Raw genomic sequence first — 56,864 nt, forward strand, 5'->3', positions numbered from 1 at the left:
CCTGAAACCCGTCCAGCGCCCCCACCCACCCCTCTACCTCGGCGCCTTCACCCCCGCGTGGGCTGCGACGCATCGGCGAACGAGCCGACGGATGGCTGGCCGTCGCCCAAGTGCCCGCCGGCGTCCACCACATCGACTCGCTGAAACGCCAATGCGCCATCATCGACGCCGCCGCCCTCGCCGCAGGCCGAGACCCAGCAGCGATCGCCAGCAATGTCCGGATCAACGTCGCAGCGGGCAGCGCTGTCGACCAGGTCGCCGACACCATCCAGACCTTGACCGACATCGGCTACTCGGACCTGTTCGTCGACCTGAAGTTCGTGGTGTCGGGGGTCGATGCGCACCTGGAGTGGGTCCAGCGATTGGTGGCGCGGTAGCTGGAGAAGATCTTTGATCCGACACCCGACTCTCGGGGGCCGGCTCAGCTGATCCGTAACGCGGTCAGTCGCCAGCCTCTCGGGCCGCAGCGTTCGATGCGTGCGGCGAGTGCGAGCCTGCGGGACCCGCGCAGGTACCTTGCGCAAATCTCGGCGCTCCGTTCGTCGACCATCACGATGTGTACCACGGCGAGTACCGCCGCCCCGAGTTCTCGGCTGGGTACGAGATCAGCCCTGACGAGTGTGCGTACCGCCGCGACAGTCGAAGAGTCGGCCAGCGCGTCGAGCTGGGAGAGCGCACGCCTCCGGTCGAGGACCTCCAACGCCACACGCAAGGACCGCTCGGCGGCCACCCGTGCCTGTTCCATCGCCTCACCGCCGTGCTTCGCCTTCGCCGTAGAGCATGCCGCCCGGCGGATTCCTACCGGTTCCCGATGGGGGTCGGCAGCCGGCCGGGGTCGAACGGGACCCCGGCATGGCACCGTGTGGTGGCCGGCATGTAGCGGTTCCTGTGAACCTCGCGGTGTGTACGGCTGCGCGGGCGGCTCGTACATGGGAATGGGCCGCAGTGACACCCGGAACTCATCCATCGACATCCCCCTCGCTGGTGATCGCCGGTACGCGATCGGCTGTTGGCAGCATGACATTCGAGTAAATCCGGGCGCTGGTTTTCGCGGTGGATGTGTTGCGCATCCGATGTCCTATCGGCGTTTTCGGCGTCGACGGCGTGTCGGCGTGGGAGCTTCTGCTTCGCGTCCGGCCCGTCGCGGGCCATCGTCTAGTACGAACCCCGGGGGTCTTTGGGGCGGCCAGGTGACACAGCCGTGCTGGATTGCCCCGAGGGCCGGGCGGTCGAGTCGAGAACCGTGCGAAACCAATGCAATAACATCTGCAAGAACATTTCCAATTCCCTTGGCAACAAGCGGAATTCACTGTTGAAGCGACAATGTTCCGGTAAACTTCCTTCCGGATGCGAACATCATCCGGAAGTCAGGGGGTCCCTCATGACCGACATTGCTCGTGAGCGCAGACGCCGCTGGGTGGAGCGCGCACTCGCCGACCTACCGCGGCTCACGGCGGCACAGCGGAGGTTTCTGTCGGTTCCACTATCCGAGCGCGATTGGCACCTGCTGATCGACCGCGCCGGCGACAACGAGGGGCGCGCCTCCGGGTTCGCGATCGGCCGAACTGGCGTGTACGCCTTGGTATTCACCGATGTCGTGCCCTCGCGCGCTCACCTGGTGCGTGTACGTAAACATGCCGAGGAAGCGTTCGCGGGTCTGCTGTTCGGTCGCGAACAGTTCGTGCCGCACATGCTCGACATCGTGCTGCTGATGACGTCCGCCGTGGTCACCGAGGCGCACGATCAGTTCATCGCGGTCGACGAATCCACCATTCGCACCACCTTGATCACCGGTGAAACCAAGCTGTCGCAGCGCCGGGCCAGGGAGATCGCCCTCTCGGTTTCGGACCGATTGACCTGGTATCAGCGCATTTCCACCGAGTCGGCCCCCACAGTCGAGCCTGTTTCAACTGACGGACTATTCGGCGAATCAACACTGGCCGACGACGCGAGAACGAACGGATTGACCCGCCCGTTCCGTGACTGGATGACCTTCCTCGACCCGGATCAACTCGCCCTTGTGCACACGAAATTCAGCGGTCCCGCCAGGTTCAGCGGCCCGGCGGGTACCGGTAAGTCTGTAGTCGCGCTCCACCGGATGGCGCATTTCGCCAAACGCAACCCCGGTCGGATCCTGTTCACCAGCTTCGTCAGGACCTTGCCGAACTACCACCGGCACAGCTTCGCCCACCTTGCCCCGCATGCGCTCGACCGCACCGAGTTCATCGGCTTGCACGCGTGGACCGCCGACTTCCTCAGGCGCCGTCACGTGCATTTCTACCTCGATGAGCGGCTCCAGGAAGATGCCTTCGCCCGAGCATGGCAACGCGCACGCGAGGTGTTGAGCAAGATCGACGGCACCGACTATCAGTACTGGAAGGACGAGCTGAATCGAGTCATCAAAGGCCGTGGCCTGCCCACCAGAGACGCCTACCGGACGATCAGACGTGCGGGCCGCGAAGGCATTCAACTGCACGGCGGCCGACGCGACTACGTGTGGGAGCACCTTTATCGCCCCTATCAGGCGCGGATGGAGGAGCGCGGCATCGACGACTTCAACGACATCATTCGCAAAGCGATCGAGGAACTTCGAGCCAGACCGCTCGACGCCACTGAAGATTTCGCTATGGTCGTCGTCGACGAAGTCCAAGACTTCACCCTCCTCGAACTGCAGCTGGTCCACCACATCGCAGGCGGCGGCCCGGACGCGAACCTCCTCCTCGTCGGTGACGGACAGCAGCAGGTCTACGCCGGCGGCTGGCGTATCTCCGATGCGGGCATTCCGCTGGCCGGCCGCGGTCGAAAGCTGCGCACCAACTACCGCAACCGGGAAGCGGTACTGCGCTACACCACACGCATCGAAGCCGCCGACACCGTCGATGACCTGGACGGCCAGCAGGGCTTCGTGTTGCGCGACAGCGCCGCCGTCCTCCCCGGCGGTAGCGTCACTGAACGCTTCGTGGCTCGTTCCGAGATAGACATGGCGTTGGTCCGCGCCATCAAGGACTCCGGCCTACCGGCCGCAGATATCGCTGTCATCGTCAACGCACGCAAGGAAGCCACGCGCTACCAGGAAATTGTGGAGCGGGCCGGCTTCCCGGTGATACCCCTCGAGAAGTACGACGGCACGCAACTCGACTCGGTGAAGGTGGGCACCGTGCACCGTGCCAAAGGCATGGACTTCGCCGCGGTCTTCTACATCACCGAAAAGCCGCCCGCCGCCATCGGCGAACTGACAGGCGGCGCTCGCGACCGCGCGGAAGTTCTTGCCCGGCAGACATTGGTTGCGGTGAGTCGACCGAGGGACTACCTATGGGTCGCACTGCTGACCGACTGAGCCGCCAGAGTCGGGGCGCATGGTTCGCCGCGACCTAATGTCGTCTCGCCTGCAACGCCCGTCGGATGATCGCCGGATGCCGTGACAGCGCGGGACCGACCGCCAACGCAATCCGGGTGAGCGCGAGCCACGGACGCAGGTGTGGGGTCAGCCGTCGAATGCGACCGCTCGGATCGAGGTCGACCACCATCGCATCCGTGAACGCGATCCGTCCGATGCGCGCATCGGCGAGTGCGACCGCGGTGGAGCCGTTGGTGGTGATCGTGTGCCAGTGCAGTTCGGAGATCCCGCCGAAGATTGCGGTGAGCAGTACTCGAAGATCGTCGTGACCTCGGAAGATCATGCGGCCCGATAGCGGCGAGACGAATTCGGCGTCGGGTGCCAAACTCTCCATCATCGTGTCGACGTCATTGGCGATCGTCGCATCGCAGAAGCGGGCGACGATCGTGCTTGCTATTGCCGAACCCATATCCACTCCCAGGTCCATTGTGTTTTGCAAGTAACCTAATCGAAGCCACTTGCAAAACGCAATGGACTATTCTTGCGTCATGCGCCGCCCACTGACCGACATCGCCTGCTCGATCGCTCGGGCCAGCGAGATCGTCGGCGAGCGATGGACCCTGCTGATCCTGCGCGACCTGTTCGCAGGCCTCACCCGATTCGAAGACATCCGCCGCGACCTCGGCATCGCCTCCAACGTGCTCACCACCCGACTAGCGAAGCTCGAGCAGCACGGAATCGTCGAACAGCGTCGATACCAGGAGAATCCGGTTCGCCACGAATACCTGTTGACCGATATGGGGCGAGATCTGTACCCGATGATCGCGTCGCTGATTGCCTGGGGTGACAGGTGGCTCGCCGGAGCCGACGGCCCGCCGGCACTGATCGTGCACACCGACTGCGGGCACGCCACGAAGGCGGTGACCGTATGTGCGGAATGCGGAGGAAAGCTGCACGCGGAGAACGTGTTCGGGGCGCGCGGACCCGGTGGACGGATCGGCCCGGGTACGGCTGTGATCGGCGAGCGTCTTGCGGCAACCCCGGGCGAAGTATCGGAGCGGTGACCAGCTCCTGGTCGAGGCCGTCAGCGCCGATCTATCCGGTTCGTCGGCGGCACGACCGGTCCTCGGTCACGGAGATAAGCCTCCAATGCGTCCAGGTCCATCGGCCCCACGGCCATGTCGGTGCCACGGGTGAACACGCTGAACCCGTCCCCGCCAGAAGCGAGAAAGTTGTTGGTGGTGATCCGATACGCCGCGACCTCGTTCAAGGGTTCGCCACCGATTCGGACGCTTCCGTCGACCACCCTGCTTCCGGTGGGCGCCGCATCGTCGTACGCGTAGGCGATGCCCGCCACCGAAAGAACGGTCGGCCGGTCAGGGTTGCTCCACTGCTGTTCGAGCAGGTCCACGATCTGCCGGCCGGTGAGGCTGACGGTGACCACCTGATTCCCGAACGGCTGCGACTCGTAGATGCTGCCGAATGTGATCGGACCTGCGCCGATATCGGCCCGCACTCCGCCCGGGTTCATGAACGCTGTCACGGCCCGTGTGGGTTCGGCGGTGGCAGCGAGCATGGCGTCGGCGATCACATTGCCCAGTGGTGATTCACCGCTGGGCGCAGCCGATGTGGGCAGGGCTTCGGCAGCGGAGCCGACGACCCGTCCGGCCCGCGGCGCTGCTTGCGCGGCAAAGAAGTCGACCAACTCGACGGTCGCCGGATCCGGCGCAACATCCCGGGTCACCACCCGATTGACTGCTTGCACCTCGATATCGCTGTCGGCGAATCGCACGGTGATATCGGTGATGAGCCGACCGTAGGACGCCGCCTGCGTCACCACTTTCCCGTCGAGCTCGCACACGTAGGACTGGTGACTGTGCGCGGTGAGAAGCACTCGAACCGCGGGATCGGTGCGCCTGGCCAATTCGGGGATGTTCGTCGTGATGTCGGTGCAGCCGTTGTAGTCGGCGCGGGACACCTGCTGCTTTCCGCCGTCGTGCACCAGCCCTACGACGACTTCCGCGCCCGCCGCGAGCATTTCGGGCACGTAGCTGTTGATCGTGTCCGCCGGATCGCCGAACGAGTATCCGCGAATCCCTTCCGGGAAAACGATATGCGCCGTCTCGGGCGTCACCGCGCCGATCACACCGATCTTGTGTCCACCCACGTCGATCATCGTCCACGGCCGCAATCCAGGCGGTAGCTGCCCGTTACCATCGGCGACATTCGCGGCGAGGTAGGGAAACGCCGCCCCGGTGAACGGTGCCCCGGGCGAACATCCGTCGAGCGCGCATCCGCCTTGCTGCATGCGGGCCAATTCGAGCACCCCGTCATCGAGCTCGTGGTTGCCTACCGCAGATGCCGACGGATGCACGGAATTCAGAAAGTTCACGGTGGGTTCGTCATGGAACAGCGACGACACCAATGGGCTCGCCCCGATGTTGTCGCCGGTCAGCAGCAGAGCACTGTCCGGGTAGGTGGCCCGTAACCGCGCGATATGCGTGGACAAGTAGGCGGCCCCGCCTGCGGGATAACCCGCGATCTGCCCATTCGAATCCTCGGGTGGTTCCAGGTTGCCGTGGAAATCGTTGACGCCGAACAGGTGTACCTCGCCGGGCTCGGCTTCGGGGAGGTTGTCGGTCGAGACGAGTGGAGTCGGCTGGGAAGCCGGCGGCTGCTCGGTGTTCGAAGCACACCCGGCCAGCAGAACCAGACTGAGTAGCCCGGCGCAAAACGCAGTGGCACGATGACAGACGCTCATACGTTCCGACTCTGACAGAACAGGTCGGCCGCCACGCATCGGCACGGTGAATTCTCGTTACGGCCGCGACAATCCGAAAGGAACGCGCAGTTCGATGCAGGACAACATCGCGCACCACCTACCGCGACTCACAGAGTTGGCCGGCGTCTTGGCCATTCGACACGGTCAGAGCACTGTGAATGCGGCGTCCGAAGGTCCGGCGGCCGACACCAGGCCCCGCGTTCCCGACTGGGATATCGAGCTGTCCCCGCTCGGGCGGAAACAAGCCGCGAAACTCGGTGTGTGGTGGTCGCGGCTTGGTCGCGAGGATCGCCCGAGCTTGGTGCTCTGCTCGCCGTATCGCCGGGCCATACACACCTGGGAAGCGATGAAGAAGGCATCGATACGCTCTGGCCTCGATCCGGTCTTGGTCGTCGACGAACGCCTGCGCGATCGCGAAATGGGTGCGCTGGAACTGTGGTCGCCCGCCGCGATCCGCGCGGACGCACCCGAGGAAGCCGAACGCCGAACGCGATTGGGGGACTGGTTCTACCGGCCGCCGGGTGGCGAATCACTCGCCGACGTCACCCTGCGCGTACGCGACCTCATCAACGATCTCGAACGCCCGGCCGCAAGCACCCGGATTCTGATCATTGCCCACGACGCGACCATCCTCGCGCTGCGTCGAGTCTTTTCCGGCCCCGCTCCGGAGCTGCCGGAGGCACTGCCGCCGGTGCCGAATGCGTCGATCTCCCAATGGGTTCAGGACGGCGGGCGGTTGAAGCTGGTTCGCTGGGGCGAAAGCATCGACGAGGGTATCGACTGAGCGAGCGCGCGTCGGGCGGGGCGCTCTCGGCGGCGCGGAGCCCCCGGTGGGTGGCGCGAACGCCCATATCAGCATCCTGCCCATGTCATCTACACCTCGCTCGCCCGTCGGTCCCACCGATCGCGGCGGCGGTTCCTACGAACTGCTCCCGAATGGCAGGGGAGAGCGCTGCACTGGGTAGGCCGCAACGTCCATGATGACCGAGCCATCGCACGGCCCGCCGTCGATATCGGTCCGCCAGGAACCGACCAGCGTCCCGTCCGGTTGCGGCGTGTAGTACGCGACCGAACGAGCGGGCGCCCACACCTTCGGCACACCTTCTCCCTGGTAGCAGTCCCATTCCCAGTCATAGGTGTGAACCCAACTCGTACCGTCCCAGGTGTACTGCGGCGGCAGCGGAAGTGTCGGGTTGGCCGGCGTCGGCCCATCGAGCACGGTCGCCACGCAAGCGTCGCCGGTGCAACTCGTCTCGAACCTGTACTTATCAGCGAAGTCCGGCTCCCACTGCCTCGCCGCCACACTGGTGCCGTGCTTGCTCGCCGCAAAGCGCTTCACCGAGTAATCCCCGGACCACGATGGCTGCGTCCCCGACCCCTCCGCAGGTGCGACTCCGAACACCGACCAGCCCACGATCACCGCGACTGCCAGCAGGGTTTTGCGCATAACCGGATTGAATCACAGGTAGCCAAGATGTGAAGTGGGTATGAGCCAGATGGTGTCGGTGGCCGTCCCGACTGAGATCCGGGCGGACCGCCCGGATCCCATCCGCCAGAATCAGCTGCTCTCGCAGCCGATCCCGTTGCCGTCGCGATCGAGGTCGTACTCATCCGGCCCGATCACCCGCACCCGCCCGGTGTACTCCGGCCCGTTTCCGCTCCCACCGGCACAGTCCACATCGGACGTGATCGGCACACACGGATCGTAGGACTCATGGCACCCGGACCCCGGCTGGGCCGACGCCTGCACCGGAATCGACAGAACCAGCCCGACAGCAACAGCGGACGTCCCGAGAACAGCGGCGAATCTCATCATGCTCCATTCACTTGTGAAACGCTGCTGAGTCTGTCATGTCGAAACTAGATTGAGTACCCATTCGGCAAATGTGTGTAACGGCCCTTCGTTCAATGTGAGCTACCTCTCAATGGCCCGACGCGGCCGCACCCCGACCGGGGGCTCATCGGCGAACCCATCGCTGAAGAAGGGGCGGGTATGGGAGACGCAGGGCAGGAGTAGGCCGCGGTGTGGTCGGCCCGCTCAGCCGACCACGCCCCGCTCCCCGGTTCGGATTCGCCATCAACACAACCTGGCCTGCTTCGAGTGAATGCCCGACCACGGGGACGCCCAAAATCTCTGCCGGTGCCTGCCTCCTCTACAGCCGACAGATCTCTCGTGGACGTGAGCACTGGCCAGGACCCTGCGAATTCAACGCCTGGGACATGGACGGGACGATGATCGATTCGGGGCGGCCCGGCTCAATGGTCTGCCCGGATCTCCGGATCAGCCCCCGGTCTGGATACCCGAGGAAATATCGACGACCACCTTGTCCTCGGTCACCTCGCGCACCGAGACGGTGTTGCTCTCGGTCGAACCCGACTCGCCCACCGGCACAGTGACTTCCTGCCCGCCCACCGAGAGGGTGACCACGTTGCCCTCCACCTTCAGCACCTTGACCTTCAGCCCGAGGACGCTCGCCTCGGCGTCGACGCCGCGATCAAACGTGATGACGCACCCCTCGACCTTGCACTCGGAGGTGTACCCATCGCCCTGCATCGTGCAGGCGACCGCGCCGAACGTGGTCAGAGTGGCGAACATGGATGCTGCGATCAGCCGTCGAACGAACACCCGACCAGTGTAGATCCAGGACCACCGCCCCGGCCGCCCAACCGCTCAGTCGTGCGGGTCCGCCATCAACACCACCCGATCCTCCTTCGCCGAATACCCCAGCACCGGATGCCCGAAATCCCCCTCCGCCACCATCTCCACATCCTTCCCCAACAACCGCCCGATCACCCCGAGAAACCCACACAGCACATCGACCCCGACCTGCCCCTGCAACTCACTCAGATCGACATCGAACTCGACCTGCGACTCCGACCACGGCCGAAAGATCGCCAACAGCTCCGGCGCCGCCCGCACATGCAGACTGACCACCTCATCATCCTCACCCCGCCCCAACACCTCCGCAGCCGTTGGCAACGGCTTCACCTCATCACCCTCCCGAAACTCCCACTCCCACCCACTCGACCGAACCAGGTCGAACACCGCCTGCCAGTCGTCGACGGTCGTGTCGTGGACGTAGATATCCGGCAGGGCGCCCATGAGAGCGGGATCGAAGAAGTTCTTGACGTCGTCCCAGTTCAGATCTGACATAGATTAATGATGGTCAACCGTGCATTCGGCGATACGGCCGGTAGGTATCTGTCGAATCGGTCGGCGGGGCACGGCCTGGTTCAGTGGACTACCGTCCTCAGCAATCGGCTGCCTCGACCGGGCCGCGAGCTTGATCACTGACCAGGGTGCGACTGCACCTGCTACGCGAAACGAGACTACTCGTCGACCTCGATCTCGGTGGCGCCGGACGGTGGCTGCGGCTGATGGGACTCGACGTTCGCTGTGAATTCGCCGCTGAGGACGCGCAACTCGCCGAGGTCTCCATGATCGACCACCGCATCCTGCTCACCAGAGACCGCGACTGGACGTCCACCGAGCTCCGGATCCCCGCAGTGATCACCCGCTGCCCGGACCGGCGAATCGTCTCGGGTAAGGGACCGGCTTCCGTTCGGGCCCAGGGCCGGTCGGCGTGTTCGTCGACCTGACTGCGGCGGGGCACGGTGTCTCCCAGCCTGCGCACCGGCCGCCGGTTGGGTGCCGCGACATCGAGCCGACCCGGCTGTGAGAGCAGCGGGCGAGCAGGGCGCAGAGCATGCGTTCGGCCTCACCCGCCCCCGCCGGGCTTCTCGCCCGAATTCCACACTCTCCCAGTCAGTGAAAAGTGACCGGTTTCATGCCGCTGAGTCTTGTTAGAACGTGTTGTCGCTTCTGACCAGGCGGCGGTTGAACAGCCTGCTGCCGCCCTTGAACACTTCCTCCGAGGAGGGTGCAATGACATCCCTGCAATCAGACCAGGAAATCCGCGAGATCGAGGCGGACTCCGCGCCGACCCGATTCGCTCGCGGTTGGCACTGCCTGGGCCTTCTCCGCGATTTCGGCGACGGAAAGCCCCATTCGATTGAGGCGTTCGGCACCAAGCTCGTCGTGTTCCAAGGAGCCGGTGGAAAGATCAACATCCTCGACGCCTACTGCCGCCACATGGGCGGTGATCTCTCCCAAGGCGAGATCAAAGGTGACGAGGTCGCGTGTCCCTTCCACGACTGGCGTTGGGGCGGCGACGGCCGCTGCAAACAGATCCCCTACGCGCGCCGGGTTCCTCCCCTCGCACGCACTAGAGCATGGCCGAGCCTCGAGCAGGACGGAATGCTGTTCGTCTGGCACGATCCGGAAGGCAATCCCCCCACCGCCGACGAAATCATTCCCCGCATCGAAGGTGCCGAGAGCGACGAGTGGACCGACTGGCACTGGTACACCACCGTCGTCGACAACAACTGCCGCGAAATCATCGACAACGTCGTCGACATGGCGCACTTCTACTACGTCCACGGCTCGCTTCCGTCCTACTTCAAGAACGTCTTCGAGGGCCACACCGCGTCTCAGTACTTCAAGAGCGAGGCTCGGGAGGACTTCGCGGCACCGGAAGGACAGCCGAAACTGCTGGGTTCCTCATCGGTCGCCTCGTACTACGGGCCGTCGTTCATGATCGACGACCTCACCTACCACTACGAAACCGGCGTTCAGCAGACAGTTCTGCTGAACTGCCACTACCCGGTCAGTGCCGACAAATTCGTCCTGATGTACGGCATCATCGGCAAGAAGATGCCCGGCGTGCCCGAGGAAGTGGCGGTCGAAGCGGCGGTCGCGCTCGGCGACTACATCCGGATCGGATTCGAGCAGGACGTCGAGATCTGGCGGCACAAGGTCCGTATCGACAACCCCCTGCTCTGTGAGGAGGACGGCCCGGTCTACCAGCTGCGCCGCTGGTACAACCAGTTCTATCTGGACCGCGCCGACGTCACACCGGCGATGGTGGACCGATTCGAGTACGAGCTCGACCTCACCCGGGCCCAGGCAGTATGGCGCAAAGAGGTAGCCGACAATATCGCCGGCCAGGCCAAGCCGACCGGAACTCCGACATGAACGAGCCCCGCACAGACAACCGGCTCGACGACGTCCCCATGCGACCGCTGCGGTGCCGCGAGTGCGCGGCCCAGGTGTCGGTCAGGAAGAGCAGCAGGGACCAGACAAGCCTCCAATGGAATGCCGAGGCCCGCACTGCCTGTCACGAACTGGGCGCATCACCACTGCCGGGCCCGGCACTGGCAGGCTGTTCGCGACTCCGCGAATCCATCGACGAGGCGATTGCCGCTGGAGAACTGCAAGTCGTTGCAGCACAACCGGTGTGAAATGCTCGCGGGTTCGCCTTTCGGCGGGCCCGCGGGCGTCCCGGGAGGCGCGGCGACCAGTGCCGGCGTCGTGCACACTGTTCACCGAAGTCCTCGCTGATCGAAAGTCGTTCTGTCGAACGAAGACATAGTCAACCGACGACTTCACCCAGGATCACTCGGGGGCGCATAACGCCAGTTCAGAGGTCGATCTCGCGCTAGATAGGCAATTCCCAGCCATCGATGACCAGCCGGACCATCGGTATCGCAAGGATGACACCTATTCCCATGCACATCAGTCCCCACAGGTCGTAGATGCTCGCCCTGTGCGATCGGATCTGACAGCGGCGAAGGAAACCATGACGGCGATTGCGGCAGCGATCGCCAGTGGTCTCCGTCCACGCCCAACACCAGGCAAGGAACCAGCTGCCGGCAGCGAAGAAGGTGGCGAACGTGGTGACCGCTGCCAATGTCATCCAGCGCGGCTGTGGGCGCACATCTGTTGGACCGAGCATCGCGATCGAACCGCTCAACGCGGCGACGGTCGCGGCTGCACACAACACTCGTGCAACCCGCATTCGGTCGCGAGTCCACCACGTTTGGGCAGCTCGATATGAGTAGGAAACGCTCGGCTCACGGTACGCAGCGTGGTAGGTAGTGCGGTATTTGCACGCTTGTGTGGATCGGTGCCGCCCGACCGGGCATCGGATGTCGTACTGGCACATATGTGCTCCGCAAAAAGGAATCGGTCAGTCCAGGTAGAGCTGCCATGCCGGAACACGATGGGCATGGGTCCGACGGTCCGGGTCCACCCGAAGTCGGGTCTGCTCGAGCATTACGCGCAGGTGACGTGCGGGACGAGCGTCGGCACATCCTGGGTCGAGAACGTAGGCATGAGCAGTTCCGTCGTCGTATCGAGCGACGGCATCGGTGTGGTGACCGAGAACGGTGGTCCCGAAGTCGGTTTCGGTTGCGTTTCTGAGCCGCCGGTACAGCAGTTTGGTCAGCTCACTCGAGGGTTGTGTCTCGACCGGGCGGCCCGTCGCGGCGGCCAGCAGTTCTTGTCCGATGCGGCGCTGCTGCCAGACTCGTTCGTCACCGATGACGTGAAGTTGCGACCGTGCCCTGGTGATGGCGACATTCCACAGGTGCGGTTGTTTATCGATCCAGTCGATCGATCCGCGGGGCATATTCGGTGCGGCAACGAGCGAGAAGATGATGATGTCGCATTCGCCTCCCTGAAAGGTGTGGACCGTTCCAACCCGAATGTCGTCCCTGCCCAGTCGTTTTCGGATGGCGTCAGCTTGGGGCCGATACGGAGTCACAACGCCGATCGTGACGTTATCCGGGAGTCGGCCGGGTTGGGTCAGCTGGGTGACCAGGTCGGTTACCGCCCGGATCTCGGAAGGGTTGGTCCAGGAACCCTTCTTGGCTCGCTCAGCCGCACCTTCGGTTCGATGCCAGCTAACCGCATCCTCGACCGGCGCACGCAGTCTCTTGACGTCGGTCATCACGGTGAGGCGTCCGTTGTAGAACAGATTGTTGGCGGTTGCCGCGATCGTAGGGTGACAGCGGAAGTGCTCGTCGAGCAGCAGGCTGCCACCCGCTGCGCGCGCGGCCGCATGGAAGGCAGAGTGCCGCACGTAGGACATATCGTTGCGGTCCAACCAGATCGGCGAGACATCCGCCATCCGTTCGGCAGCCGTCGCGGCCTGGACGTCGAGTGTCGCGATATGGTCCAACTGCATCGGATCGCCGATCACCAGCGCCCGTTTCGCGCGGAACAGCAAGGGGAGAACGGCGGGGATGGAACACTGGCTCGCCTCGTCGATCACGACGAGGTCGAAGAGACCGGGGTTCGGTGGGAAGTTGCGTGCAGACAGCGCCGTCACTGCCCAGGCCGGCGCCCCGCGCAATGCTGCGGTCCGGACTGCCCAGTCGCTGCCGGATCGGTGGTTCAAGAGCGCGTCGATGTACCGTCGGTTCGTTTGCGCGACGGTGCGCACTGTCGAGTCGAGCAACCTGCGTGACGCAGTGCGGGTCGATTCCGCGGCCTGATGTACGCCGGACAGCAGATCATCATCCCCAATCCGCGAAGTCTGGTCGGCGGTCGCCTGCCGCCAAGCATCTTCAGCGTGGGCGAGCTCCGCCAATAGTTCGACGGTTCGACGCGGGTCGCGTGCTTCATCGTCGATACCGAGGCGGCGCATCAGTCGTCTGCTGCGCCACTTGGCGAACAGCGCAAAGCGAAGTGCGTTCCTGCATCGGCGCACCAAGGCCTGCGGATCGTGTGCTTCGAATAGTGTTCGGCATTGTGCATCGCCGAGGTCGAGCTTGTCGCTCAACTCGACACGGTGGCGGGCAATATCGAGCAATCGCTGTTCGGCGCGGGCGACATCATCCAGCAATTCGCGTCGGCGCTGGACTTCCTCGTTGGTGTAATCCACCTCCAGCGCTGCCGTCTGGATGTTTGTATCGGGCGCGGTCAGCCGAGTGAGGTTGGTGAGCCCGGCTTGTTCGTTGCCGCGATTGTCGTAGTTTCCGGTGCGGATCACCGTGCCCGGCAGCAGTTGTTCGCAGCGCTCCCACACCTCGTCTACCGCGCGATTGTTCGTCGAAGCGACCAACACGGTGTGCGCGTTGGCCACTGCTGTCGCGACCAGGTTCACCACCAACTGACTCTTTCCGGTACCCGGCGGGCCGGTCGCGACGGTGAGTGGTTGTGTCATGGCCGATCGGATCACTGCTTCCTGGGCTTCGTTGCAGTCCAGCGGTGTGACCACCCTGACCGCATCGCCATCGATCCGCTGCGCCGATACGGTGGCGGGTGCGATCGCGCCGAGCGCGGTACGAGGGATCTCCGCGACCTTGTCTCTCAGGTTGCGGAGGTCGGCGAGGAGCTTCTTGTTCGGGCCGGAATCGGCGTCGGGCATCCGAAACAGAATTGCTGCATTGCGCGCCCCGTCGGTCGGCGTGTCGATGTCGAGTGTCGATTCCAGAAATTCCGGTTCGAGTTCCTGGACCTGCGTGATCTCGAAGTCGTTGCGCAGTATCTGTCGAATGTCGTTGGCCATCTCCGCTCGACTACCCGCATGCCAGTGTGGCTGGAAGGTCTGCACGAATACAGTCGCTTCGTCCGGGGTCATGAACTCACTGAGTAGCGCGGGATGCACGATCGGGGGACCGACGGGACTCAGGCGGCGAGTGCCGTGAGATTCGACCACCTCCACCCGACGGATCAGCAGTGGCGCGAACTGCTTCGATGCTCGGTTGTTGCGCCGTGTGCGCTGCACGCGGTGCTGCACGACGACGGCCGGGTATCCGGCCCACAATTGCTGATGCCCGGTAACGGATTCGGCGACCAAGTCGCCGGCCTCGGCGGGCACCGCGATCGAATGGTCGGAATCCATATCACCGACCAGGATCCGCTCGCTGTCCTCGAGCACGACGTAGGTCTCCCCGTCGTCGTCGGCCGAGAGCCAGGAATCGGACTCCGCGCGCAGGCAATGGCTGTAGTAGTCGAGCAGCTGGGTCCACGCCGGCGGACCTGACTTACCGGATGAGACAGGAAGGTCCGATCCGGTGATAGGTGGTGGTCCAGGGGTGAGGTCGATCGGTGCCTGTGGACAGGAGGCGAGGACGATCCGGTCGTCCACCCCCGATGCGGAGATCACGGGGATCTGGCCTGCCCCGTTGCTGCGCAACTTGGAATTGACATACTCGAACAAGTCTTTCACCGACACGTCGGTGCGGCCGCGAGCAGCCTCACCGGTGCGCAGCGCCTCGACGAGCACATTGGTGAACACCGAGGGCTCCGACTCATCGCGGCCGGCAAATGACCGTTCTCCTGCGCGAGATGACGAAACAACGTACACCCCACGGCTTTCCAGCGCGGAGACCTGCTTGACCGACTCTTCACCCGCCGCCCCCTTCGGTGTGGGGTCCGAAGTGCGGAATCCCGTCGCAAAGCCCCCGCTGAGGCAGCTATCGATGATGACGACTTTCTGCGCGGCTGGACATTGCTCTAGCTGATCGTTCACATAGTGCGCACGAACCGCGGTGTGCTCGAGCCGTCTGGTGTCGGTATCGGTGGCAATGAAGTGGAACTCACCGGTGGTATCGATCGCGCGCGTCCCGTGCCCGGAGAAGTAGAGAACGGCGAGCTCGTCGTCGCGACTGTCCTGGAGGAAGTCGTAAATAGCCTCCCGCATCTGATCAGCGGAGAGATCCATCAAACGTCTGACTTCGGTGAAACCACCTATCCGACGGTCATCAAGAACTTGCCCGACAAAGGCCAGATCGGCACGGACCGAAGGGAGAGCGTCGAAACTGGCATCGACATAGGTCTGATTGCCGATGAGCAGTGCGCGACGCCTCGTCATCCGGCTCATCGGTTCGGCTCCGTTTCGGGCGCGATGTGCTCCGTCCGCGGATCGGCGACGGTCCGTTGCCCAGATTCATCGGGGTGCCGTTGCTTCATCTCCTCGACGAACCTGTCGATCACCGCGAGCTGCTCGTCGTTGTTGCCGTCGATGACGAGCTCTCCGCTGTTGCCGTTGAAACGCATCTCGACCTGTCGGCGTCGGTCCCGCTCGCACCACTCCCGGATCAGCGTGGTCAGCACTCGCGCTGATCCAGCCGAAAAGCCAGCGCTAACAAGGAGAATCAGCTCCAGGCTAACCCCGCTCTTGTGCCCAGTGGATACCGTCGCAGCTTCGGCGAATCTCGACTCGACACCGTGCGAGCCGAGATGGGAACGCAGCTCTCGCGTCAACCGCTCGGTCAATAAGCTGTTTGCCCCGGTCAGAACTCGCAACTCCCAGCCGTCGCTCATCGAAACCCCCTGTTCTGACGAATAGTCCGCAGAGCCATTGTGCCGGACCGACGGAGATTGCGTCGGGTGCAGGCGAAACCTTCCGATTGGTTCGGTTCTCGAGTTGTGTAGAGGGGCAGTGCGTTTCGCGGTGCACTTGAGTACCGCAACGCTCTGTGGCCTGAGTTTGACGCCCCGGGTCACCCGACCACACGCGCTGCCCGATCCGAGCCGGATGCGACTTCTGTAGTGCGGGAGCTTGAGGCTGGGTTCGTGCAGAGCTGTGAGAATGTGGGGCCGCAATCCCTGCGCTGGTGGGAGAGGATGCGAACTTCTCTCGTACAACGCAGTTGCGGACCTGCACGATCTAGAAGGGCTCCTGGACGAGTGGGCCGGTAGATGGCGCGATCAGGTGGTGCCGCTGCGTCTGGAGGACGCTGCGGTCGGTCCGCGGATGCTCTCTGTCGCGATCGATCTTGTCCACGTGAGCCTCCCAAGCGGCCGCCAATCGAATAGCATCCCGATATTCTCGGGAGGAGTAGCTGATCGAGCAGGAATGGATCTCTTTAAGCTCGTTCGGAGAAAGCTGTGAATGTAACGAATAGTGATAACTCCAAGCCAAAGTTCGCCTCCATGTAGGCCTCCATTCGTTGTAGACCCTCAGGAACGCAACAGTTCTTCGAGGATTGGCCCGGAGTCCGGGACTCGATGCCACCACCACGGGTGCATCGTAGTATCTTCTTCCGCGAACGATCCTACGAGTCCCTTTTCATCTGGAACTGTTATCGAGCGGAATCTATCGTCGAATGGCTTGATCATATCCTCCAGGCTTCCCGCGATTGGCTCTGGGAAGGTTTGGAGGCAGTTATCGAACGAAGTTCGCATAGACATGGCAGCTAACAGGTCGTAGCCACCCCACGCAGTGCGATCCATGAGCGACTTGGGTCGGTCGGTATCGATTTTGTCGACGTGGGCAGCCCATGCGGCGGCAAGGTCCAATATGGTGACTTCGGTGGAACCGAGGCGATACTTATGATTCTCGATCTCACGGCGATAGTCCTCGCTGAATCTCGCGGCCAATTCACTTGGAGTGGATGGTCGAGCTTTTTGTTCATTTCCTAGGTGCGTGCACATTGGGATGTCGGACCACTATATCCTTGGTACTTTGCTTTCAAGCCCTTAGGAAGGGATCATCGGACCACGGATCCCCATATTTTTCGTATGGGTCGCCCAATTCTCGCAAACGCCTTACGCCCGCATCGGTAATTTCTGCTCGAAACACCTCGTTCGAACCGATCTCCTCGTCTGCGATCGACAAATAACCCCGCTGGCCGTTATATCCGTATGCTATGCGATGGATTGCCTCATCGATCGACGCATCCCATGGCTCCCACGAACGACCGTTTCCGGGGAACGCGCCCAGCCTGATCAGACCAGCTTCCGCAAGCTCCTCGACTATCTCCAAGACACGCTGTCGTGAGAAATTTACACGGTCCAGCTTCTCGGCAGTCCCATGGAATTCGCCGATCGCCGCCCAATCATCGGATATGCCATAGAGTAGAAAATTCTCAAGTTTCTCATCCATTTGGCAAATGCACCTTTACCGGTTTAGTTCTGTGCGGATACTTTATGTCGATGGTTGCGCCACCGCTGGTGCTACTGTCACGAATACGTATTTCGGTGCCATCCGGCAAGCGTGCGCCGCGACCTGGATAACTTCCGAGATCCATCGGCTCACCGTTGCGGGTCAGATCATCATACAATTGCCGCATTTCAGACTCGGTATCCACCTGGCGATGGGGCTTGTTGTTGCCAGGAGCGGTTCGCGCTTCGATCGCCTTCTCGACTTCTGCGGCTGTGGCTGGTCCCGAGGTCGAAGTGGACTCACCCGTGTCGCCTCCACCTGCGTCGTCCTCGTCGATGAACACCTTCATCGCGATGATGGTGGCGAGGCCGGTGATGACGGTGCCCATGGCCGGAACTGAGTCGAACGCGTCGATTTTCCCTGCGGTGACCGCTCCGCCCGCTGCGGCCGCGGTCAATCCGATGGCTTGGAAGAGTTTGCTGGCGCGGTAGGCGGTGCTGATGGCAACCGCGGCGTCGGCGGCTACAACGGTGACGCCGCCACCGGCGGCGGCCAAACTCGCACCGAAGGTGAACCATGCGGATGCTGCGGCGACGACAAGGGTTGCGGTGATCGCGATGAGGGCGGTTTTCAGTGCTGATTCGAACGCGGCGCGGACGTCGACGGTGCCTGTGTGGAAGGCCGAGACCGGCGCGGCGATGTTCGTGGTGGCGGCGGCGAGTTGGGTGGCTCCACCGTGGAGTGTGTCGAGGTGGCCGAGGATCGTGGGGAGGTTGGTGGGGTCGACGGTGTTGTCGAACAGGGATTTGATCGACTCGATGCGGGCGGCGGCGCCGGTGACGGTCTCGTTCTCGGCGAAGGTTTTCCAGACGGAGGACGCTTTGTCGAGCTTGTCGGTGTCGCCGTTGGGGAGCTTGCCGAACTCTGCGCCCACCTTGGTCAGCACCGCATCGAAGACCTCCTCGACGCCGACGGAATCGTCGCGTTCGATGCCGTTTCCGTTGTCTGCGTTCGATGCCGGGATCGAGACCTTGTGCTCGGACATCGCGTGAATCGTCGGCCGCGGGGCGGGTGGTGTGCCGGGTTCCTGCCCGTAGTGATAGCCCATGGCATAGAGCGCGTACCCGAAGTTGGTGAGCGCGTCCGCGAGATTGGTGCAGGTCTGCATGGTGTCGAGGGCGACCTGATCGTATTTCTCGCCCCATTGCCTGCATCCGGGGGCGTCGCCGGCCATGCCTGCGCATTCCGTCTTGACCGCATCGTGCACAGGCTTGTCAGCGGCTCGCAGATCGGTGGCGAGCTGATGGCACTGCGCAGCGGCCTCGTAGAAGGTTGTCCAATCCACACGCAAGGTGTCGTTCACGGTTGACCGCTCGACAGGATTCGTGCATTGGCCGCGATCGCGCGCGTATAGCGTCCATGTGCGGCCTTCGCGGCCTCACTCATATCCTGGATGCCTTCAGCGAATTCGCGTGCACCTAAAGCCCATTGACGATGGGCATCTGTGTATGCCTGAGCTGCGACGCCTTCCCATCCCGTTCCCTGGAGTCCGGCGACTTTGTCATCGATGTCGTCGAGGTGATCGGCGATGAAGCCGGCCAGGCCTGCCAACCGTGCCACCAGATTCTCCAGCTCGGTGAGGTTGACTTCGAACTCGGTACTCATAACACGATATTCAGGCTCGACTGCGTGAGCGCAGCCGCTGTGCCTTCGTCGCGCGCCTGATAGTTGTCGGCGGTCACGCCGAGTTTCTCGGCCATTCCCGTCAAAGCCGCGATGATCTGCACACCGCCGTCGCGCAGTTCGGTCCAGCCTTCGGCGAACTGAGTCGCGGCACCGCCACGCCAACCGCCGTCGGTCAGTGAATCCACATCCCGCGCCGCGCGATCCAACGCGGATCGCAGGACATCAGCTACTCCAAAGATGTACTGGCCGACCGCGCGCACTTGTTCGGGCACAACCATGACGCTGTCGCTGGTTACCGGCGTTTCCCCCACACTCACGCTGACATACGCTACCGGCTGGTCAAGGGTGCGGTGCACCGCGGGCGGTCCTGTTCTTCTCCACGGTTCGGGCGAGCTGGCCGCCTCTACGTCGGCCGCCATCGATGTGGCCGCCTCCGCCCACGATGTCGCGTGCTGGACACTTGGGCCGGTCGTGGCTGAGTCCGAATCGGTGTTCGGCAGCCTGGCGTCAAGTAGACGCGCTGCCGGTACTTGTTGCCTCCTACGAATGAGGCGAGGGGATCGGCTCCGCAGACTGCCCCGGCGCGGCGAGGCCGCGATTGTGGGGTTGCTCTGGCCGAAAAGCTCGCGCTCGAATCTGTCGGCAGTGAGGGTGTTCAGTCGAAGCCCGAAGCGCTACTCGTTCAAGTACTGTTCGACGCCAGCAAGGGAGCCGGATTCGAACAGTCGCTGGCCGTCGTGAATATCTACCAGCACCCAGCCATCGCCTGTCGGTTCGGCGATAAGTTGGTAACCGGCGCGCTGGGCGCGGGCAATGAGAAAGCGCAGCCGGGCGGCAGTCTGTTTGTCGAGTTCCGTCATCGCTGCCTGCCCAGGTCGGGTTCGGACTGCCCGTGGCGCAGGGCCTCAGCCAATCGGGTCAACACGGACAGGTCGGGCATTCGCTGGCGGGTCGGGAGAAATTTCGGCGGTGGGATGCGCAACTGTCCGGGTTGGCGTCGGGGGAGTTCGGTCGGCATATGCAACCTCCGAGTTGGGCAAGTAAAGGTTTTCGGGTCTGGCGGGATCGTTGCTTCGGCGGCCATACAAACCGGGCGGTCGCTATCGGCTATCCGGGCCAGTGGTCGCGGGCCTAGGGTGGCCGAGGTCGGGGATTCGCCGAATGCCTGCGCCGACCTCGTAGGCGAGATCGCTATAGCCGACCGCGAGTTCGGCTAGGCGTTGCCAGGCGTAGTGGCGTTCGAGAACTGTGTCGTCGGACAGCAGCGACATTCGTGCCGACGCTGTGTAGCGGGCGAGGCGATCGACCACGGCGCCAACCGATTCGGTGTGCAGATGGGCGCCGCCGTGGGCGGGTGGGAGTTCGCGGGCCAGCCAGCAGTCGATGTGGCGGATCAGCTCGATGCGGCGGTGGAGCAGATTCCGGGCGTCGGGGACGCGCTGGGCGGCGATATGGAGGTAGGCGAGTTCGTTGGCCGAGCATAAGACGGGGTGATCGGTGATGAGGCGTCCGGTGCACGCCTCGAGGACGAGGTCCTTCGACGGCAGCGGTTCAGCGCTGGGATCTGGCCCCCGTATCACCGGATAGTAATGCCCTCGGAAGGACAGCAGTCAACGAGGCGCTGATTACGACTCTTCGCGACGAGCCTTATCATTTCTGGTATTTCAACAACGGGATCACCGTGCTGGCCGAAGGAATCGGTCGCGCCGCCCGTGATAGCCACAGCAGGACGAACGGACTCTTCCGGCTCTCCGGAGCGACGGTAGTCAACGGTGCGCAGACCGTAGCCAGCATCCATGCCGTGATGCAAGAGGACGAGACGCTCCTGGATGATGCAGAAATCTGGATTCGAGTGATCGGTCTGGAGGGCTGCCCGGATAGCTTCGCCTCGTCGGTCACTCGGGCAACGAATACGCAAAATGGTGTAGACGCACGAGATTTCATCGCTTTGGACCCGCACCAAGACAGAATCCGGGCTCAGTTGCGGCTCCAATTCGACAAGAGCTACGGCCTCAAGAGGAGCGCTGAGCCGGTCGCAGGCGACGATGGCTGTGATGTGGAGGAAGCAGCGATAGCTTTGGCGTGCTCACACTCCGATCCCACATTTGCCGTCGACGCGAAACGTCAGGTTAGCTTGCTCTGGGCCTCCGCAGATGATCCCATCTACCGGGAGTTGTTTCCGAGCGACCTCGATATCGCAAGAATGTGGAACAGCGTCCTGGCGCTTCGAATCGTCGACGGACAGCTCGCGCGTATGCGCGAAGCGCTGGACGACAGTCGTGCTACGGGCATTCTGGTCCACGGTAATCGCTTGATCGCGCACCTAGCTTTGTCCCAGGTCGGTCCATCGATTCTCAAGGACCCAGAAGCCGAGTCGGCTGGGTTACTGAAGCCGGTCGCCGACTTTACCCGAGAACTGAGTATACTGCTCGGCCAGGTAGTCGACGAACATTATCCGGGCGCGTTCCTGGCGCCCTTGTTCAAGAACCACACGAAATGTCGCGAGCTGGTGACCTCGACCCTCAGTCGGTACACCGGCGAACCGGCGGAACTGTTCGACACGGCAACGTTTACACGCTCTGCGCCGAAGTCTGCGTCGCCCAAGCGAGGCCAGACGGCTCGGCATGCGAAGAGCGGTCGAACGCAGCGTAAACAAGACGCTGTCAAGGTTATTCAAGGCGCCGGCGCCTTGGCAGAGGGAGTGTTGCTCGAGTTCCGTCCAGATACCAAGCGTGAGAAGGATCTGCTGGTTCCATGGGTGGACGAGAACCCTGCCCGCGGTAGGGCCAAGTGGACCAATGAACGTCCCACCGTAAATCCGCTCGTGTGGGAAGCAGACGGCAAGCGTTATTCCCCGAGCAACCTGGTCATCACCATGATGATCGAGGCCGGATACCCGGCGCCGTCTGGTGTCCGCGGCACAACGAGATGGACGGTAGGGAGTAACGAGACTCTTTCTGATATCGCTGAGCGGATTACCGAGGACAACGCCGGCGGAGTGTCGTGAGTAGCGATGAGGGATCGCTAATGTTTGGTCCTTGCGGCGGGCCGCAACCATCGTCAGGTCATCGGTCTCTGGTCATCTGCCGGGCGGCCTCCGCCGCAGCCGCTGAAGAAGCCCATCTGGCCACGGATCGTCGGTCCGATCGTGGTGTTTCTCGTGGCGCCCGTGGTGGTGGGCTACCCGTGTTCGAAGTGTTCGATGTGAAGTTCTCTGAGGAAGGGCGGAAAGAGGCTCGGGGTATTTGGTCGCGTATGAGGCGGGACTGGAGCGGACGTAGTCATCATGTATTACACACGTGATGAGAACTTCGTGAGTGAGAGCCAGTCGTCGCAGCCTTGGCGGCAAGAAGCGATGGTCGGTGGGTATTCGAGACGGGCCAGTGTCCAGGCGGACAGCCCGTCTTCGGAGGGCAAGGTGACCTGCCGGATCATCGTCGATGGCCGTGTGCTCGCCGAACACACCGCGCAGGCGACGTACGCGACTGCCTTCTATGCCGCCGCGACCCCAGAGCAGCAGTGCCCCAACGATTCCTAGACAACGCTGGATCGGGATGCGCGATTCGGTGAGGTGGCTGAGCGCCGACTGGTTAGCCCCCCAGCGGTCCGGGAACTTCACTCGCACACAAGTGCATCGGCTCTGCCGAGGGATGAGTGTCGAGCAGTTCGGGAATGCTGGCACGTCCTACGACGATGCAGGCATGCCGTGCCGCAAGGTAAGCACGCACAACCGGCCGGTCTCCAATGGAATGCGCTCGCATCACGACGCCTCCACAGCGGGTGCAGCACTATCGTCACGTCGCACTCCTGCCCTTGCAGCCGGTTGCCGTGTCGACGGTGATCGGTTCGCCCGGCGTCCGCGCGACGCCGCCCGCACGGCGCCTGATCCCGATGTGCCGTCCCGATCGCGATGCTCGGTCGTGACCGCATGGCTGCCCTGTTCGGAGAGGGCGGTTGCGCCGTGTTCGAGGAGGCGGCAGACGAAGGCGGCTACGGCTTCGCGGTCGGTGCGCAGGGTATGGAGGGCGAGAGTTCGTACCAGCCGAGCCGGTTTCGGTGGGCCAGGTCCAACGCTTCGTCCAGCGAACTGTGGAGGTCGTGGATCGCGTTTTTCGAGGCGGCGTTGGGTTGGTGCCGTCGCGGAAGGGCGTCAAGGGGTAGATGGCCCCGAGACGACGGAGGCTGCGGAGGCGGGCAGGTGCCGGGAGACCGGAGACGGTTGGGTCCTCGGAGCGCATCTGGTACGTCTCGTCGATAATTGCCCACGTCTAGGTGCCATCATCGATGGTGGCCCATGTGGCGGCTGTGCCGGTGACGATCGCACGTTTGGTGGGTTTTGGGGCGAAGCGGACGTTTGGGGCGTTGGCCGCGTTGGGATTCGGTAGTTGGCGGCGGAGAGGCGGCCGATGCGGAGGGTTCGGTCGGCGGTAGCGGTCGGTCGATGAGGCTCGTGCCCGACCACTTCCCAGCGGTCGGGCACGAAATCTCCGGCAATCAGACAGACACCCGGTCCCCGGCAAGGAATTCATCGACAAACCCCACCGCCCGACTCTCCAACCCCGCGTAATGGGCATCGCGAACCGCACCGGTCAGCGCATCGTCGAGCAGGAAGTTGCCCGCGTCGTCCAACCGCTGCCGCTTCTCCTCCGCCCCGGGCAGCAGCCCAACCGATGACTGGGTGAAGCCGCAGTAGTAGGCCAGGCCGTCGTTGAGTTGGGTGCTCAGTGCTTCCTGCATGAGTTCGGTGATCGCGTCGTCATCCGCCGCACCGGCCAGGCCGAGCCACAGGATTCGCTTTCCGGCGAGGCGGGGTTTGCTGCGGCCGTAGGCGAAGCCGTAGTTCCAGACTCGATCGATCCAGCCTTTCAGGATTGCTGGGACCTGCATCCAGTACACCGGGAACACCGTGACGATCACGTCGGCGGCGAGGATGCGGCGCATGTGGTGTTCGGTTTCGGGGGAGTAGGGCTTGTCCCGGTTGCCCCATTCGGGGAGGTCGGCGGCGGTCATCCGGGGGTCGAAGTTCTCGGCGTGCAGATCGAGCAGGTCGATCCGGTAGCCGGCCGCGGTGAGGCGGCTGGTGGCCAACTGGGCGATGTGGGCGGTGAGGGAATCGCGGCGGGGATGGGCGACGACGACGAGGGCGGTGCGGGTGGTCGTGGCGTCGGTCGGCGGCTGCGACACGGGGTCCTCCAGTTCGATCCGGTGGTCCGGATAGCTCGGTTGTGCGGTCTGCTGCAATTTCACCGCGTATTGCGTGGACGATCTATGGGTGAAGATCTACATCTGATAGGAGTTCGTCTACTGTGGGGGTGTGGATCCATTGAGCACACTGCTGAGCGGTATTCGTGCTGACGGGGCCGTACTCACCAACGCGGTGCTGGAGGCCCCGTGGAGTATCCGATTCGCCGACCGCGCTCCGCTGACCATGATCACCGTGCTGCGTGGCGGAGGAACACTACTGCTGGCCGACGGTACCGAGCGGTCGATCACGGCGGGCGATACCGCGGTGGTGCGCGGGTCCGAGCCGTTTCTCTTCGTCGACCGGGCGGATACCGTCGATCGGCCGCATGAGGAGTACGAAATCGCCTGTTTCGCACCGGATCCGAAATGCGATGCGGCGCTGGGCGGTGGACGCTGGGGTAACGATCCGGCCGGTGAGACCGCGTTGATCGTCGGGGCCTACCGGACGTCGGGTCGGCGACACGAACGCCTGCTGCGTGCGATACCGCCGGTCCTGGTGGTCACCGACGACCCGGAGGTGTGCGCGTGGATGGAATCGGTGGCCGCCGACGCGATTCGCAGGCCCGCCGGCGCGCAGGCGATGATGGACCGGCTGCTCGATTGGGGACTGGTGTGCACATTGCGTGACTGGTTCGATCGACAGGACGGCAACGCGCCGGGCTGGTACCGCGGACCGGCTGATGCGGTGGTCGGGCCGGCGCTGGAAGCGATGCACGGGAAACCTTCTGCCGGTTGGACGGTCGCGTCCTTGGCGGCTGAGGCGGGAGTGTCGCGCGCGTTGTTCGCGCGGCGGTTCTCCGAGCTGATGGGGCAGACGCCGCTGGCCTACCTCACCGAATGCCGGATGGACGAGGCAGAGGAGTTATTGGCGGACGGGAATCGCACCGTGGCGCAGGTGGCGAAAGCCGTCGGCTACGCGGACGCGTTCGGATTCAGTGCGGCTTTCAAGCGGCATCGGGGGTTGCGCCCCAGTGAATTCCGGGCTGCGGCCGAACTCGGTGCGTGAGGGCTGCGCCGTTGATGCGCTCTGGTGGTCGGCCCCAAGTCCATGCCGAGGTGCTGTGGGCTTCGACGCTGCTGCGGGAAGGTGGGATTCCTGTTCTACTGCTGAACCGGACTGAGCGATCCAGCGAGTTCACGGAACGCACCGAGGATCAGCGAGCGGTAGTGGTCGGGATCCGGCATCATCGCATCATCTGAACTGAAGCAGATGACGATCTCGTCGCCCTGGGACGTGATCAGATGACGTAGCCCGTCTCCATCCATAGTCGGGAGTACGCCGAAGATCCTGGCAATCGGTCGGCCGCAGAACTCGAGTGCGGTGGCGACCGGAGGCACGTTGCTGATGGTCGTGTTCACCAATGGAACGGTTTCGGCTGCTTCGAAACTGCGTTGTGATCGCGCCCAGCCGGCCAGGCGGAGGAGCCAGGACGGGGAGGTTTCGACTCGGGATTCGGTGCGGAGGACAGACTGGGCGGAGTTGCGTTGCTTCTCCAGGGTGGCGGAATTCCGGATGGCTTGGAGGCGTTCGATGGGGTCGTCGATGTCGGTGTGGAGGTCGACGTACATCTGGACGAGTTGATTCGCCGACGTCCAGGTGGTGATGGGGCGCATGGACATCGGGACCATGGCGGCCAAGGAACCCGTTGGGAGCTCGTTCTTTTCCGAGAGGTAGGTGGACAACGCGCCCGCGATGGTGGCCAGCATCAGGTCGTTGAGGGTGATGCGGAAGCGGCTGTTGGCTTTCGCTTTCAGGACTTCGGCCAGGGGGATGGTCACCAGGTCGAAGGTCAGTGGATGCTTGATGGGGCGGTTGAAGCGGGTGGCGGGGCGGTGGGGGAGTGGCTGGTGGAGTTTGTCGGAGTCGGCGTGGGATTCGACTTCTGTTGCGGCCGGGCGCGTGCGGCGGAGGCCGGTAGCGAAGCGGAGAGTGCCGAGGGTGAGGGCGTCGGCGGTGTGGAGGGCGGTGGTGAGTGTCGGCCAGCGGGGGTCGAGTTGGGCGGGCGGGTATAGGGGGCCGTCACCGAAGAGTTTCAGTTCCAGTTCTCGGGTTGCTACGCCGTCGCCGACGCTGTGGTGGAACTTCAGGACTACGAAAGTGGTGTCGCCGGATTGCCCGGGCACGTCGCCAACCTGATCCAGTACGTGGAGTTCCCATGGTGGGCGGGAGAGATCCATTCTGGTGGAGGTCAGGTCGGCGATGACGCGGCGGGCGTCATCCCAGGTCGCGGGGGTGCTGAGGAAAACGTGGTCGCGAAGATCGAGGATCGGATCGGATACCCAGTAGGGCAGGTCCAGGTCCATCGGGACGCGCTGGAGCCTGCGGTGGAAGAGCTTCGACAGTCCGAGTCGAGCCTGCATCCATTCGGTGACCTGCTCGTAGGTCAGGGGTGTGGAGGCGGTGAATGCGTAGACGGCGATGATGTTCGACAGGTGGCGGTCGGTTTCGTCGTACACGAAAACCGCGTCGCGCGGCGCTAATTGTTCTGGGCCGACGGATAATCCGGCGCTCTCGCCCTGTGCCGAGTTCCGGTTACCTGTCAGCGCGTTTCGCACCAGCTGCCTCATATTCCGAGCGACCCCGCGATCATCGGCCAGGAACTGTGCAGATCGTCCTGCCAGTACCCCCACGAGTGCGTCCCCATCGGCCGAATGTTGTAGGTGATATTGCTGCGGCCGAGTTCGGCGGTGCGCTGGGCGAGCCTGGTCGTGCAGAAGTTCGTCGCCGCCTCGATGGTGCCGCCGACCAGGGTTTGGTTGAGGAGTTTGCGGGTGTCGTTGTCGAGGCGGGCGTTGGCGAGGGTGTCGTGGATGCCGGGGAAGCCGCTGCCGCTGGAGATGTACATCGGGATGTCGGGGAGGCGGTGGGCTTGGAGGTAGGGGTCGTGCTGGCGCCACAGGTCGCTGTCGAAGGGACCCCACATGTTCTCCGCTTCGCCGCCGCCCATATCGACAACTGTTTTGACGAAGGCCTGGCCGATGGGGTCGCTGGTCATCGCGCAGCCGCTGTAGGCAGCGGCGCTGCGGTAGAGCGTGGGAGACTGGATGGTGAGGTCGAGGACCGAGGTGCCTGCCATGGAGATGCCGGCGAGGGCGTTCACTCCGGTGGTCGCGAAGGTCGAATCAATCACCGGCGGAAGCTCTTTGGTGAGGAAGGTGGCCCACATGTTGCGGCCGTTGTTCTCGAGGGTTTCGGCGAGGCCCTCGTCGGGGTTCTGCCAATCGGTGTAGTAGCTGAACGCGCCCTCCATCGGGATGACGACGTTGACGTGTTGGTCGGCGAAGAAGCCGACGGCGTCGGTCTGGCCGAACCAGTTCGCGGCATCCTCACCGCCACCGGCGCCGTTCAGCAGATACAAGGTGGGTGCGGGAACGCCAGTGTCTCTGGGGCGCAGCACTTTCAAAGCGATCGAGCGCTGCATCGACGGTGAGAAGACTTTGATCTCGACGAGTTGTCCCGTGCCGGCGTACTGACTCACCACGACCGCACCGGGCGCCGCGGACGCCAGCGACCCGCTGACGGCGATGGGAGTCGCGACCAGCGCGAAAGCGCATGCGGCCGAAGTGATTTTGCGCAACTTACCGAGATTCATCCGCACTACCGATCACATGGAGATCGGGGGCACCCACGTATGCGGGCGCCCCCGAATCGTTCTCTGGGGTCTACTTGCCGGGCGCAGGCGTGCCACCGCTCAGGGTGATCAGCGCGTTCACGATATTGGTGCCGTGCTCGCCGAGGCTCGCGGTACCCATGCCCAGAATGTCGATGAGCGATCCCATGGTTTTCTCCTAGCGTTGTCTGACGATCGGGCCCGAAGGGTCGGACCCGGTAGATCGAGAGTCTGATGCGCGGCGATCAGGCGATGAAGGTCTTGAGGCCCTCGAGCGAGCCGAGGAAGACGTCCAGCAGGCCATCGCCCGCCACGGCGGAACCGAGCGCCGGAATCATGGCGCCGAGCAGGTCGCTGAGCGAACCCATAGCAAATCTCCTTCTATGAGGTTTGTTGCGAGCCTCCCAGGTGTCGGGACGAATCTGGGAGGGGTCACGTAAACGTCTCTACTGTGACCGAGGCAACATACCAAGCGACCGTTTAAACTGACAAGGGGTTGTTTCAGAGTTTGTCGGGTCATGGGATGTCATTGCTGGTTGGCGTGTGGATATGCAGGTCATGCCCAAATAATTGGGGGTGGGGTGGCAGCCCCCATCTGGAACACGCACAGGTCACAGTATGCGACTGTGAGGTTATGAATGGTCGGTTATGGCCGAGATGGATGGCGAGCAGCCATCCCGTCACGGTGAAGTGTCTGGCACAGTGTGGCGCTCAGGGTGCCTATCAGTCGCTCAGGGCAAGTGCCTGGCGAAACGTCAGCCGTCGCTGCGTTTGCATCAGCGAGCGGCGATACACCTTCTCCGCGACGATCACAATGCCGTAGGTGGCGGCAGCCATGATCGCCAACGACACAATCGGCTCCCACCATGCTGCGCTGCCTTCGGCGAGACGAGCCGGCATCGCGACGATCGACACCACCGGGACGTACGAGGCGATCACCCGCGCACCACCCGTGGCGAAGATACCCGCGAACAGCACGATCATGATCAGCACGGTCATCGGTGTTGCGGTGGATTGCAGGTCCTCGCTGCGCGTCGCCAGGGACCCGGCGACGGCCCACAGACCCGCGAGGGCCAGAAAGCCGACGACGAAGAAGACGATGAACCAGCCTGCCGCACCGGCGATCTGCGCGACCTGGCCGCCGCGGCCGGTGAACGCCAACCCGATCAATCCGGCTGTCACGAACAACGCGAGCTGGGCAAAGGCCATGATGGTATTGCCGATCACCTTGCCTATCAGCAACTGGCGGACCGGGATCGCACTGGCGAGAATCTCGACGATACGGTTCTGCTTCTCCTCGACCACGCTCTGTGCGATGGACATGCCGAACAGGATCGACGACAGATAGAACAGGAACGCGAAGACGATCGCGACGACGGTGGCCAGCCCGGCGTCCACCGCCGCTTCGTCGAGAAGGTCGTAGGTGACGGCGCTGCCCCGGGCGAGTTCTTCGAGCGAGATCCCGGCGGCGGTGGCGTTGTGTTCCAAGGCGATCTGCTGGGCGGCGGCGGTGACGAAGGTCTTGGCGTCGTCGTTTTCTGTCGTATCGCCGATGAGTCGCCAGCCGCCGGGTTCGGCGAGCAGCCCGGCCTCGACGTCACCGTCTCGAACTTGCTGCTCGAGCGCGCCCGTATCGGCCACGCGTATCGCGGTGAAGGTGACGTCGGTGTCCGCTAGATCGGCGAGTGCGTTGGCGGTGGTGACGACTTGGCCCGCCGCCGGGTCGGTGATCGCGACATTGATCTGTTCGGTGCGACCGGACAGGAAACCGCTGATGGCGAGGGAGGCGACGATGGCAACGATGGTGACGATGGTGGACACCAGGAAGTTCCGGTCGCGCAGCTTCACTGCGATCTCGCGTTCGGCGACGATCAGCCAGGCGCGTCGGGGTGCTGTGCTCATGCGGTCACCTCGCGGAAGATCTCGGCGACGGAGGGTCGGACCTCGGCCAGTTCATGCACCGAGCCACGGGCGAGTGCCTCGGTAAGGAGAGCGTCGGTGCTGGCGCCGTCCAACTCGAGCAATACCGCAGAACCATTGCTCTCGACGACCCGCACGCCGCGGAATTCATGCAGCCAGCCCGTATCGCCACCAACCCGCAGCCTATGACGCACCGGGCCTGCGGCGCGCAGCTGTTCAGCCGAACCGTCGGCGACCACCCGACCCTTCGCGAGGATCACCAGGTGGTCGCACAGTCGCTCGACAAGATCGAGTTGATGGGAGGAGAACAGCACCGGCACGCCCTGGGCCGCGTACTGTCCCAGCAGGTCGGCCATCGCGTCGACGGCAACAGGGTCCAAACCGGAAAACGGTTCGTCGAGAATGAGGGCGGACGGCTGCGCGATGAGTGCAGCGGCGATCTGCACGCGCTGCTGGTTACCGAGTGAAAGCGACTCGAGTTTGTCGTTGCCACGATCCTGGAGTGAGAAGCGTTCGAGGAGGTCATCGGCCTGCCGCTTGGCCTCGGATGTCGGCAGTCCGCGCAAACGGGCGAGATAGATCAGCTGATCGCGCACCGGTTGCTTGGGGTAGAGACCGCGCTCCTCCGGCATATAGCCGAACGCTCTGCGGTCCTCGGCAGTGGCCTGATGTCCGTTCCACCTGACCTCGCCGCCATGGGTGGCCAGGACGCCCATGATCATCCGCATGGTCGTGGTCTTACCTGCGCCGTTGGCGCCGACGAAGCCGGTCATCGATTGCGGGGCCACGGTGAAGGAGACATTGTCGGCCGCGACGTTATCGCCGAATCTGCGCACCAGATGCGCGATTTCCAGCATCGAATTCCCCACTTCGTCGTCTGGATGCGTCGTGTCTCGCGAACTCCCTCCGAGCGTACTGGCTCGTCCGGTCGTCACCACGGATATGTCTATTCATGGCTGAGCCGTTGGCCGGCGAATGACTGTCACTGTGCTATCTGAGGGGAGTCCACGTCGATTGCTCGCCGACGATCCTTATTCAACGGGCGCTGCTCGCCTCAATCTGCTCAGCAGACAACGACTCCGGGCGATTACGGCGCCGCCGTGCGCGCCTCGGGGTCGAAACCGCCAGGGACTTCGTAGATCACACCGGTGAAGGTGGCGGCGAAGAGGCGGCCGGCGGAGAAGCCTTTGGTGCCTCGGCCGTAGGTGACGACGCTGGTTAGGGGGTTGCCGGTGCTCAGGATGCAGTACTGGTTCGGTGCGTCGACACGGATGACCTGGCCTGCGGTGTTCAGGGGGACCACTGGGCGGTCCTGGGAATCCAGTGTCAGGCCGTCGGGCGCGGACAGGGCTTCGCCGCCGGTGAGGTCGAGCAGCGATTGCGGAGCTGCCGGGTTGGTGGTCGGGATTCGGCTGACGCCGGGGTTGGCGAAAGTGCGGCCCACATAGAGGAATTCGTCGTTGCGGCCCAGGACAGCGCCGTTGGCGCTCGGGAACGATGCCCAATCGGCCTGAACGGTGCGGTCGGGGTGGACCTTGCCGATGAGTGAACCGAAATCGTTGGTGGCGTACACGGTGCCGTTATCGGCGGTGGCCATGCCGTTGGCGGCGCTGAGTCCGGAGGCGAACGGGGTCAGTGCGCCGGTGTTCGGGTCCATTTCGACGATGCCCGCGTGCCGGAGGGTATCGCCGAACGCGGTGCGGGCGTCGGCGCCGTAGCCGACGAGCAGTGTGCCGTGGGGCGTCCACGCGAGCGCGCCCGCGCCGCCGCTGGGGACGGTGGCGAGGGGGACGGCCGGCGCGGCTGGCGCGTCGATCCGGTAGACGCGCCCGGTGGTGGCGTCCGTGGTGAAGGCGCGGCCGCGGTCATCGACGGTCAAGCCTTCCAACGCACCGCTGACCGTGGCCGCCACCGATGTCGGCTGCCCGGCACCCGGGCAGATCGGGGCCGCGGAGGCTGGGCTTGCCGCGAAGATCGAAAACATCGCGGCGGACAGCGCTGCCATACTCCCTGCGAATGCCTTCATGGTGGAATATCCCACCACACGGCTCGCGCGGCGCGCGCAGTTTCGCGGCAGGTGATGAACCCATGGGCTGCTAGTTGGGTATGGCCGTTGTCCCGGGGCGTGCTCTAGCGTGGAGTTCGCCGACAATCCTCCGGAAACGATGGGCATTGCGATGGCGCGATCGGTGAGCACCAGAATCGGGCGAGTTCGTGGCGTAGTCGTGGCCGCGGTGTTCGTTGTGGTGGCGGCGTGGCTGCCCACAGCGGGAGCCACGATCACCGGGACCGGTGGCGTGGCCGCCGCCGCGCCTGCGGTGCTCGACGTGCCGGTCAGCTTCACGGTGACCAACATCAACCGCTCCGGGGTGCCGTGCCCGACCGACGGTAAGCAGTACACCGTGCGTGGCCACCTGACCGGCCCGGCGTCGCAGCTCTCGCCGACGTCTCGGCCGAACGGCGCGCTGTACCTGCACGGACTCGAGGTCGGTGAATGGTTCTGGCGGATGCCCGCCGTCGGGGCCGGCTACGCACACACGATGGCCGAGCTCGGGCACGTGTCGGTGACGATCGACCGTATCGGCTACGGCGCGAGTGATCACCCTCCCGGGTTCGGCAGCTGTATCGGCGGCCAAGCCGATATCGCGCACCAGATCGTCCAGCAGTTGCGTGAGGGCAGCTACGCCGGCGAGATACATCCCCGGTTCGGCAGGATCGCCTTGACCGGTCACTCTCTCGGTGGTGCCGTCACCCAGATCGCGGCGTATTCGTTCCGCGATGTCGACGCGATCGCGGTCCTGTCCTATGCCGATGCGGCCCTGAGCTTCAGCAGTATCGTCGGCTCTGTGAACTGGGGGCTGCGGTGTGCCACCGGCGGGACTCCGTCACAGGATGCTCCCGGCTACGCCTATCTGACCAGCGACGTGGCGGACTATCAGAAGAACTTCCTCGCACACACCCCGCCCGCCGCGCTACCCGAGGCCACCGCGGCGCGACAGCTGAACCCGTGCGGTGACATGTTGTCCCTGCTGCTCGCCGCGCCCATCAATCTCGCGCGAATCGGGCAGATCAATGTCCCCGTCCTGGTCATGTCCGGCAACCAGGACCTCGTGTTCGATGCGAACCGAGTCGAGCTGCAGGCCAATCTCTTCGCGGGCTCGTCCGCGGTCACGGTGCACACCGTCGAGGGAGCCACCCATGGCATCACCGTCGAGCCGACGGTGGGCGGCATCGTCGCCGAAATGGACACATGGCTCGACCAGAACGGGTTCTAGCCGCGCCGCTTCCAGATCGGGACCAATCCCGCCGACCGTAGGGTCAGCCGCGTTGCACTGGTCAGCTACCGAACCGCGCCAGCACCGAGCTGGCTTCCTGCGACGCCGTGCCCTCCTGGGCGAGATGCGCCATCGCAGGCGCGATTTCCCGCCCGTGATGCGCCATCGCCTGCGCGTACAGACGCCCGGCGCGGTACGACGAACGCACCAGCGGCCCGGCCATGACACCGGCGAAGCCGATCTCCTCGGCGACCTTCGAATGCTCCACGAACTCTTCCGGCTTCACCCACCGGTCGACCGGATGATGGCGCGGGGAGGGGCGCAGGTACTGGGTGATGGTGAGGATGTCGCAGCCTGCTTCGTGCAGGTCGCGCATGGCCTGGGTGACCTCTTCGGGGGTTTCGCCCATACCGAGGATCAGGTTGGACTTGGTGACCAGGCCGGCCTCGCGGGCGGCGGTGAGGACGGCAAGCGAGCGCTCGTAGCGGAACGCCGGGCGGATGCGCTTGAAGACGCGGGGGACGGTCTCCAGGTTGTGTGCCAGGACCTCGGGGCGCGAGGAGAAGACCTCGGCGAGCTGGTCGGGGACGGCGTTGAAATCGGGGATCAGCAGTTCGACGCCGGTGCCGGGGTTCAATGCCTTGATGGCGCGCACGGTTTCGGCGTAGAGCCAGGCGCCACCGTCGTCGAGATCGTCGCGGGCGACGCCGGTGATGGTCGAGTAGCGCAGGCCCATGGCCTGAACGCTTTCGGCGACGCGGCGGGGCTCGTCACGGTCGAGGGCGGCGGGCTTACCGGTGTCGATCTGGCAGAAATCGCAGCGGCGGGTGCACTGTTCGCCGCCGATGAGGAAGGTGGCTTCGCGGTCTTCCCAGCATTCGAAGATGTTGGGACAGCCTGCCTCCTCACAGACGGTGTGCAGGCCTTCGCGTTTCACCAAGCCTTTGAGTTCGGAGTATTCGGGGCCCATGGTGGCGCGAGTACGGATCCATTTGGGCTTGCGCTCGATCGGGGTCTCCGCGTTGCGCGCCTCGATGCGCAGCAGCTTTCGGCCTGCCGGTGCTTGTGCTGAGGTCACGCGTTCGACCTTACGCTGGTCGCCTCGGCCGACGTGCCTGCCGTATCCCCGGGTGTGAGATGTTCGATAGCGTGCGCCGAAACGGGAATTTCCCCGTTCAACGCGGCAACAATCGCCTCGGCGACGAGCGGGCGGACCTCGGCGACCGTGACCTCCCGTCCGAGCTCGCGGGAGAGGGTGGTGACGCCGGCGTCGCGGATGCCGCAGGGGATGATCGCGGCGAAACCGTCCATGGAAGTGCAGTTGAGCGAGATGCCGTGCAAGGCGACACCGCGCTGCACGCGCACACCGATGGCGGCGATCTTGCGTTCGGCGAGCGGGCCTGCGGCGGGCAGCCACACACCTGAGCGGCCCTCGACACGACCGCACACGGCACCAAGACCGGTGCACACTGTGATCAGCGCTTCCTCGAGGCGGCGCACGTAGTCGACGACGTCGACCGGTTCGGCCAGCCGGATGATCGGATACCCGACGAGCTGCCCCGGACCATGCCAGGTGATCTTGCCGCCGCGGTCGACCTCGACCACCGGGCTGCCATCGATCGGCAGGTCCTCGGCCTCGGTGCGGCGTCCCGCGGTGAACACCGACGGATGTTCCAGCAGCAGCAGATGATCGGAGCCGGTGCCCTCGGCGCGCTGCGCGGCGATCTCGCGCTGGCGGTCCCAGGCCTGGTGATAGTCGATGAGCCCCAGGTCCTCGACGACGACGGGTGTGGTGTCGAAGCGAGCGGACCGGGTGATGGAGCGCGTGTGGTTCACCATCATGACGTTACGCCAGCCGCTATCGGCCGGACGCGGGCCTGTCACCAGTCGCGGCGGGCCACAAGGCGGGATCGCCGAGGCCGATCGTCAGCTGCATGAGCGTCAGGTCCAGCCAGCGACCGAATTTGACACCTACCTGGGGCAGCACGCCGACGGTCCGGAAACCGAAGCGTTCGTGCAATGCGATCGAACCGGTGTTGCCGGCTTCGATGGCCGCGACCATCGCATGTACGTCACCGGCGGCGCGGGCCCGGTCGATCAGCGCGGTGAGCAGCGCAGACGCGATACCGCGGCGATGGAAGCGGTCGCCGACGTAGACCGAATTCTCCACCGTGTGCCGGTATCCGGATTTCGGGCGCCAGGTGCCGTAGCTGGCGTAACCGGCGAGCTCGCCGTCGACCTCGGCGATCAGCACGGGACGTCCGGCGCCGGTGCGGTCACGCAACCAGGCGCGTCGCTCGTCGAGGCCGACGAGCTCCTCGTCCCAGATGGCGGTGGTTTCGGCGATGGCGCGATTGTGGATGTCCAGGATCGCCAGCAGGTCACCGTCGGTGGCGTCCCGGATGACAGTGTCAGAGCGGGTGTCGATCGTCATTTGTGGTTTCCGCCCACCGCCGCCGCGAGCGCCGCGCGGATGGTCGGGTGCTGGAACTGGTAGCCCGCGGCTTCGAGGACGGTGGGAATCGCGCGCGGGCCGTGCAGGATCCCCTCCTGGGCGAACTCACCGAGAAGCGCGCGCAGTGCGAAGGACGGGACGATCATCGGTGCGGGCCGGTGCACCGCGCGACCGAGTGCGCGATTGAACTCGGCATTCGTGACCGGTGCGGGACCAACCGAGTTGATCGGGCCGGAGAGGGCATCGTTGGTGAGCGCGAACAGGATCGCGCCGATCTCGTCGTCCAGCGAGATCCACGGCGTGTACTGGCGTCCGTTACCGAGCCGCCCACCGAGCCCGAGCTGATACAGCGGCTTCAACATGCCGAGCATGCCGCCGTTGCGGGCGAGCACCACCGCGCTGCGCAACAGCACGGTACGGGTGCCCGCCGCGCTGGCAGGCAGGGTGGCCGCTTCCCAGTCCCGGCACAGAGTGGCCAGGAATCCCGTTCCCGCGGGACTGGATTCCTCGACCACCCGGTCGCCGGTATCGCCGCCGTAGATATGCACGCCGCTGGCATTGATCAGCACCGGAACCCCGGCCGCCGCGACGGCACCGGCCAACACGTCGGTCGGGGTGATCCTGCTGTCGCGCAGCTCCTGCTTATAGCTGCCGGTCCAGCGGCGGCTGCCGATACCCGCGCCACACAGGTTGACCACGGCGTCGGCACCGCGTAACGCCTGCTCGTCCAGATCGGCACGAGCCGGATCCCATACGTACTCGTCCGCCGCCGCGGCGGGACGGCGCACCAAGCGGACGACTTGGTGCCCGTCGCGGCGCAATGCCGCGACGAGCGCCGTCCCGATCAGTCCGGACGAGCCGGCGACGACGACCTTCATCCGTGACCTTTCGGGTTACAGGCCGAGGTCAGCCTCGAACGCCGCCTCTTCGAGCCGATGCCGGATCGTGGTGAGGAAACGACCAGCGTCGGCACCGTCGACGAGGCGGTGATCGTAGGTCAGCGGCAGGTAGCACATGGACCGCACGCCGATCGACTCGTTACCGGTCTCGTCGACGACCACGACCGGACGCTTGACGATCGCACCCGTGCCGAGCATGCCCGCCTGCGGCGGAACCAGGATCGGGGTGTCGAACAACGCGCCCTGGCTGCCGATGTTGGTGATGGTGAAGGTGCCGCCGGCCAGCTCATCGGGCTTGAGTCCACCGTTGCGAGCGCGATCGGCGATATCGGCGATGGCGCGCGCCAGCCCGGCCAGCGACAGGTCACTGGCGTTGTGGATCACCGGGGAGAGCAGGCCCTGCTCGGTGTCCACGGCGATACCGAGGTGCACCGCGGCGTGGTAGGTGATCTCCTTGGAGCCCTCGTTGTAGCTGGCGTTGACGTTCGGGTGCACACCGAGCGCCTCGACGACGGCCTTGGCGAAGAACGGCAGGAACGTCAGGTTGACGCCCTCACGCTCCTTGAAGCTGGCCTTGGCCTGTGCCCGCAGCGCCGCGATCTTGGTGACGTCGGCCTCGTGGACCTGGGTCAGCTGCGCGGTGGTCTGCAGCGATTCCCGTGTCTTGGTCGCGGTGATCTGGCGGATGCGGTTGGCCTTCTGCGTGGTGCCACGCAGATGCGCCAGTTCCGGCTTGGCGGCGGCGGGTGCCTTCGCGGCCGGAGCGGCCTTGGCGGGGGCAGCGGCCGGGGCCGGAGCCTTCTTGGCCTCCGCGGCGGCGAGAACGTCCTGCTTGCGGATGCGGCCGCCGACACCGGAACCGGTGAGGGCGGACAGGTCGACGCCGTTCTCGTCGGCCAGCTTGCGCACCAGCGGGGTGACGTATGGCGTGGCGCCGTTGCTGGTGGACGCGGCGGCCGGTGCCGGTGCGGGCGCGGCGGCGGGCGAACCGCTGCCGATGACGCCGAGCTGCCCACCGACGGAGACGGTGTCGTCCTCCTGCGCGGTGATCTCCAGCAGCGTGCCCGCGACCGGGGACGGGATCTCGGTGTCGACCTTGTCGGTGGACACCTCGAGCAGCGGCTCGTCGACGGCGACGTCGTCACCGACGGCCTTCAGCCAGCGAGTGACGGTGCCCTCGGTGACCGATTCGCCCAGCTCCGGCATGTTGACCGGGGTTCCGGACGCGGCCTCGGCCGGTGCCGCGGGGGCGGGCTCGGCGGGCGCGGGAGCCTGCGCGGCAGGCGCCGGCGCGGGAGCGGGTTCCGGCTCGGGCGCGGCGGCGGGCTCGGGGGCCTCGGCCGGCGCGGGGGCGGCGGCTTCGCCCGCGTCACTGATGATGCCGAGCTCGCCACCGACCTCGACGACATCGTCTTCCTGGGCGACGATCTTCGACAGCACACCCGCCGTGGGGGACGGGATCTCGGTGTCGACCTTATCGGTGGAGACTTCGAGCAGCGGCTCGTCGACCTCGACCGTGTCTCCTTCCTGCTTCAGCCACCTGGTCACCGTTCCCTCGGTGACGCTCTCACCAAGAGCGGGCATCTGGACGGAGAAGGCCATGTCAGTTGACTCCTCTGACTGCTCGACGGGTCTACAACAGTTCGTTCCCCGGTGGTAGCTCACCGCGGGTCGTGGTGGGCTACCGGGCCACCGATCATTGTGCGTGACACAGGCATTGTGTGCCGCACGGCCGATCGGTGCATGGCTCCGGGGATCCGTGTGGTTCTTGTACCGGGAACCATCCTTGCACTTATGGCCTCGCGACGCGGCAGAGGGCGTCCCTCTGACGGGAACTGGCACTATGGACTTACCGGTAACAAAGACTGGTCCGGCGGGGGACGAGGAGGTCAGCGCGCGTGGGTTTGCTCGATCGTTTCCGCAGGGGTGCGCGCAAGCAGGTCAAAACTACTCGCGGGTACGGAAATGATGCTCGCTATCTCGCAGAGTGGGTGCGCATGCACACCGGCGTGGAGGGCTTCATCGAACCGAAGACGACGCTGACGGATGTGACCGCAGTGCTGGTGGCCGCCGACGGTGAATGGACGCGGCGGGTCATCGGTGAGCGCGGCGCCCGGAACTTGGCCCGCGACCTGAACATCCCCGTCTATGACGTGCACAAGACCGGCTATCCGCAGCGCATGCGCGATTACGACGCGCGCCGCAGGATCGAACGTCAGCGTCAGATCGAACGCGATCTCGAAGACCTGTAGGAGACCCGGTCGCCGTGGTGTCGCGCCGATGACGATCGGATTGCGGGGCCGTCCCGGACAGATGCGCCTAAACGATGAGCTCACCGCAGTACTGTTCGCCCAACCTCTGAGCGTCAACACACGGGATTGTCGCTCAGAGGTGGGCGAAGCGTGCGCCTGCCGAACCGCCCCCGCGTCCGGACAGCGCACCGCGGGATCGCCCGCTACTCCGCGGCGATGTCCTCCAACACCGCGATAAGGGTGCGGACCGGGACGCCGGTGCCGCCCTTGCCGATGTAGCCGAACGGCCCGCCGGTGTTGTACGACGGACCCGCGATATCGACGTGCGCCCACTGCACGCCCTCCGGCACGAACTCCTTCAGGTACAGCCCGGCCGCGAGCATCCCGCCCCACCGATGCGGGGTGACGTTGGCCAGATCGGCGATCTTGGAGTTGAGATCGGCGCGCAGTTCGGCGGGCAACGGCATGGCCCAGCCGTTCTCGCCGACCTCGCGCGAGATGCGGGCGACGCGGTCTCGGAAGTCTTCGGTGCCCATCACGCCGGGCGTGCGGGTGCCGAGTGCGACCATCTGCGCGCCGGTCAGGGTGGCGACGTCGATGAGGTAGTCGGGCTCGTCTTCGCCGGCGCGGACAATGGCGTCGGCCAGGATGAGCCGACCTTCGGCGTCGGTGTTGATCACCTCGACGGTGGTGCCGCCGTACTGGGTGAGCACATCGCCGGGACGTTGCGCGGTGGCCGAGGGCATGTTCTCGGCCATCGGCACGGTCGCGGTGACGGTGATCGGCAGGCTCAGCCGCGCGGCGAGCAACGCGGTCGCGACGACCGCGGCGGCGCCGGCCATATCCGAGGTCATGTTCTCCATGTTCGCCGCGGGCTTGATGGAGATGCCGCCGGTGTCGAAGGTGATGCCCTTACCGACCAACGCGACCTTCTTCGGGCCGCCCGCATAGGTGAGACGCACCAACCGCGGCGGGCGCGAGGAACCCTTGCCGACTCCGATGATGCCGCCGTAACCGCCTGCCTCCAAGGCATTCTCGTCCAGCACCTCGACCTCGAGCCCGGCAGCCTCGGCCAATGCCTTGGCACGCGAGGCGAACTCGGCGGGGTAGAGGTGGCTTGGTGGGGTGTTGACGAAATCGCGTGCGGTGGCGACGGCCTCGGCCACCAGCTGTGCCCGCAGCAGCTCCATGATGCCGAAACTCGGCTCGGGAACCAGCAATTCGATCCGCACCACCGGACGCTCGTCGGCCTTGGGCGCCGACTTGCTCGACCGGAACGGGGTGAAGGAGTACGCGCCCAGATAGAAGCCTTCCGCCGCGGCGGCGACGTCGAGGCCCGACAGCGTGGTCGACACCAGCTCGGTACCCGACAGTGAACGCGCGGCGACACCCGCGGAGCGGCGGATCTGCTCGGCGTCGAGCTTGTCGGCGCTGCCGAGACCGACGGCGAGCACGCTGGTGACGTTGTCGAGCGCGGCCGGTGCCGGGATCCTGGTCAGCTCCTCGGCCTTGCCCTTCGCGCCGACGGCACCGAGCTGATCCAGCAGTTCCGCGCGCACCTCGGCGTCGAGCACATCAGCGAACAGGTCCTCGGGCACGATCGCCGGGCCGTCCTCGGAGGAGGTCAGTCCGATGACGAGCACGTCGGTGTCGGGGCCGATGGCTTCGGTGCGGTGGAGTTCGGGGCCCAGTGGGCGATCAGCGACAGCGGTCATGGGCTCAGGCTAGCCGCGAGGTACCGATTGCCGATCGCTACCTCGGCCGAACTCGCGATGCGGTCCTGCGCGCGGACAGTGGCCAGTGTCAGGAGAGTCGGGCGAAGCGGGCGGCAACACCGTCGAGGAGCAATTCGACGCCGGCGTCGAGGACTCCGTCGAAATCGATATCGGGTGGACCGCTCGCGCCGAACAGCTTGTCCATCACCGGACGTGAGGTCGGGTCGAGTAGTTCGGCGAGCTCGGCGTGCACCTGCTCGCCGGTGTGGGTGTCCGGATCGAGCGCCCTTTCGACGTGTTCGGCGCTCCATAGCAGTCCCATGCCCTGGACCAGACCGGAGACCGCGAGATAGGTCGACAGGATGTCGCGCGCGGTCATACCGGGCTGGTCCAAGGCGCTGAAGATGCGCTCCAAGATGTCGAACAACGCGGGCCCGATCGGTGGCCTGGTGCGGGCCAGCACCGGTAGCACCCACGGATGACGCTGGTAGAGCTGCCATTCCTGGCGTGCTTCGTAAGCTACCCGCTCACGCCAGCCGGTCAGCTCCGGTGGTGGTGGCGGCACCTCGGCAAGCGCTAGTTCGGCCATGGCGGCCAGTAGAGCTTCCCGGTCGGGGTAGTGCCGATACAGGGCGGCGGTGGCGACACCGAGTTCGCCGGCCAGCCGCCGGGTGGACAGGCCGTCGATGCCGAGGCGATCGGCCAGGTCGACGGCGGTGCGGGCGATGCCGACGGCGGTGAGCTGGCCGCCGGTGGGGCGGCGGGCGGGTGCGGTGCGGTGCGTGGGTGTGAGGGCATCGCGGCGGGCTCGGTAGGCGCGGGCTTGGCATGACCGGGAGCAGTAGCGGCGTCGTCGGCCGCGGGCAGGGTGGGCAAGTGGTTGCCGGCAGAACGCGCATGCGCCCGCGACCCTGCGATCGGTCTGTTCGCGGGCCGAGTCCGTGTCGTCGGTAGGGGCGGGGACCAGGTTTGCGTGGCGGGTCCGTCGGGGGACCGGCTCTGCGTCGTCGGTCTGTCCGGTGGCCGAATGCGCTCGTTCCGCCCGTCCGCCTTCGGAGACCCTGCGCCCGGCTCGTGTTGGTGTCGAATCCGGGCCGTTCGCCGTGCGGCCGGCGCCGGTAGTCGTTGCCGTCATTTCGACACACTAAGCAGTGTGACGAAATTATGGCAATGCCATTGTCGCCGCTTTACGTTGGCTGTCATCAGACACTGTTCACCCTGGGAGGACGACGGTTATGGGCGAGACGTTGACGGTGCGGCGCGCGACAGAGGCGGACCGGGATGCGGTGATCGAAGCGTTCGGCCAGTGCACGGACGAGGTGGTGACCGCATGGATTCTCGAAGGACAACCGATCGAGCCGTTCCGTGACCAACACGTCCCGATGATCATCGATCGCGGACTGAAAGAGGACGAGATCTGGATCGCCGGGGTCGGCGAGGAGATCTGGGCGGTGTCGATCTGGCAGCACATCACGTCGGTGGAACGGTTCGTGATCGAGGCCGAGGAGACGCGAGCGTTGCGAGAACAGGTGCCGGACCTGAGCGTGATGCGCCGGCTGACAGTGCTGACAGCGCTGCTGGCCGAAGAGCATCCGCGCGAGTTTCCGCACAAGTACCTCCAGGTGATCGTCACCGTTCCCGAACACCGCGGCAAGGGTGCGGGCGCCGCGATCCTCGCCGATCGGCTGAAGGTGTACACCCACGAGCAGGTCCCGGCCTTCCTCGAGGCCAGCACCGAACGCTCGTCGCGGCTGTACGCGCGGCATGGGTTCGAGGGGACCGGTAAGACCCATGCGCTGCCGGAGAACGGGCCGACCTTGCGACCGATGTGGTTCCGTCCCTGATCGGCAGCCCCGGACGTGGCGGGTCGGCGAGCCCCCCGTGGCGGGTTAAGCTCGCCGGGTGAGCGACGCTGACCTGCTGCAAGGCCCGATCCATGATCTCCACGTCGAACTCGGTGCTAGTTTCGCGCCGTTCGGCGGATGGGAGATGCCGGTGTCGTATGCGGGCACCGTGGCCGAACATCAGGCCGTGCGGACCGCGGTCGGGCTGTTCGATGTGAGCCACCTCGGCAAGGCGACGGTGCGTGGGCCCGGTGCCGCCGAATTCGTGAACGCGACGCTGACCAACGATCTGGGGCGGATCCGTCCGGGTAAGGCGCAGTACACACTGTGCTGCACCGAGGACGGCGGCGTCATCGACGATCTGATCGCCTACTACGTCAGTGATGACGAAATCTTCCTCGTCCCCAATGCCGCCAACACCGCGACGGTGGTCGCCGAAATGCGGAAGGTGGCCCCCGAGGGCATCACCGTGACCGATGAGCACCGTGACTATGCGGTGTTCGCGGTGCAGGGCCCGAACTCCACCGAGGTGCTCACCGCGCTCGGCCTGCCGACCGAACTCGAGTACATGGCCTACGCCGACGCCGAATGGGACGGGCGCCCGGTGCGTGTGTGCCGGACCGGCTACACCGGCGAACACGGCTACGAACTGCTGCCACGCTGGGACGACGCCGCGACGCTTTTCGGTGCACTGGTTCGCGAGGTGCAGGCCGCCGGCGGTCAGGTCGCCGGGCTCGGCGCACGTGACACCCTGCGCACCGAGATGGGTTATCCGCTGCACGGTCACGAACTGTCCACGGAGATCACACCGGTGCAGGCGCGCGTCGGCTGGGCGGTCGGGTGGAAGAAGCCGCAGTTCTGGGGCAAGGCGGTGCTCGAGCAGGAGAAGGCGGCCGGGCCGCGGCGAATCCTGTTGGGGCTGAAAGCACTCGATCGTGGTGTGCTGCGGCAGGGCCAGCAGGTGCTGCTCGGGGACAAGGCCGTGGGGGAGACCACCTCGGGAACCTTCTCGCCGTCGCTGAAGGTCGGGATCGCGCTCGCGCTGCTCGAGACCGAAGCCGCGCTGGAGCCGGGTGCCCAGGTCGAGGTGGATGTGCGCGGGCGCAGGCTGCGGTGCGAGGTGGTTCGTCCGCCGTTCGTCGAAGTCAAGGCCAAGTAGTCCAGAAGCCAAACGCGCCGAAAAGCGGCGAAACCTCGCCCGATAAGATCGGCGCCATGACCGCTGCCGCACAGTTCACCCGTATTCCGCATCCGGCGCCCCTTCCGGAGCAGCGGGTACGGGAGATTCTGACGGCGCCGGGCTTCGGCCGCTACTTCACCGACCACATGGTCTCCATCGACTACACCGACGCCGATGGATGGTCCAACGCTCGCGTTGAGCCCTACGGTCCGCTCGCGATGGACCCGGCGACCATGGTGTTCCACTACGGTCAGGCCATCTTCGAAGGATTGAAGGCCTACCGTCAGCCCGACGGCGGCGTCTCCTGTTTCCGGATCGACGCCAACGCCACCCGCTTCCGCAAGTCCTCGCGCCGGATGGCGATGGCGGAACTGCCGGAGGAGCTGTTCATCGAGTCGGTCCGTCAGTTGCTCGAGGTCGACGAGCGCTGGGTGCCCGCGGCAGGCGGCGAGGAGTCGCTGTATCTGCGGCCGTTCATGTTCGCCACCGAGTCCGGTCTCGGCGTGAAGCCCGCCTCGGCCTACAAGTACCTGCTGCTCGGCTCGCCTGCCGGCGCCTACTTCCCGCGCGGTGTGAAGCCGGTGCGGGTGTGGCTGTCCACCGAATACGTGCGCGCCGCCCCCGGCGGCACCGGCGAGGCGAAGGTGGCGGGCAACTACGCGGCCTCGCTGCTGGCCCAGGCCGAGGCCACCGAGAAGGGCTGCGACCAAGTGGTGTGGCTGGACGCCTGTGAGCGCCGCTACGTCGAGGAGATGGGCACCAACAACCTGTTCTTCGTCTTCGGATCCGGCTCCGACGCCCGCCTGGTCACCCCGGAACTGTCCGGTTCACTGCTGCCGGGTATCACTCGTGACTCGCTGCTCACCCTGGCCGCCGACTCCGGCTACCAGGTCGAAGAGCGCAAGATCTCGGTGGAGGAATGGCGTAAGGGCGCCGAGTCCGGTGAGATCACCGAGGTGTTCGCCTGCGGCACCGCCGCCGTCATCACCCCCGTCGGCTGGGTGCGCTCCGGAGACGAGGAGTTCGCCATCGGCGGCGGTGAGCCCGGCGAGGTGACCATGGCGCTGCGCGAGACCCTCACCGGAATCCAGCGCGGCACCTTCGCCGATATCCACCAGTGGATGCGCCGTCTGTGACGGTTCCCAGATATCCGGCCGCGGGACTGTGCCCGGCACCGGCCGGATAGCTGTTTCGGGCCGGTCAGCCGGGCATGAGCGCCTGCCATTCGGCCAGCGACGTCGGGCGCAGCACGTAATTATTGGTGCGGATATCGTCCAGGGCGGCGTTCGGGTCCTGGCTGTACCAGTGGCCGGGGTAGACCGTCGGGTTGCCGTCCAGTTCGGACAGGTAGCGCAGGCTGCGGAACATGGCCTCGGAGTCGCCACCAGGGAAGTCGGTGCGGCCGCACCCGTCGACGAACAGGGTGTCGCCTGCGATGAGGCGGTTGTCGAACAGGAAGCACTGACTGCCGGGGGTGTGGCCGGGGGTGTGCAGCAACTCGATGTCGAACGCGCCGACCGAGACCTTGTCGCCGTGGTCGTGGCCGGTCAACTCGCTGGGCGCGATGCCGGTGACGTTGGCGACCCAGGATAGTTCCTCATGATTGACATGCACTGCGACGCTGGTCTTTTCGAGTAACTCCCGCACCCCGCGCAGAGTGAAGCCGAGCATGGTGCCACCGACATGGTCGGGGTGATGGTGGGTGGCGAGCACGCCGGTCAGCCGCAGCCCGTCGTTCTCGGCGATATCGGCCAGCTCACCCGCGGCATACGCCGGATCGACCACCACACACTCACCGGAATCCCGGTCGCCGATCAGGTAGGCGAAGTTGCGCATCTGTGTCGCGATGGGGTCACCAACGGCGAAATCCCGCCCGGACAACAGCTGACGAAAATACAGGCGCTCGGCTGACATACCCGTCACCTTAGGGCCATGGGTACGGGCGGTGTGGGGTCAGTCGGTCGAATTGACGCGGCCTGATCTTGGTTGGCGCGATCAGCGCAGGTGGGGACGGTCGAGCTGACTGGGACGGTCATCGAGCGGTGCGTTGGCGGGCGGCCGGTGGGCGCGTCGGTCACAACGGGCGAGTGCGGCGCTCGGACCGGTTTCTGTCATGGGCCGTGGCTACGATCCCGGTGTGCAACGCGGAGCAGAAGCGGCCTCGTATCGGCGAGCCGCGGTGGAGGAACCTCACGATGTCATACGCGGCAATCTGATCAAGACGCTAGCGGACCGATGGCCCGACGATCCGGAAACCCGATCGTTGCTGCACGACCTCGTCCACGTCGATGGTTCGGCCCGTAACCGCAAGGGCGTGGTCACGCTGCTGGCAACCCGGTGGCCGGACGATCGGACCTGCGAGACGCTGCGACGAGTGATAACCACCGATCCGGAACGCTCGGTCCTGCGACATGCCGGGGTATGGCTCGACCGGATTCGGCCGGGCGCGGCCAGATCCTGGACGCTCGAGCGCCTGAACTCGCCCGATGCGGATGCTCGCGGCCAGGCGCTGACGACGCTGTGTGCGGTGTGGGAAGACCATGACGATGTACTCACCGCACTGCACGAGGTGATCGCTACCGACGATCACCCGAGTGTGCGGGAGACGGCGCTGCGGGAACTCGGTGGCCTTGGGCTGCGATACGCGGCCTCGCGTGGCGTGGTTCGAGACTGCCTGGCCGGCGACAACTCTCCTGAGGTGCGGTGTGCGGCACTGCGGATCCTGGATCCCACCGCAGATCCGGAAGCGGCCGAGCTCGTGCACAGTGCCCTGGTGGACCCAGCGCCGATCGTCCGGGCGGCCGCCATGGATGTCTTGTACGAGCACCGGTGTGCAGGCCGGGCCGTGACGATCCCGGCGCTGTACGAGCTGATCGTCGTGGAGGAGGAGCCTCGGGTGCGTGCGGCGGCGTTGCGGGCGATGGTGGCCGGTAGGCGCGACGGGTCACGGGCGTGGCCCGACCATCCTGAAGCGATCACCTGGTTGCGGGAGTACATCGCCGTCGACCCGTTCGACGAGAGTCGGCGTTTCGCTCTGATGCTGATCAAAGAATTCGTCGATGTTTCCGACGTCCGCGCGCTGCTGGGGGACATCGCCGAGCGGCATCCCGACGAATCGGTACGCCGAAGCGTGATCACCCGCCTCGGGTTGGGCGACCACGGTGACACGAAAGCGGTGATGCGGCGCCTGGCGAGCAGCGATCCGTCCGGTTATGTCAGGGCTTGCGCCGTACAAGGGCTCGGTTGGTGGGGCGAGGAGGCCGACGATACGGAACTGGTCCGCGGTGCCGAATTGCTGCGCGATATCGAGATCCTGTGCGACCGTGCCGTCGCCGACTCGGACGAAATCGTGCGCGGCGCGGCATGGGAGCGGCTCGCCGTGCACGCCGATATCGCCGACGTGTCGGCGCTCATGTTCCGGCGTGCCGCCGACGACCCCGACGCCGACGTGCGCGCCCAACTGCTCGTCGAAATCGTCGATGACGCACAGTATGCCGACGACCGCACCCCCACCGCCGTCTACCTGACCGAACGAGCCGAACGCGAAACGGATCTCGACACCGGGCAGCTCGCGGCCGAACTCCTGACGGACCTGACACAGGGCGATGGCCACATCCAGAAGCGGCCGGTGGGGACGCGATACCTGTGGTACTGAGCGGAATTCATCGCCGGTCGTCTCGGCGACGACGGGACCCGAGTGCGGGCGGTGTGGGGCCAGTCGGTCGAATTGACGCGGCCTGATCTTGGTTGGCGCGATTCGCGCAGGTGGGACGGGTGGGAGTGGCTGGGAAGGTCAGTAGCCCAATGAGAAGCCGAGGGCCGTCAGGGCTGTGGTCGTCTCGATGACAGCGCCGAGGACGTCGCCGGACAGCCCTCCGAAACGGCGGACACAGTGCCTCGTCATGATCACCGATACGGCTGCGGCGAATACGACCACGATCGGCCCGAGCCAGCGGTGCTCCGGAACCGCGAAGAATGCCGAAGCGATCGCGACCAGCCCCCACACGCCCACCGTGATGGTCGACTGTGTGCCCGCGACGAGCGCGCCGAAGCCCGTGCCCGGAGCTGCGTCGATGCCGCGCCGACACGCCGCAACCACCGCGACCCGCGCGACCGCGACGGCAAGCACTACCGCGAACCAACGGTCTGCGTCGGCCAGTGCGGCCAATGAGAAGGCTTGCACCCCAACGGCGAACACGATCGCCGCCACCCCGAACGGCCCCGCTCCGCCGCTCTTCATGATCTCCCGCGCCCGCTCCGGCGGACCGTAGCTGCCGAGCCCGTCGACAGTGTCGGCAAGCCCGTCCAGATGCATGCCGCGGGTCGCCAGTGCCACTACGCCGACGGCAACCACACCAGCGACCGCGCTGCTCGCGCCTGCGAGGGTGAGCAGCCACAGCGCACCGCAGGCGAGGAGGCCGAGGACCACGCCGACCACCGGCGCCCAGGCAATGGCGATCGATGCGCGATCGCGGTCCACGGTGTCGGGCCCGCGCACCGGGAGAACTGTCAGCCAGGAGAAGGCGAGCCTCGGCCCGATCACGGGGTCGGCTCCCTCGATGTCCGTGCGGCCCGGCCGATAGCCACGCCGTACGCAGTAGGAGCGCATCGAGGCGGCCAGTGACGGCGCGGCTGGGCCATCATTTGTGCAGGTCGATGGTGGGCGTAGCGTCCGCCGTGCTGACGCCGGCTTCATCGAAGGTGGCCATCTCCGTGAGGGTGGCGACAGCCGCCCGCAGGATCGGGAGGGCGGTGAGGGCGCCGGAGCCTTCGCCCAGGCGCATCTCGAGATCGATCAGCGGATCCAGGCGCAGGTTGGTCAGGGCCAGTGTGTGGGCCGGTTCGGTGGAGCGGTGGCCTGCCAGCCACCAGTCGCGGGCGCCTGCGGCGAGGTCCTCGGCGACGAGGGCGGCCGCGGTGACGACGAGCCCGTCCAGGATGACCGGGGTGCGGCGGATAGCGGCCTGGGCGAGGAAGCCTGCCATGGCGGCGATGTCGGCGCCCGCGGCGACGCGCAACAGATCCACGGGCTCCTTGGCGACCGGGCGGGCACGGCGCATGGCATCGCGGATGGCGGCGACCTTGCGGATCCAGCCCGCATCGTCGACACCGGTGCCACGGCCGACCGCCGCGACCGGTTCGGTAGTGGTGAGGGTGGCGATCAGCACCGTGGCAGGCGTGGTGTTGCCGATGCCCATATCGCCGGCAATGAGCAGGTCGGCGCCCGCATCGATCTCCTCGTCGGCGATGGCACGGCCGGCGGCAAGCGCGGCGGCGACCTCATCGGCGGTGAGTGCGTCCTCACGGTCGATGGAACCGCTGGACCGGCGCACCTTGTGCCGCGAGATACCCGGATCGGTATCGGCGTCCACCGCAATATCGACCACCCGGACGGTCGCGTCCGCGACCCGCGCCACCGCGTTCACCGCGGCCCCGCCGCCGAGGAAATTGGCGACCATTTGCGCGGTCACCTCACTCGGATAGGCCGACACTCCGTGCCTGGCCACGCCGTGATCGCCGGCGAACACCACCACTCGCGCCCGCTCGAACTGCTTCGGCGGGCATACACCCTGACAGGCGGCGACCCAGTTGCCCAGGGTTTCCAGCCGCCCCAACGCGCCACCGGGTTTGGTCAGCCGGGTCTGCCGCAGCTGCGCCGCCGCCCGAACCTGCGCGTCCGGCGCCGCAACCGCTTCGAATCCGTCTGTCACTGTGCCGAGCTCCTCCGGTCGGGCATCCATCACCTGCGCACCATCTTGCCCGGCGGTGATCATCTGCCGCCCACCACCCGCCGCAGATGCCGATGTCTCAGCGCGCGAGCAGTTCGCGGGCCAGCGCCTCGCCCCACCAGCGTTCCACTCGCTCCGGCGGCCAGCCGCGCTCGACGGTGAAAGTCGTGTAGACGTCGATGGTGCACATCGCGGCGTAGATGTCGGTGGCGGTCGCGATATCGAGACCGGCCCGGAGGGTGCCGTCGGGCCAGGACGCGAACACCTCGGTGCGCGTGCGGTCGCCGAGCTTCCGCGCGCGGTCGTAGACGTCGGCGAGTTCGGGCTCGGTACGGATCGCGCCGGCGACCTGGCTGTGCACCACCGTCTTCGCCGCAGGCCTGCTGTGGCGCGGCGACGACGGGCAGACGGCATGGGCGCTCATGGGGTTCGCGGGCGTACTGATGCAGAACGCGACGTTCGTGGTCGTGGAGGCGCTGCGATTCGGCATGGCTGCGGGTGCTGCCGATTCGCGCGGTGCGGATGCCGGACTGTGGGGGCCCACCACTGTGCTGTTCGGCTTCAACCAGGTCTTCCTGGCGACAGCGCTGCTGGGATTCAGCATCGCAGGCTCCGGGACCGGAATTTTGCCCGCATGGTTGACCTGGCTCGGATACGTCAGCGCGGCAATATTCTTCGTGTCATCTTCGGCCGCGCCGTTCAACGTCGATAGCACCAACCGCCTCGGCCCGGTCGGCTTGATCGGCTGGCTCGGTTGGGCAGCGTGGATCGTTGGATGCAGCGTCGAGCTGCTGCGGTGAGCCTGGTTGGGGTTCCGGTAGTAACCGCCGAAAGCCAACGGATATGGCGTAGTGGCTGTTCAGCGGCGGTCGGCACCCGGGCCGATGAGCTGGTGAGGTCGCGCATCGCTTGGGGTGAGGGTTTGAAGTAGCGGCGCATGCCGCCACAGCGTCTTCTCCCGGAGGTGGATATCGCGGCGGGAGATCAGCCGGTCGATCGCGGTGCGCGACCGGACCGGGGTGTCGGAGTCCGGCGGGGTGGACCGGGCCGCCGACGCCGGGACTTGTGGTGCGTTCCAGCCTTGTTCACGACACCAGCTCAACCATCTACCGACCGCGGCCCGGCGCGCGTTCCAGGTATTCACCGCCGACTCACCCCGCAAGGCTTCCGGCGCATCACCGACCTCGGTGTCGGTCACCGATGCGAGCGTCCGGTCCACGCGAGAGCCGTCGGGCCGCGGCCGTCGATCTGGTCGGCGGTCTTCACGATCGCGATGGTGTAAGCGCGGCGGGTGTTCGGGGATCTGATCGTGTCGACGAAGGCCTCGGCTGCCGACCGCACTGTGCGGGGTGGCATCGCCCGGATCCGGGTCACCGTGCCCGCCATCGCCACCACCCGCTGTCCTTGCCCCGGATAACGGGGGTGCTTCGTGTATCCGGCGCGATGGGTTCGCCGCTGGCCGAATCCGATGTTGCCCCGGATAGTAGGCCGTTATCTGTCGCAACAAGGCTTTGGGAACAACGGCCGAATACGCACGGATGTTTCTCTATCGACCTCCCAGAGGTCGATGCGTCGCACTTCTCCTGGTCTATTAGTCGGGGCCGACCGTTCGCAGTGTCGGTCGACTCCCGGCCGAGGCAGCGCCTTCGTGCCATGTCGAACTTTCACGCATAGCGGTAGTCGTCTAGTGGGAAGGTTCGGCTGGTCCACCACGCTTGGAGGCCGGTGGTGGGGCGCAGTGAGCTGAAGTCGCCGTGGTGGTCGAAGTAGTAGCTGTTGGCTGAGTCGCAATTGCTCACCGCGAGTAGTGAGTTCTGTGCGCGGTTGCGTACGAAGCTCAGGAAGCGGGCGTTGGCTTCGGCGCGTACCGCGACTCGGTCGGCGCTACGGCGTTCTGCTTCGGTGAGCACTCGGACGATGTGGTTGGCCTGATTTTCAACCATCAGGTGGTAGGAGCTACCCGACCATGAGTAGGGGCCGAACAAGGTGAAGGCGTTGGGCAGCTGGGGCAGGCTGACGCCTTCGTAGGATTGCAGCGGTTCGTGCTCGTAGAAGTCCGCGAGATCGAACCCGTCACTGGTGGAGATCGGCGCGCGGCGGTAGTTGATCGGCTCGTGGGCGAAGTGGAATCCGGTGGCCAGTACCAGGATGTCGATTTCGTGCTCGGTGCCGTCGGAGGTGCGGATGCCGGTGGGGGTGATCCGGTCGATGGGGTCGGTGACGAGGCTGACGTTGTCGCGGGCGAACGTGCGATACCAGGCATTGGAGACACTGGGTCGCTTGCAGCCGAAATCGTAATCGGGAGTGAGCTTCTCACGCAGCCCCGAATCACGGACCTGAGCGAAGAGCAGGGCGCGGCTGGTGGCGGCGAGCCCACGCGCCAGCGGTGTGACCGACTTGCCGTAGGCGGCTACGGCTACCAGGAGAACTTCGACCTGTGCGGTGAAGACGAGCCGGAGTGCGCTTTGCGCGCCGGGGACTGCCTCGATGGCGCGCTGCATCGGTGCCGGGATGGGCACGTCGAGCTTGGGCAGCACATGGATCGGGCGGCGCTGGAACACGGTCAGATGCTGGGCGCGTTGGGCGACCGCGGGTACCAATTGGACCGCGCTGGCGCCGGTGCCGATGACCGCGACCCGGCGACCGTCCAGGTCGCAGTCGTAGTCCCAGTGCTGGGACTGCATGACCGTGCCGGTGAAGTCGTCGAGTCCGGCGATGGTGGGGGTTCGGGCGTTGACGAACGGCCCGAGAGCGCCGATGACGAAGCGCGCGGTGATCTCTCCGTGGTTGGTGCGCAGGTACCAGAGCCGCTCGTCCTCGGACCAGCGTCGTTCGAGAACTTCGGTACCGAGTTCGAGGTGGGGAGCGATGCCGTATTTCGCGACGCAGTGGTCGATGTACTGCTTGATCTCCCAGCCTTTGGGGAACAGCCGTGACCAGCGAGGGTTCTTCTCGAAGGAGAACTGATAGCTGAACGAGGGCACATCGGCCCCGACACCGGGATAGATGTTGTCGCGCCACACTCCACCGACGTCGTTTCCGCGTTCGAGCACAACGAAGTCAGTGAATCCGTTGCGGCGCAGTGTGATTGCCATTCCGATGCCGGAGAGCCCGGCTCCTATGACGACAATGTGCCGGTCCGGGCGGTTCGAGCCCGCGCGGGTGGCGGTGGGGGCGGTATCGGGGGTCATCTGCGGAGGTCCTTTTGATCGACGGCGAAGAAGTATCGACTGTTTCAACTTGAAACGGATGATTCAACTTTGCGTCGTCGGTGTCAAGGGTCATGCGGTCATGCTCGTCGTTGGGTCACCTCGAGCATGGCGAAGACCACCTCGACGGCGGTGTCGGCGAGCCGGTCACGATCGACCACCAGCCGTCCGTCGATCCAGTCGAGGTAGAGCGAGATCAGCGCCCCGCTCAGCGCCGTCGCCACGAGCGCGAGATCCTCATCGCTCGTCGGCACGACCGCATCGGCCTCGGCTCCCAGAATGGGGACGAGCATGCGCAGGAACGCCGGGGCTCGATCCGAACCGTGGCGGCGCAGGGTCTCGTCCGCGAGGGGTTCGCGCAACAGGATTCGCGCCCGGCGTGGATCCTCTTCGAAGTACCGCGCGCAGATCTCGAAGATCGACCTGATCGCAGCCCGCAGGCCGGTGTCGATGCGCACCGGGCGCATGCGATCGAACAGTTCGAGTTCGACCCGGTCGTAGACGGCGACCACGAGATCCTCACGCGAGGTGAAGGTTTCGTAGAAATAGCGTGGGCTCAGATTGACCTGCCTGATCACCGCGCGCATGGTCACCGCTGCCGCACCGCCGGTGCCCAGAAGTTCCTCGCCGGCATCGAGCATCTGCTCGCGCCGATCCAGCGAACGGTCCGCGAGTGTCTGTCCACGCCACTTCTTCGGAGAGTCCATGGGGCAGATCCTCTCATCATGCTCGGGTGTCGGACGGCTGTCGGCCTCCTATTGACATCATGTGATTCAACATGAATCATACGATTCATCATCGAGTCGGTCTCGCATCGCGGCGATCACCCCCGCACGCGGCCACTCGAAACAGCCAGAAAGGCGATTCGGATGAACACCATCCACCTGCCGCATCACCACACCGGTGCCGGTCAGCGGCAGCACCCCAGCCCCCAGTCCCGCCTGGCCACCCATCTGGTGCGTGAACTGGTCCGCCCGGCGCTGCGGCAACTGCCAATCGGTCCGCCTGTGTTTCGTGCCGCTCATCTGATCGAACTCGGTGCCCGGCTACTGCCCGTGCGCCACCCGGTCCGCGTCGAGGCGATCTCGGCCGGGCACGTTCGATGCGAAATCGTCCGAGGCGCCGATGTCTCGCCGGGTTTCGAACGCGGCGCGATCCTCTACTTCCACGGTGGCGGCTTCGTCGCCGGCGGATTTCACACCCATCGCCGACTCGCCGCACTGTTGTCCGCGCAGAGCGGTCTCCCCGTGGTTCAGGTCCGCTACCGCTACCTGCCTGCGGCCGGTGTGCCCGAATCGGTGCGTGACTGCCTGACCGCCTACCGGTGGCTCCTCGAGCGCGGCGCCGTACCTGAATCGGTGGTTTTCGCCGGCGACTCAGCGGGTGGATTGCTCGTGGTGAACACAGCGCTGAGCGCGGACGAGGCGGGTCTGCCCGTACCCGCCGCGGTGGTAGCGATCAGCCCCTGGCTCGACCTGGACCTGACCGACAAACTCGCGCACCGTAACGCCGCCACCGAGACGTACCTGCCCACAGCGGCATTCACCCGGATCGCCGAGCTGGGCTGCACCCGTGACGGGCGCGTCGATCCGGCCCTGTCCCCGATCAACGGCAACCTCGCCGTGCTGCCGCCGACGTTGCTGCTGGCCTGCGACGACGAATTCCTGTACCTGGATTCTCGGGCTATGGCCAAGCGGCTAGCAACCGTGAATGTCCCCTGCGAGCTGCACATATGGCACGGCCAGATCCACGCTTTCCCCGTGATCTTCCCCTACCTGCCCGAGAGTGCGGAAGCGGTCGCGGTGATCACCCGGTTCGTGCGCGAACACGCACAACCGGCCTCACCGACCGCTGCCGCCTGAACCGTGCCCTCCCGAAAGGAAACACATGTCCACCACCGCTCCACCGGCCACCACGGCCACCCCGCTGCTCGCCGAATTGCGTGAGCTCGCCGATACCGCTCCCGCACGCGCCGCCCACGCCTGCTGGAGCTATCTGCGCACCGCCTCCGACGAGAACGATCGGGACTTGCTCTCCGCACTGTTCTCCCGGGGCGCCGTGCCGAATCTGGATGGGGACTACGACGGCATCGTCGCCGGCAAATTATTCGGCCTGTCCATCGCGGCCCTGGCCAACCCGGTACTCGCCGTGGAGCCGGGCTGGGTCGGCAAGAGCTTCAACGCCGAGACCGGAATCGGTCACAACCGCATGAACCGCAACGCCTACCTGGCCCTGCGCGCCCTGTTGCCCCGGTACCGGGCCTGGCAGCGATCAGGTGCGGTATTCAACGGAGTCCGCTTCGAGCACCGCACCGAACTCGCCGCGATCGCGCCGTTCAACCAGGTCGTCGCCGTCACCTACACCGCCCCCGAACTCGGCAACCCGATCGGACCGCTCTTTCCCATGGATCGCGTCCGCGACGAAATCGTCGAACTCGTCCCCGGAGTGTGCCTCGGCCGCGCGCTGCTGACACTGCGCAGCGGTGAACCCCGCGTCATCGGGTACTTCGCGATGCGCACCCCGCAGCACGAGGTGCAGCTGTGATCCGCCTCGACGGCGCCGTCGCCTGCGTGACCGGTGGCGGACGCGGAATCGGGCGCGCCACCGCCGCGGCCCTCGCCGCCCGCGGCGCCCAGGTCTGGATCGGCGACATCGACCTCGACGCCGCCCGCGAAGCCGCCACGGAAACCGGCTGCCACGCCGCGTCATTGGACGTCACCGACCCGGTCAGCTTCACCGAGTTCCTTGACCTCGCGGGCCGGAGTGGCCCGGTCGAGGTGCTGGTCAACAACGCCGGCATCATGCGCCTGAGCCCATTCCTCGAACTCGACCTGGCCGGGCACCACCGTGAACTGGCGATCAACGTCGGCGGTGTGGTGAACGGCATGAGTCTGGCGCTGCCGGGCATGGTCAGCCGCGGGCGGGGACATATCGTCAACGTCGCCTCGATGGCCGCCAAGGTCACCACGCCCGGCGTCGCGATGTACTGCGCCTCCAAATTCGCTGTCGCGGCCCTGTCACGGGCCGTGCGAGCCGAACTCGCCGGTACCGGCGTCAGCATCACCACCGTGATGCCCGCCGCAGTACACACCGAGCTCACTTCCGGGGTGAACCTGAGCCTGCAACCCACCCTCGAACCCGATCAGGTCGGGCAAGCCATCGTCGACACCGTCCGCCACCGGCGCGCCGAAGTAACCCTGCCACGTTGGCTCGCGCCCATGGGTGTGATCGAACAGGGCATCCCGGAAACGGCCCTCAACGCGATCAAACGCCGATTCGTCGGCTCAGACCCCGGAAGCTTCGAGGCCGACTCGCGCCGCGCGTACCTCGATCGCCTCACGCGCTGACCCGTCGGACCACGTCGACTCCGAGTACTCCGTACGACCGAATCCGATTGTGAGGCAATATATGTCCGATCGCTACCGCGGCCGGGTAGCTGTGGTCACCGGCGCGGCTTCCGGACTGGGGCGCAGTCTCGCGATCTAACTCGCACGGCGCGGGGCGCGAGTGGCCCTGTGCGATATCGACGCCGTGGGATTGGCGCAAACCGCAGTACGTTGCCGTGCCCACGGCACCGATGTCGAGTCCGCGATCGTCGATGTCGCCGAGTACCAGCAGATGTGCGCCTTCGCCGACACGGTGATCACCCGCTTCGGTGTGGTGCACGACCTGTTCAACAACGCCGGCGTCGGGTTCGTCAGCACCGTCGAGAACGGCGACATCAATGACATCTCCCGCGTCGTGGACATCGACTTCCGGGGAGTCGTGCATGGCACCAAAGTCTTTCTCCCACACCTCATCGCCTCACGACACGGCCGCGTCGCCAATATCTCCAGCATTTTCGGCCTGTTCGCAGTTCCCAGCCAAAGCGCCTACAATGCAGCGAAATTCGCTGTACGCGGCTTCACCGAATCGCCGTGCCAAGAGACGCTCGTCGCCGGGCACCGGGTCACCGTCAACTGCGTCCATCCCAGCGGAGTCCGAACCGCCATCGCCGCCAACTCGACCGGCAGCTACGAGCATCAGCTACACCAGCTCGCCGCACTGT

56 protein-coding genes and 1 pseudogene (1 of these 57 running past the window's edge) are annotated in these 56,864 nt (G+C 65.4%); 20 read left to right on the forward strand and 37 right to left on the reverse strand.

Going from position 1 to position 56,864, the window contains the following annotated elements; translation table 11 throughout:
• Positions 1-110: 110 nt before the first annotated feature.
• The gene (locus tag GV792_RS17250) at positions 111-377 is read left to right on the forward strand and encodes a hypothetical protein (protein ID WP_163825166.1); all 267 of its coding nucleotides are present in this window, start codon (positions 111-113) and stop codon (positions 375-377) included.
• Between the two features lie 44 nt (positions 378-421).
• On the opposite strand, the gene GV792_RS30355 is transcribed toward GV792_RS17250, so the two are convergent.
• The gene (locus tag GV792_RS30355) at positions 422-745 is read right to left on the reverse strand and encodes an Rv3235 family protein (protein WP_163825167.1); all 324 of its coding nucleotides are present in this window, start codon (positions 743-745) and stop codon (positions 422-424) included.
• Between the two features lie 636 nt (positions 746-1,381).
• Between GV792_RS30355 and GV792_RS17260 the strand changes: the two genes are divergently transcribed.
• Positions 1,382-3,337, forward strand: a complete 1,956-nt coding sequence (locus GV792_RS17260; RefSeq protein ID WP_163825168.1) for a UvrD-helicase domain-containing protein — start codon at positions 1,382-1,384, stop codon at positions 3,335-3,337.
• 34 nt (positions 3,338-3,371) lie between these two features.
• Here the strand turns inward: GV792_RS17260 and GV792_RS17265 are convergent, their stop codons facing one another.
• Positions 3,372-3,806 carry a nuclear transport factor 2 family protein gene (locus GV792_RS17265; RefSeq protein ID WP_163825169.1) on the reverse strand — a complete coding sequence of 145 codons (435 nt, stop codon included), beginning with the start codon at positions 3,804-3,806 and terminating at the stop codon, positions 3,372-3,374.
• Positions 3,807-3,885: 79 nt separating this feature from the next.
• On the opposite strand from GV792_RS17265, the gene GV792_RS17270 reads away from it, so the two are divergent.
• Entirely contained in the window at positions 3,886-4,401 is a 516-nt protein-coding gene (locus tag GV792_RS17270) for a winged helix-turn-helix transcriptional regulator (RefSeq protein WP_163825170.1), read from the forward strand.
• Between the two features lie 20 nt (positions 4,402-4,421).
• Here GV792_RS17270 and GV792_RS17275 read toward each other — a convergent pair whose 3' ends face one another.
• Positions 4,422-6,098 (reverse strand): bifunctional metallophosphatase/5'-nucleotidase, encoded by a 1,677-nt coding sequence (locus GV792_RS17275; RefSeq protein WP_163825171.1) that lies wholly within the window; start codon positions 6,096-6,098, stop codon positions 4,422-4,424.
• Between the two features lie 94 nt (positions 6,099-6,192).
• Between GV792_RS17275 and GV792_RS17280 the strand changes: the two genes are divergently transcribed.
• Positions 6,193-6,903 (forward strand): histidine phosphatase family protein, encoded by a 711-nt coding sequence (locus GV792_RS17280; RefSeq protein ID WP_163825172.1) that lies wholly within the window; start codon positions 6,193-6,195, stop codon positions 6,901-6,903.
• A gap of 135 nt (positions 6,904-7,038) precedes the next feature.
• On the opposite strand, the gene GV792_RS17285 is transcribed toward GV792_RS17280, so the two are convergent.
• The 4 genes from GV792_RS17285 to GV792_RS17300 all read right to left on the reverse strand — a co-directional run bounded on the left by GV792_RS17285 (position 7,039) and on the right by GV792_RS17300 (position 9,273).
• Positions 7,039-7,566, reverse strand: coding sequence for a hypothetical protein (locus GV792_RS17285; RefSeq protein ID WP_163825173.1), 528 nt, complete (start codon positions 7,564-7,566; stop codon positions 7,039-7,041).
• A gap of 111 nt (positions 7,567-7,677) precedes the next feature.
• Positions 7,678-7,932, reverse strand: a complete 255-nt coding sequence (locus tag GV792_RS17290; RefSeq protein WP_163825273.1) for a hypothetical protein — start codon at positions 7,930-7,932, stop codon at positions 7,678-7,680.
• A 468-nt stretch (positions 7,933-8,400) separates the two neighbouring features.
• On the reverse strand, positions 8,401-8,745 hold the full coding sequence (locus GV792_RS17295; RefSeq protein ID WP_309138706.1) for a hypothetical protein: 345 nt from the start codon (positions 8,743-8,745) through the stop codon (positions 8,401-8,403).
• Between the two features lie 45 nt (positions 8,746-8,790).
• On the reverse strand, positions 8,791-9,273 hold the full coding sequence (locus GV792_RS17300) for a hypothetical protein (protein ID WP_163825174.1): 483 nt from the start codon (positions 9,271-9,273) through the stop codon (positions 8,791-8,793).
• A 146-nt stretch (positions 9,274-9,419) separates the two neighbouring features.
• Here GV792_RS17300 and GV792_RS17305 point away from each other — a divergent pair, with 146 nt between their 5' ends.
• Together GV792_RS17305 and GV792_RS17310 are read left to right on the forward strand one after the other, a co-directional pair.
• A complete protein-coding gene (locus GV792_RS17305; protein WP_309138707.1) occupies positions 9,420-9,719 on the forward strand; it encodes a Mut7-C RNAse domain-containing protein in 300 nt (99 codons plus the stop codon).
• A 286-nt stretch (positions 9,720-10,005) separates the two neighbouring features.
• Positions 10,006-11,154 (forward strand): Rieske 2Fe-2S domain-containing protein, encoded by a 1,149-nt coding sequence (locus GV792_RS17310; protein ID WP_163825175.1) that lies wholly within the window; start codon positions 10,006-10,008, stop codon positions 11,152-11,154.
• A gap of 994 nt (positions 11,155-12,148) precedes the next feature.
• On the opposite strand, the gene GV792_RS17315 is transcribed toward GV792_RS17310, so the two are convergent.
• The 8 genes from GV792_RS17315 to GV792_RS17350 form a co-directional block, all read right to left on the reverse strand.
• The gene (locus GV792_RS17315) at positions 12,149-15,790 is read right to left on the reverse strand and encodes a caspase, EACC1-associated type (RefSeq protein ID WP_163825176.1); all 3,642 of its coding nucleotides are present in this window, start codon (positions 15,788-15,790) and stop codon (positions 12,149-12,151) included.
• Complete coding sequence (locus GV792_RS17320) at positions 15,787-16,233, reverse strand: hypothetical protein (RefSeq protein WP_163825164.1); 447 nt, start codon at positions 16,231-16,233, stop codon at positions 15,787-15,789. The genes GV792_RS17315 and GV792_RS17320 overlap by 4 nt, the downstream gene beginning before the upstream one ends.
• Before the next feature lie 1,150 nt (positions 16,234-17,383).
• On the reverse strand, positions 17,384-17,797 hold the full coding sequence (locus tag GV792_RS17325; RefSeq protein WP_163825177.1) for a hypothetical protein: 414 nt from the start codon (positions 17,795-17,797) through the stop codon (positions 17,384-17,386).
• Positions 17,790-18,743, reverse strand: coding sequence for a hypothetical protein (locus GV792_RS29085; protein WP_175584483.1), 954 nt, complete (start codon positions 18,741-18,743; stop codon positions 17,790-17,792). The genes GV792_RS17325 and GV792_RS29085 overlap by 8 nt, the downstream gene beginning before the upstream one ends.
• A gap of 413 nt (positions 18,744-19,156) precedes the next feature.
• Positions 19,157-19,462 carry a WXG100 family type VII secretion target gene (locus GV792_RS17335; RefSeq protein WP_163825178.1) on the reverse strand — a complete coding sequence of 102 codons (306 nt, stop codon included), beginning with the start codon at positions 19,460-19,462 and terminating at the stop codon, positions 19,157-19,159.
• The gene (locus GV792_RS17340; RefSeq protein ID WP_175583341.1) at positions 19,459-19,800 is read right to left on the reverse strand and encodes a WXG100 family type VII secretion target; all 342 of its coding nucleotides are present in this window, start codon (positions 19,798-19,800) and stop codon (positions 19,459-19,461) included. Before GV792_RS17340 ends, GV792_RS17335 begins: the two co-directional genes overlap by 4 nt.
• Before the next feature lie 357 nt (positions 19,801-20,157).
• Positions 20,158-20,343: a hypothetical protein gene (locus GV792_RS17345; protein ID WP_163825179.1), complete on the reverse strand. Its 186-nt coding sequence runs from the start codon at positions 20,341-20,343 to the stop codon at positions 20,158-20,160.
• Positions 20,344-20,583: 240 nt separating this feature from the next.
• Positions 20,584-21,063, reverse strand: coding sequence for a DUF4254 domain-containing protein (locus tag GV792_RS17350; RefSeq protein WP_309139120.1), 480 nt, complete (start codon positions 21,061-21,063; stop codon positions 20,584-20,586).
• Here GV792_RS17350 and GV792_RS17355 point away from each other — a divergent pair.
• Complete coding sequence (locus tag GV792_RS17355) at positions 21,048-22,490, forward strand: AIPR family protein (protein ID WP_163825278.1); 1,443 nt, start codon at positions 21,048-21,050, stop codon at positions 22,488-22,490. The two genes, GV792_RS17350 and GV792_RS17355, sit on opposite strands and share 16 nt — an antisense overlap.
• Positions 22,491-22,796: 306 nt before the next feature.
• Entirely contained in the window at positions 22,797-23,021 is a 225-nt protein-coding gene (locus GV792_RS17360) for a hypothetical protein (protein WP_163825180.1), read from the forward strand.
• A 956-nt stretch (positions 23,022-23,977) separates the two neighbouring features.
• Here GV792_RS17360 and GV792_RS17365 read toward each other — a convergent pair.
• Positions 23,978-24,730, reverse strand: coding sequence for an NAD(P)H oxidoreductase (locus GV792_RS17365; protein ID WP_309139121.1), 753 nt, complete (start codon positions 24,728-24,730; stop codon positions 23,978-23,980).
• 67 nt (positions 24,731-24,797) lie between these two features.
• Between GV792_RS17365 and GV792_RS17370 the strand changes: the two genes are divergently transcribed.
• The gene (locus GV792_RS17370; RefSeq protein WP_163825181.1) at positions 24,798-25,733 is read left to right on the forward strand and encodes an AraC family transcriptional regulator; all 936 of its coding nucleotides are present in this window, start codon (positions 24,798-24,800) and stop codon (positions 25,731-25,733) included.
• Positions 25,734-25,828: 95 nt separating this feature from the next.
• Here the strand turns inward: GV792_RS17370 and GV792_RS17375 are convergent, their stop codons facing one another.
• The 6 genes from GV792_RS17375 to GV792_RS17395 form a co-directional block, all read right to left on the reverse strand.
• Positions 25,829-27,295 (reverse strand): wax ester/triacylglycerol synthase family O-acyltransferase, encoded by a 1,467-nt coding sequence (locus tag GV792_RS17375; RefSeq protein WP_163825182.1) that lies wholly within the window; start codon positions 27,293-27,295, stop codon positions 25,829-25,831.
• Complete coding sequence (locus tag GV792_RS17380) at positions 27,292-28,320, reverse strand: alpha/beta hydrolase (protein ID WP_175583162.1); 1,029 nt, start codon at positions 28,318-28,320, stop codon at positions 27,292-27,294. The genes GV792_RS17375 and GV792_RS17380 overlap by 4 nt, the downstream gene beginning before the upstream one ends.
• A 263-nt stretch (positions 28,321-28,583) precedes the next feature.
• Complete coding sequence (locus GV792_RS29645; RefSeq protein WP_256668652.1) at positions 28,584-28,706, reverse strand: hypothetical protein; 123 nt, start codon at positions 28,704-28,706, stop codon at positions 28,584-28,586.
• 355 nt (positions 28,707-29,061) lie between these two features.
• Positions 29,062-30,240: an ABC transporter permease gene (locus tag GV792_RS17385; protein ID WP_163825183.1), complete on the reverse strand. Its 1,179-nt coding sequence runs from the start codon at positions 30,238-30,240 to the stop codon at positions 29,062-29,064.
• Positions 30,237-31,115 (reverse strand): ABC transporter ATP-binding protein, encoded by an 879-nt coding sequence (locus tag GV792_RS17390; RefSeq protein WP_163825184.1) that lies wholly within the window; start codon positions 31,113-31,115, stop codon positions 30,237-30,239. The genes GV792_RS17385 and GV792_RS17390 overlap by 4 nt, the downstream gene beginning before the upstream one ends.
• Positions 31,116-31,345: 230 nt before the next feature.
• Positions 31,346-32,284 (reverse strand): SMP-30/gluconolactonase/LRE family protein, encoded by a 939-nt coding sequence (locus GV792_RS17395; RefSeq protein ID WP_163825185.1) that lies wholly within the window; start codon positions 32,282-32,284, stop codon positions 31,346-31,348.
• Between the two features lie 163 nt (positions 32,285-32,447).
• On the opposite strand from GV792_RS17395, the gene GV792_RS17400 reads away from it, so the two are divergent.
• Complete coding sequence (locus GV792_RS17400; protein WP_163825186.1) at positions 32,448-33,533, forward strand: alpha/beta hydrolase; 1,086 nt, start codon at positions 32,448-32,450, stop codon at positions 33,531-33,533.
• A gap of 61 nt (positions 33,534-33,594) precedes the next feature.
• Here the strand turns inward: GV792_RS17400 and lipA are convergent, their stop codons facing one another.
• Genes lipA through sucB form a run of 5 tightly spaced genes read right to left on the reverse strand, consistent with a single transcriptional unit; the run spans position 33,595 to position 38,489 of the window.
• On the reverse strand, positions 33,595-34,611 hold the full coding sequence (gene lipA, locus GV792_RS17405; protein ID WP_163825187.1) for a lipoyl synthase: 1,017 nt from the start codon (positions 34,609-34,611) through the stop codon (positions 33,595-33,597).
• Positions 34,608-35,375: a lipoyl(octanoyl) transferase LipB gene (lipB, locus tag GV792_RS17410; protein WP_178124432.1), complete on the reverse strand. Its 768-nt coding sequence runs from the start codon at positions 35,373-35,375 to the stop codon at positions 34,608-34,610. Before lipB ends, lipA begins: the two co-directional genes overlap by 4 nt.
• Positions 35,376-35,391: 16 nt before the next feature.
• Positions 35,392-35,967 (reverse strand): GNAT family N-acetyltransferase, encoded by a 576-nt coding sequence (locus GV792_RS17415; protein ID WP_163825188.1) that lies wholly within the window; start codon positions 35,965-35,967, stop codon positions 35,392-35,394.
• On the reverse strand, positions 35,964-36,866 hold the full coding sequence (locus GV792_RS17420) for a TIGR01777 family oxidoreductase (RefSeq protein WP_163825189.1): 903 nt from the start codon (positions 36,864-36,866) through the stop codon (positions 35,964-35,966). Before GV792_RS17420 ends, GV792_RS17415 begins: the two co-directional genes overlap by 4 nt.
• Before the next feature lie 15 nt (positions 36,867-36,881).
• Entirely contained in the window at positions 36,882-38,489 is a 1,608-nt protein-coding gene (gene sucB, locus GV792_RS17425; protein ID WP_163825190.1) for a 2-oxoglutarate dehydrogenase, E2 component, dihydrolipoamide succinyltransferase, read from the reverse strand.
• A 296-nt stretch (positions 38,490-38,785) separates the two neighbouring features.
• Between sucB and GV792_RS17430 the strand changes: the two genes are divergently transcribed.
• Positions 38,786-39,139, forward strand: coding sequence for an oxidoreductase (locus GV792_RS17430; protein WP_163825191.1), 354 nt, complete (start codon positions 38,786-38,788; stop codon positions 39,137-39,139).
• 203 nt (positions 39,140-39,342) lie between these two features.
• Here the strand turns inward: GV792_RS17430 and GV792_RS17435 are convergent, their stop codons facing one another.
• Positions 39,343-40,854: a leucyl aminopeptidase gene (locus GV792_RS17435; RefSeq protein ID WP_163825192.1), complete on the reverse strand. Its 1,512-nt coding sequence runs from the start codon at positions 40,852-40,854 to the stop codon at positions 39,343-39,345.
• An 88-nt stretch (positions 40,855-40,942) separates the two neighbouring features.
• Positions 40,943-41,989, reverse strand: coding sequence for a TetR/AcrR family transcriptional regulator C-terminal domain-containing protein (locus GV792_RS17440; RefSeq protein ID WP_256668486.1), 1,047 nt, complete (start codon positions 41,987-41,989; stop codon positions 40,943-40,945).
• 100 nt (positions 41,990-42,089) lie between these two features.
• Here GV792_RS17440 and GV792_RS17445 point away from each other — a divergent pair, with 100 nt between their 5' ends.
• From GV792_RS17445 to GV792_RS17455, 3 genes are read left to right on the forward strand one after another with little or no spacing between them, the layout of a single operon-like run.
• Complete coding sequence (locus GV792_RS17445) at positions 42,090-42,698, forward strand: GNAT family N-acetyltransferase (RefSeq protein ID WP_163825193.1); 609 nt, start codon at positions 42,090-42,092, stop codon at positions 42,696-42,698.
• Positions 42,699-42,756: 58 nt separating this feature from the next.
• The gene (gcvT, locus tag GV792_RS17450) at positions 42,757-43,857 is read left to right on the forward strand and encodes a glycine cleavage system aminomethyltransferase GcvT (RefSeq protein ID WP_163825194.1); all 1,101 of its coding nucleotides are present in this window, start codon (positions 42,757-42,759) and stop codon (positions 43,855-43,857) included.
• Between the two features lie 56 nt (positions 43,858-43,913).
• Entirely contained in the window at positions 43,914-45,014 is a 1,101-nt protein-coding gene (locus GV792_RS17455) for a branched-chain amino acid aminotransferase (protein ID WP_163825195.1), read from the forward strand.
• A 64-nt stretch (positions 45,015-45,078) separates the two neighbouring features.
• On the opposite strand, the gene GV792_RS17460 is transcribed toward GV792_RS17455, so the two are convergent.
• Positions 45,079-45,792 carry an MBL fold metallo-hydrolase gene (locus tag GV792_RS17460; protein WP_163825196.1) on the reverse strand — a complete coding sequence of 238 codons (714 nt, stop codon included), beginning with the start codon at positions 45,790-45,792 and terminating at the stop codon, positions 45,079-45,081.
• 223 nt (positions 45,793-46,015) lie between these two features.
• Between GV792_RS17460 and GV792_RS17465 the strand changes: the two genes are divergently transcribed.
• Positions 46,016-47,533 (forward strand): HEAT repeat domain-containing protein, encoded by a 1,518-nt coding sequence (locus GV792_RS17465; RefSeq protein ID WP_163825197.1) that lies wholly within the window; start codon positions 46,016-46,018, stop codon positions 47,531-47,533.
• Positions 47,534-47,671: 138 nt separating this feature from the next.
• Here GV792_RS17465 and GV792_RS17470 read toward each other — a convergent pair whose 3' ends face one another.
• From GV792_RS17470 to GV792_RS17480, 3 genes are all read right to left on the reverse strand, one after another.
• Complete coding sequence (locus GV792_RS17470) at positions 47,672-48,421, reverse strand: adenosylcobinamide-GDP ribazoletransferase (RefSeq protein ID WP_163825198.1); 750 nt, start codon at positions 48,419-48,421, stop codon at positions 47,672-47,674.
• 97 nt (positions 48,422-48,518) lie between these two features.
• Positions 48,519-49,619 carry a nicotinate-nucleotide--dimethylbenzimidazole phosphoribosyltransferase gene (cobT, locus tag GV792_RS17475; protein WP_163825283.1) on the reverse strand — a complete coding sequence of 367 codons (1,101 nt, stop codon included), beginning with the start codon at positions 49,617-49,619 and terminating at the stop codon, positions 48,519-48,521.
• Between the two features lie 67 nt (positions 49,620-49,686).
• Positions 49,687-50,031 carry a hypothetical protein gene (locus GV792_RS17480; RefSeq protein ID WP_175584485.1) on the reverse strand — a complete coding sequence of 115 codons (345 nt, stop codon included), beginning with the start codon at positions 50,029-50,031 and terminating at the stop codon, positions 49,687-49,689.
• A gap of 19 nt (positions 50,032-50,050) precedes the next feature.
• Here GV792_RS17480 and GV792_RS17485 point away from each other — a divergent pair, with 19 nt between their 5' ends.
• Entirely contained in the window at positions 50,051-50,407 is a 357-nt protein-coding gene (locus tag GV792_RS17485) for a hypothetical protein (RefSeq protein ID WP_163825199.1), read from the forward strand.
• A 59-nt stretch (positions 50,408-50,466) separates the two neighbouring features.
• Here the strand turns inward: GV792_RS17485 and GV792_RS29090 are convergent, their stop codons facing one another.
• The 4 genes from GV792_RS29090 to GV792_RS17500 all read right to left on the reverse strand — a co-directional run bounded on the left by GV792_RS29090 (position 50,467) and on the right by GV792_RS17500 (position 53,523).
• Complete coding sequence (locus GV792_RS29090; RefSeq protein WP_175584486.1) at positions 50,467-50,805, reverse strand: hypothetical protein; 339 nt, start codon at positions 50,803-50,805, stop codon at positions 50,467-50,469.
• Entirely contained in the window at positions 50,802-51,002 is a 201-nt protein-coding gene (locus GV792_RS29095) for a hypothetical protein (protein WP_175584487.1), read from the reverse strand. The genes GV792_RS29090 and GV792_RS29095 overlap by 4 nt, the downstream gene beginning before the upstream one ends.
• 269 nt (positions 51,003-51,271) lie before the next feature.
• On the reverse strand, positions 51,272-52,798 hold the full coding sequence (locus tag GV792_RS17495; protein WP_163825200.1) for a flavin-containing monooxygenase: 1,527 nt from the start codon (positions 52,796-52,798) through the stop codon (positions 51,272-51,274).
• Positions 52,799-52,896: 98 nt separating this feature from the next.
• Complete coding sequence (locus tag GV792_RS17500; RefSeq protein ID WP_163825201.1) at positions 52,897-53,523, reverse strand: TetR/AcrR family transcriptional regulator; 627 nt, start codon at positions 53,521-53,523, stop codon at positions 52,897-52,899.
• A gap of 162 nt (positions 53,524-53,685) precedes the next feature.
• Here GV792_RS17500 and GV792_RS17505 point away from each other — a divergent pair, with 162 nt between their 5' ends.
• From GV792_RS17505 to GV792_RS17520, 4 genes and pseudogenes are all read left to right on the forward strand, one after another.
• The gene (locus tag GV792_RS17505) at positions 53,686-54,678 is read left to right on the forward strand and encodes an alpha/beta hydrolase (RefSeq protein ID WP_163825202.1); all 993 of its coding nucleotides are present in this window, start codon (positions 53,686-53,688) and stop codon (positions 54,676-54,678) included.
• Positions 54,679-54,703: 25 nt separating this feature from the next.
• On the forward strand, positions 54,704-55,360 hold the full coding sequence (locus GV792_RS17510) for a hypothetical protein (RefSeq protein ID WP_163825203.1): 657 nt from the start codon (positions 54,704-54,706) through the stop codon (positions 55,358-55,360).
• A complete protein-coding gene (locus GV792_RS17515) occupies positions 55,357-56,163 on the forward strand; it encodes an SDR family oxidoreductase (RefSeq protein WP_163825204.1) in 807 nt (268 codons plus the stop codon). Before GV792_RS17510 ends, GV792_RS17515 begins: the two co-directional genes overlap by 4 nt.
• Positions 56,164-56,224: 61 nt before the next feature.
• Positions 56,225-56,864 (forward strand): annotated as a pseudogene (locus GV792_RS17520) (SDR family NAD(P)-dependent oxidoreductase) (its annotated part continues 167 nt past the right edge of the window); the annotation flags it as partial.

The sequence above is a fragment of the Nocardia cyriacigeorgica genome (genome assembly GCF_010868145.1).
In the GTDB taxonomy this organism is placed as follows: domain Bacteria; phylum Actinomycetota; class Actinomycetes; order Mycobacteriales; family Mycobacteriaceae; genus Nocardia; species Nocardia cyriacigeorgica_D.

Bases quoted from the DNA above. Each gene is read 5' to 3' on its own strand.
- GV792_RS17375 (WP_163825182.1), bottom strand. From the start codon at position 27,295: ATGAGGCAGCTGGTGCGAAACGCGCTGACAGGTAACCGGAACTCGGCA.
- GV792_RS17380 (WP_175583162.1), bottom strand. From the start codon at position 28,320: ATGAATCTCGGTAAGTTGCGCAAAATCACTTCGGCCGCATGCGCTTTC.
- GV792_RS17480 (WP_175584485.1), bottom strand. From the start codon at position 50,031: ATGAGCGCCCATGCCGTCTGCCCGTCGTCGCCGCGCCACAGCAGGCCT.
- GV792_RS29645 (WP_256668652.1), bottom strand. From the start codon at position 28,706: ATGGGTTCGCTCAGCGACCTGCTCGGCGCCATGATTCCGGCGCTCGGT.
- GV792_RS17385 (WP_163825183.1), bottom strand. From the start codon at position 30,240: ATGAGCACAGCACCCCGACGCGCCTGGCTGATCGTCGCCGAACGCGAG.
- GV792_RS17455 (WP_163825195.1), top strand. From the start codon at position 43,914: ATGACCGCTGCCGCACAGTTCACCCGTATTCCGCATCCGGCGCCCCTT.
- GV792_RS17275 (WP_163825171.1), bottom strand. From the start codon at position 6,098: ATGAGCGTCTGTCATCGTGCCACTGCGTTTTGCGCCGGGCTACTCAGT.
- GV792_RS17445 (WP_163825193.1), top strand. From the start codon at position 42,090: ATGGGCGAGACGTTGACGGTGCGGCGCGCGACAGAGGCGGACCGGGAT.
- lipB (WP_178124432.1), bottom strand. From the start codon at position 35,375: ATGATGGTGAACCACACGCGCTCCATCACCCGGTCCGCTCGCTTCGAC.
- GV792_RS17260 (WP_163825168.1), top strand. From the start codon at position 1,382: ATGACCGACATTGCTCGTGAGCGCAGACGCCGCTGGGTGGAGCGCGCA.
- GV792_RS17505 (WP_163825202.1), top strand. From the start codon at position 53,686: ATGAACACCATCCACCTGCCGCATCACCACACCGGTGCCGGTCAGCGG.
- GV792_RS17485 (WP_163825199.1), top strand. From the start codon at position 50,051: ATGCAGAACGCGACGTTCGTGGTCGTGGAGGCGCTGCGATTCGGCATG.
- GV792_RS17270 (WP_163825170.1), top strand. From the start codon at position 3,886: ATGCGCCGCCCACTGACCGACATCGCCTGCTCGATCGCTCGGGCCAGC.
- GV792_RS17265 (WP_163825169.1), bottom strand. From the start codon at position 3,806: ATGGGTTCGGCAATAGCAAGCACGATCGTCGCCCGCTTCTGCGATGCG.
- GV792_RS17310 (WP_163825175.1), top strand. From the start codon at position 10,006: ATGACATCCCTGCAATCAGACCAGGAAATCCGCGAGATCGAGGCGGAC.
- GV792_RS17325 (WP_163825177.1), bottom strand. From the start codon at position 17,797: ATGGATGAGAAACTTGAGAATTTTCTACTCTATGGCATATCCGATGAT.
- GV792_RS17290 (WP_163825273.1), bottom strand. From the start codon at position 7,932: ATGAGATTCGCCGCTGTTCTCGGGACGTCCGCTGTTGCTGTCGGGCTG.
- GV792_RS17440 (WP_256668486.1), bottom strand. From the start codon at position 41,989: ATGACGGCAACGACTACCGGCGCCGGCCGCACGGCGAACGGCCCGGAT.
- GV792_RS17415 (WP_163825188.1), bottom strand. From the start codon at position 35,967: ATGACGATCGACACCCGCTCTGACACTGTCATCCGGGACGCCACCGAC.
- GV792_RS17345 (WP_163825179.1), bottom strand. From the start codon at position 20,343: ATGACGGAACTCGACAAACAGACTGCCGCCCGGCTGCGCTTTCTCATT.
- GV792_RS17435 (WP_163825192.1), bottom strand. From the start codon at position 40,854: ATGACCGCTGTCGCTGATCGCCCACTGGGCCCCGAACTCCACCGCACC.
- GV792_RS17495 (WP_163825200.1), bottom strand. From the start codon at position 52,798: ATGACCCCCGATACCGCCCCCACCGCCACCCGCGCGGGCTCGAACCGC.
- GV792_RS17315 (WP_163825176.1), bottom strand. From the start codon at position 15,790: ATGAGCCGGATGACGAGGCGTCGCGCACTGCTCATCGGCAATCAGACC.
- GV792_RS17510 (WP_163825203.1), top strand. From the start codon at position 54,704: ATGTCCACCACCGCTCCACCGGCCACCACGGCCACCCCGCTGCTCGCC.
- GV792_RS17500 (WP_163825201.1), bottom strand. From the start codon at position 53,523: ATGGACTCTCCGAAGAAGTGGCGTGGACAGACACTCGCGGACCGTTCG.
- GV792_RS17395 (WP_163825185.1), bottom strand. From the start codon at position 32,284: ATGAAGGCATTCGCAGGGAGTATGGCAGCGCTGTCCGCCGCGATGTTT.
- GV792_RS17460 (WP_163825196.1), bottom strand. From the start codon at position 45,792: ATGTCAGCCGAGCGCCTGTATTTTCGTCAGCTGTTGTCCGGGCGGGAT.
- GV792_RS17285 (WP_163825173.1), bottom strand. From the start codon at position 7,566: ATGCGCAAAACCCTGCTGGCAGTCGCGGTGATCGTGGGCTGGTCGGTG.
- GV792_RS17390 (WP_163825184.1), bottom strand. From the start codon at position 31,115: ATGCTGGAAATCGCGCATCTGGTGCGCAGATTCGGCGATAACGTCGCG.
- sucB (WP_163825190.1), bottom strand. From the start codon at position 38,489: ATGGCCTTCTCCGTCCAGATGCCCGCTCTTGGTGAGAGCGTCACCGAG.
- GV792_RS30355 (WP_163825167.1), bottom strand. From the start codon at position 745: ATGGAACAGGCACGGGTGGCCGCCGAGCGGTCCTTGCGTGTGGCGTTG.
- GV792_RS17300 (WP_163825174.1), bottom strand. From the start codon at position 9,273: ATGTCAGATCTGAACTGGGACGACGTCAAGAACTTCTTCGATCCCGCT.
- cobT (WP_163825283.1), bottom strand. From the start codon at position 49,619: ATGGATGCCCGACCGGAGGAGCTCGGCACAGTGACAGACGGATTCGAA.
- GV792_RS17420 (WP_163825189.1), bottom strand. From the start codon at position 36,866: ATGAAGGTCGTCGTCGCCGGCTCGTCCGGACTGATCGGGACGGCGCTC.
- GV792_RS17320 (WP_163825164.1), bottom strand. From the start codon at position 16,233: ATGAGCGACGGCTGGGAGTTGCGAGTTCTGACCGGGGCAAACAGCTTA.
- GV792_RS17280 (WP_163825172.1), top strand. From the start codon at position 6,193: ATGCAGGACAACATCGCGCACCACCTACCGCGACTCACAGAGTTGGCC.
- GV792_RS17335 (WP_163825178.1), bottom strand. From the start codon at position 19,462: ATGAGTACCGAGTTCGAAGTCAACCTCACCGAGCTGGAGAATCTGGTG.